This window comes from Cupriavidus sp. WGlv3, from assembly GCF_023952475.1.
Lineage (GTDB): Bacteria > Pseudomonadota > Gammaproteobacteria > Burkholderiales > Burkholderiaceae > Cupriavidus > Cupriavidus phytorum.
This window is the reverse complement of sequence record NZ_JALHRX010000008.1, coordinates 56,081-113,286: the sequence shown is the minus strand read 5'-3', so window position 1 is coordinate 113,286 and position 57,206 is coordinate 56,081. Positions and strand designations below refer to the sequence as shown.

Genomic DNA, 57,206 nt, shown 5'->3' with positions numbered 1-57,206 from the left:
CGCACAGGCCCAGCAGCAAGCGGCGCACGGCCTGGGCGGAAACGCGCCCGCGCAGCCGGTTCGACAGCGCAAAGCCGCCCAGCAGGAACGGCGCGAGTGCCAGCGCCAGCAACAGTTGCGAGCCAGCGCGAACGGCGGTGCGCCGGCCGAAGTGATGGTCCCCATGAAGCCGGACAGCGTGCCGGCGATCACCACGTTGCGCGCGACCGGCAGCAGCCGCCAGCCGAGCAGGCTCAGCGCCACCGCGACCAGGATCGACAGCGAGAACAGCACCGCCAGCGGCCCCGGCGCCAGCCAGGCGATGGTCAGCACCGCCGCCGCGCCGCCGACTGCCCGCCCCACCAGGGCAAAGCCGGCCACAGGCCAGACGATGGCTTCGCGCTCGCGCAGCGCGCCCATCAGCGACAGGCAGCAACCCATCGCCAGCAGCGGCCCCGGCACCAGTTCCGGAAAAAAGATCGCGCCGAGCGGCGCGCACAGCATGGCAAAGCCGATCCCGCCCACGCCCTGCAGGCACGCGCCAGCCAGGACGAGCGCGCCCATCCACAGATAGTCCGGAGCGGACAGGCCTGGAGGCAGCAACGTCAGCAAGGCGGCGGGCATGGCGTCGGTCATGGGCGGGAAAAGCATCTTGCACGCATCGCGGGCATCCATCGAGCTATAACGGTATACAGTCTACTTATAGATACAAGCATCGACAACCGATGAACAGGGGCGATGCACCATCATATGACACCCGATAACCGGTAAGCCCAATTAATGTGCGGCTTCCAGGCATATTGCGCCGATCCGGCATCCGCGTTAGTCCGGATGAAAAATCGCTTGGCGCACGACAATTCTGGAATATAGTATACCGACACGGACCAGCGCAGTCCGATGAAATCGCCCCCAACCCCTCCGCCCCCAGGGAGTCTTAATGTCACAACAAGTCGTGATCGGTGCCGCGCACTGGATCTATCTGTCAGGGGTAGCAGTCATCGTGCTGACGATGATCCTGCGCGCCAATGTCGTCGTCCCGTCGATCGTCGGCACCGCCCTGGTCGTGTTTGCGCTGACCGGCAGCCCGGTGTCGGCACTGGCGGGGGTGTTCTCGGCCAGCCTCGTCGCCGCGCGCGAGCTATTCAACATCTTCCTGGTGATCGCCTTGATGACGGCGCTGCTCAATGCGCTCAAGACGCTGCGCTCGGACATCCGCATGGTCGAGCCCTTCCGCGTGGTGATGAAGAACGGGCATTCCGCGTTCTTTATCCTGGCCGGCATCACCTACCTGATCTCGCTGTTCTTCTGGCCGACGCCGGCGGTGCCGCTGGTGTCGGCCATCCTGCTGCCGGCCGCGATCGCAGCCGGGCTGCCGCCGCTGGCGGGGGCGATGGCGATTGCCATCGCCGGACAAGGCATGGCGCTGTCGTCGGACTATGTGATCGGCGTCGCGCCCGGCATCAGCGCCAAGGCCGCCGGCGCGGCGGTCAGCGCCGCGGTGGTGGCCGACCGTGCGCTGGCGCTGTCGCTGATCACCGGCGGCATTGCGCTGTGCCTGGCCTACCTGTCGATGCGCAAGCACATCGTGCCGGCCTGCGGCACGCTGCTCGACCGCTGGCAGGCGCGCGCCGGCGGCAGCGCCGAAGCCATCGATGGCGGCATCACCTTCGACAAGGCCGAGATCGCCAAGGGCACCGCCCATGCCGAACCGCTCGCGACCGACAGCAATATCGAAGCCAGCCTGTCGATGGTCGCGCGGCGGCGGGTGAAGTGGTCCAAGTGCTTTGCCATCGTGACGCCACTGGCCTTTCTTGCCGTGGTCGCCGTGATGGTGCTGCCCAAGCTCGGCGCCGGCGTGCAGGACCTGAAAGGCGGCGAAGCCGCCGCGCTGGTGGGCGGGGTCGCGGCGGTGCTGATGATGCTGGCGACGCTGGCCGCGGAAGGGCCGCGCCGCATGCTGGACGTTTGCCCCGAGCACATCACCGACGGCTTCGTCTTCGCCTTCAAGGCCATGGGCTCGGTACTGCCGATCGCCGGCTTCTTTTTCGTCGGCGCCGGCGAGACCGCGGCGCACATCCTCGGCCTGCCGCCGGGCAAGGCGCCCAGCCTGCTGTTCGAACTGATCCAGGCCTACCAGCACCTGATCCCCGACAACCACATGCTGGTGGCGTTCGGCGTGCTGCTGGTCGGCATGATCACCGGCATCGACGGCTCCGGCTTCGCCGGCCTGCCGCTGACCGGCACGCTGGCCGGCGCACTGGGCCCGGTGGTCGGCTTCGATCCCGCCACGCTGGCGGCGGTCGGCCAGATGGGCGCGGTCTGGACCGGCGGCGGCACGCTGGTGGCGTGGTCGTCGCTGATCGCGGTGGCCGGCTTTGCCCGCGTGCCGGTGCTGGAAGCGGTGCGCGCGCTGCTGATCCCGGTGCTGATCGGACTGGCCTGCTCCACCGTGGCGGCGATGGTGCTGTGGTCGTAGGCGGACGCAGCACCGCGACGATTTCCCCAGACCTGTTTTTCGTGATCCTTGCCCAGACCAACGATGCCAAAAGTCATCCTGCACAAGTTCGGCCAGACCTTTACCGACGAGGTCGGCCCCAGCACCAACCTGGTGGTCCGCGCCGGCATCCGGCAGTTCCCCTACCCCAACCTGCGCTATGAATGCGGCATGGGCAAGTGCTCGAAATGCGCGTGCCGCGTGATCGCCGGCGCCGAGCACCTGCCGCCGCCCAACTGGAAGGAAAAGAAGCAGCTTGGCGAACGGCTCGAACAGGGCTACCGGCTGGCCTGCCAGCTGTGGATCGAGCATGACATCGAACTGGCCCAGGACGATGTGCCGGCCGCGGCCGCGCTGGCCGGGGCAAGCGCGGGGGCCTGACATGTTCGTGCTGCTGACCAGCCGCCCCGGCCAGTTCCGTACCGAACCCACCGACGGCATGACCGCCGTCGAAGCCTACGACTACGTCTTCTACGGCAAGCCTACCGCCCGCTTCGTCATCGCCGAGCTGGCCGCCGATACCAGGGTCCGCATACGGGAGGAAACGCCGCCCGGCATCGTCAATCTGGTCTCGACCCGTTTCCTCGACAAGTACGCCACGCTCGAAGCCGCCCGCGACGCGCTGCGCCAGCTGGCCAGCTTCGGCAGCATGGACATCGCCCTCGTAGCCGTGCCGGTTGCCGCGGATGGCCGCTCCTGAAGCCTTTCGCCTGCATGCCAGGCATCTATCGCCATGATCCAGATCACCTTCCTGACCAACCACGGCAAGACCGTCACGGCCCCGGCCAACAGCAACCTGCTGCGCGTGTCGCTGCGCGAACAGGGCGGCATCCCGTTCAAATGCGGCGGCGGCCTGTGCGGCACCTGCAAATGCCGCATCGAGCAAGGTCGCGAGCATACCGATGCGGTCAAGCCGAAGGAACGGAAGCTGCTGACGGAAGCCGAGCTGGCCGATGGCTTCCGGCTGGCATGCCAGACCTTCATGGCCGGCGATATCGCGGTCTCGTGGCAGCCGAAGACAATGGCCGGGCGGCCGCAGCCGGCCGCCGCCAGCGGCGAATAAGCGGGCGCCGCCACTAGCGCCGCCTGGCGCCTACCAGCCCGGCGACCTCGTCAAGCATCGCCATATCCACCGGCTGCGACAGGTCCAGCGCCAGCGTGTGCCGGTAATACGGGCTCAGGTCCAGGCCGACCCCGAGCCCCAATATTTCGACATCCCGCAGCGCCTCGTGCCGCGCCACCACGGACTTCAGGTGGTTGTCGAGGTAGCAGGCGTCGTTGGCCTGCCCGGTCGCGGTATCCATCGGGCTGCCGTCGGACACCACCAGCAGGATGCGGCGCGCCTTGCCGCTGGCATGCAGGCGCGCGCAGGCCCATTCCACCGCCTCGCCGTCGACGCCTTCGCGGAACAGGTCGGCCTTCAGCAATGCCGTGATGTCGGTGCGCGCACGCCGCCAGCTGCGCTGCGCGTCCTTGAACACCATGTGGCAGGTTTCGTTGAGCCGGCCCGGATGCTGCGGGCGACCGCGCGCGAGCCAGGCGCTGCGCGCGCGGCCGCCGTTCCACGCGTTGGTGGTAAAGCCCAGCACCTCGGTGGCGACGCCGGCCTGGTCCAGCGCGCGGGTGAGCAGGTCGACCAGCAGGGTCAGCGGCTCGGCCTGCGCCTTCATCGAGCCGGAGCAGTCGATCAGGAAGCCGACCACGCAATCGGCATGGGCCTTGTGCGCTTCCTGGCGGAACAGCCGGCGCTCGGCCGGCGAGCTGACCAGCTGCGCCAGGCGGCGGCCATCGATGCGGCCGCTTTCCTCGCCGAACGACCAGCCGTCCACGCGCGGCTGCGACAGCGCCGCGCGCAGCCGGCGCGCCAGCCGGGCGACGTTCACGCCCGCGCGCGCGATGCGCAAGTCCAGCCGCGAGCGGTACTCGTCCAGCAAGGCGCGGCGCACCAGCGTGGCAGCGTGCACTTCGCGGTCGTAGCGGGTGGTGTAGATACGGTAGCCATCGGTGGCGTCGGCAAGCACGCGGCTGTGGCCGCTGTCGGCCAGGGCGAAGTCCTCCGCGGGCGGCTCGTCGAAGTCGAGCCACAGCGCAAACCCGGCGCGCGCGGCGGAGGCGGCATGGTCGTCGTCTTCGCCGGCCCCGGGCGCTTCGGTGCGGATCATCTGCGCCACCGCATGCGCCAGCGCCAGCGCGTGCACGGCGTACGCGGCCTGGTCGTGGCGTTGCGCGCGCAGGCCCGCCAGCCGGGTGCCCAGCATCGGCACGATGGCGGCGCGCGTGGCCTCGATCAGGTCTTCGGTTTCTTCCAGCACCGGCTCGCCGCTCAGGCGCGACCACGCCACCTGCGCCACGGTATAGAGCAGGATGCCGAGATGCCCGTCGGTCAGCCCGGAACGATGGAAGGCGCGCGACCACGCCACGAAGCGATGGCGCAGGTTCGCCGCGACGCCAGCCATGCCACGCGGCAGGCGGGTCTCGCAGCGCAGCTGCTCGAGCAGCTCGAACACCAGGCGCTCGACCGCATCGGCCGGGCACAGCCGCCGATGCAGCGCGGCGTCGGAATGCGCCTGGCGCAGCGCGGCGCCGTCGGCGGCGCCGCGCAGGCAAGCGGCGGTATCGGTGTCCGGGTCGGTGCGCAGGTGCGGCGCATGCTGCGGCACCGGGCGCAGCGCGCGCCACAGCTGGCCGTCACGGAAATGCAGCGCCGCATCGCCGGTGAGCGCGCGCACGGCCGCGCCGGACAGCTCATCCTGCCGCTGGCGCCGGCGCAAGCGCTGGGCCAGCGCCGCCGCATTCATTGCGCCGGCTCCGACGCGGCGCTGACGCCGGCGGCCTCGCCGGGCAGGTGGCCGAAGCAACGCTGGTAGTACTCCGCCACCACCGGGCGTTCGGCCTCGTCGCACTTGTTCAGGAAGGTCAGCCGGAACGCGAGTGCGGGGTCGCGGAAGATCTGGCAGTTCTCGGCCCAGCTGATCACGGTGCGCGGCGACATCAGCGCCGACACATCGCCCGCGGCAAAGCCGCGCCGGGTCAGGCCGGCCAGCGCCACCATGGCATCGACCAGCGCGCGCCCGTCGGCGTCATCCAGCTCGGGCACGCGTGCCAGCACGATGCCGGCCTCTTCGTCGTGCGGCAGGTAGTCCAGCGTCGCCACCACGTTCCAGCGGTCGATCTGGGCGTGGTTGAGCAGCTGCGTGCCGTGATAGAGCCCGTTGACGTTGCCAAGCCCCACGGTATTGGAGGTGGCAAAGAGACGGAACGAAGGATGGGGGCGGATCACGCGGTTCTGGTCCAGCAGCGTGAACTTGCCGTCGCGCTCCAGGATGCGCTGGAGCACGAACATCACGTCGGGCCGGCCCGCGTCGTATTCGTCGAAGATCAGCGCCACCGGGCGCTGCAGCGCCCACGGCACGATGCCTTCCTGGAACTCGGTGACCTGGCGGCCGTCGCGCACCACGATGGCATCCTTGCCGACCAGGTCGAGCCGGCTGATATGGCCATCCAGGTTGACGCGCACGCAGGGCCAGTTCAGCCGCGCGGCCACCTGCTCGATATGGGTCGACTTGCCGCTGCCGTGCAGCCCCTGCACCATCACGCGCCGGTCGCGCATAAAGCCCGACAGGATCGCCAGTGTCACCTCGGGCTGGAAGCGGTAGGCCGGATCGATCTCCGGCACGTGGTCGTCGCGCTGGCTGAAAGCCGGCACCATCAGGCCGGAATCGATGCCGAACACGCTGCGCACCGGAATCATCCGGTCCGGCTTGCCAAACTGCTCTTGCGTCACCTTGTGCTCCTCTTTGCCTCGCTGCCTCATTGCCTGGGGCATGCCATGCCATCCGCACGGCGGCAAGCGGAGCGGTGCCGCGTAACGCCGTGCTGCTATTCGTCCTCTTCCGCGGCGTCCGGGCCCTCGGCGCCGCCCTGCCAGCTGCCCGCGCTGTCGGCCTCGATTGCCGCCAGCGCCGCCGCCGCCCGCTGCAGCGCGGGCAGCAGCTGCACTGCCTTGTCGCGCGCCACCCGCATCACCGGGGCCTGCAGCGCCAGTCCCAGGTTGGACTTGCCGCCGTCGGCCGCCGGCACCAGCACGCCGATGCACACAAGCCCCGGCAGGAATTCTTCGTCGTCCATGGCGTAGCCGTCGCGCTTCACGCGCTCCAGCTCTGCCTCCAGCTGGCCATGGTCGGTCAGCGTGTTCTGCGTGTAGCGCTCCAGCTCCACGTTGCCCAGCAGCCGCTGCCGCTGCGCCGGCGCCAGCTGCGCCAGGAACAGCTTGCCGGTGGCCGAGCAGTGCGCCGGCACGCGCGAACCCGGATGCAGGTAAAAGCGCAGCGGTGCCGCGGTCTCGACCCGATCCAGGTACAGCACCTCGCCGCCGGAGAACGCGGTCAGGTTGCAGCTCTCGCCCACCTCTTCCACCAGCCGGCGCAGCACCATGTGGCGCGCCCCGTGCGAGGTGCTGTTGAGCAACAGGTTCTCCGCCAGCCGGCGCAGCCGCAGGCCGGTGCCGTATTGCCGCCCGTCGCCGTTGCGCTGGATCAGTCCGGCCGCCTCGAGCTGCTGCAGCATGCGGTGCAGCGTGGGCTTGGGCAGGCCGGTTTCCTCCACCAGCGCCTGCAGGTTGAAGGACTGGTCCTTCTCCGCAATGACCTCGAGCAGGCCGAACAAGCGCAGCGCCGGCGTGTCTCCGTCCGGCCTGGCTTCACTCTTGGCGAGGCGCATATCGTTCATGCCTGGCTCCATCATAGGTAAGTTTCATTTTCAGAGTCAAATCATATCAATTATCGAAACTTCTGGTTGACCTTCCCGCTCGGACGGCCTACATTCCGGTTAAACAATAATTTTTTGGAACGCCTGGTTCCATTTTTTAAGCAAACACCGGAGACAAAGTCACATGGACGGATAAGCCATCCTCTCCCGGGGATTGCAAATACTGAACGACCACGGCCCAGGCTGGCATTTACTGCCCTGCCGCCTATACCGAAGAGAAGCCGTGGCGCCTGCCTTAAACGCTTGGACTGGCTGCAACGCAGTACCGACAGCAAGCGCAGCACAGGAGACACAACATGATCCAACAACCATCGTCCGGCAACGGACTATCCCACGGCCTCAAGCAACGCCACATGACCATGATCGCGCTCGGCGGCGTGATCGGCGCGGGGCTCTTCGTCGGCAGCGGCGTCGTCATCAAATCGGCCGGCCCGGCCGCGGTCCTTTCCTTCCTGATTACCGGCCTGCTGGTGGTGCTGGTGATGCGCATGCTGGGCGAGATGGCCTGCGCCATGCCTGGCGGCGGCGGCTTCTACGAGTATGCACGCGAAGCCTGGCGCGATCGCCCCGCGGTGGGCAAGCTGGCCGGCTTCCTGACCGGCTGGATGTACTGGTACTTCTGGGTCATCGTGGTGGCGCTGGAAGCCGTGGCGGGCGCGGACCTGGTGCGCTACTGGCTGCCGGACGTGCCCAACTGGATCATCAGCCTGGTGCTGCTGGTGATGCTGACGCTGACCAACCTGGTCTCGGTCAAGTCCTTCGGCGAGTTCGAGTTCTGGTTCGCCTCGATCAAGGTGGCGGCGATCATGGTGTTCCTGTTCGTCGCCGGCGTCTACGTGCTGGGCCTGGCCCCCGGGTCGCACGGCATGGAGGTGGCCAACCTGACCGCCAACGGCGGCTTCATGCCCAACGGCATCGTGCCGGTGCTGACCGGCGCGGTGGCGGCGACCGGCTTCTACTTCGGCGCCGAGATCGTCACCATCGCCGCCGCCGAGACCGCCGAGCCGCAAAAGGCCGTGGCCAAGGCCACCAGCTCGGTGATCACGCGCGTGCTGGTGTTCTATGTCGGCTCGATCCTGCTGGTGGTCTGCCTGGTGCCGTGGAACTCTACCAGCATCGCCACGCCGTACGTCAGCGCGCTGAACGTGATGGGCGTGCCGGCGGCCGCGCAGATCATGAATGCGATCGTGCTGACCGCGGTGCTGTCGGCGCTCAACTCGGGCCTGTACGCGTCGTCGCGCATGCTGTTTGCGCTGACCCGCCGCGGCGACGCGCCGCAGTCGCTGGCCCGCGTCAGCCGCAACGGCGTGCCGGTGCGCGCGATCCTGGTGGCGACGCTGTTCGGCTACGGCGCGGTGGTGATGTCCTATGTCTCGCCCGATACGGTGTTCGCCTTCCTGGTGAATTCGTACGGCACGGTGGCGATCTTCGTCTACATCCTGATCGCGATCTCGCAGCTGCGCCTGCGTTCGCGGCTGGAGCGCGAGGCCCCCGGCCAGCTGCGGGTGCGCATGTGGTGCTACCCGTACCTCACCTATGTCGCGATCCTGGGCATGCTGGGCATCGTGGTCGCCATGGCCTTTATCCCCGACCAGCGCACGCCGCTTGCGCTGGGGGTCATCAGCCTGCTGATCCTGCTGCTTGCCTACGGCGCACGGCAACTGTTTCGCCGTGGCGCCGAGCCGGTAGTGCCGCTGGCCGAGATGCCAAGGCCTGACCTCCACAAGTATTGATGTGCCACGCGGCGCGCCAGTGCAGTAAGCTGGCGCGCTGTGTCGTTTGCAGTGTCGCTGTTATTGCCCCCGCACCATGAGCCTCAAGTCCCCCGCCACCATGTGGTCCCAGCTGTTCCAGCAGCACGCCCTGTCGGGCCTGAGCCTGCAGGGCAAGATCCGCCAGATGCTGGTGTCGGCGATCCTGGACGAGCAGCTGCCGCAGGGCGAGCCGCTGCCGAGCAGCCGCGAGCTGTCGGCGCAGCTGCGGGTGGCGCGCAACACCGTGGTGCTGGCCTACCAGCAACTGGTCGATGAAGGCTACCTGGTGGCGCGCGAGCGCAGCGGCTATTTCGTCAATCCCGAGATCCTCGGCACCCGCGTCAGCGGCGTCGCGTCGCTGCGCGGCGAGCCGGTGCCCGCGCGCGCGGGCGAGCCCGACTGGGAGCGGCGCTTCGTGTTCCGTCCCACGCAGCAGCGCAATATCGTCAAGCGCGCCAACTGGCGCGACTATCCCTACCCCTTCATCTACGGCCAGTACGACCCGGCGCTGTTTCCCACCGCGGACTGGCGCGAATGCTGCCTGAAGGCGCTGAGCGTGCTCGACATCCACGACTGGGCCCAGGACATGATCCTGCGCGACGACGAGTCGCTGGTGCAGCAGATCCGCACCCGCGTGCTGCCGCGCCGCGGGGTCTGGGCCGGCACCGATGAAATCGTGATCACCGTGGGCGCGCAGCAGGCGCTTTACCTGCTGGCCGACCTGCTGGTCAGCCCCGACACGCCGGTGGGCATCGAGGATCCCGGCTATCCGGACGCGCGCAACATCTTCGGCTCGCACACGTCGAACCTGGTGCCGCTGCCGGTCGATGACCACGGCCTGACGCTGTCCGACGCGCAGCGCGCCTGCGACTACGTCTACGTGACCCCGGGCCACCAGTGCCCGACCACCGTCACCATGCCGCTGGCACGGCGCCAGGCGCTGCTGCGGCAGGCCGAGGAAGCCGACTTCGTGCTGATCGAGGACGACTACGAGGCCGAGAGCCGCTTCGAGGGCGATCCCACGCCCACGCTCAAGAGCCTGGACCGCAGCAACCGCGTGATCTACGTCGGCAGCCTGTCCAAGAGCCTGGCGCCGGGGCTGCGCATCGGCTACATCGTCGGCCCCGCCGCGCTGATCGCGGAGCTGCGCGGCGCGCGCCGGCTGATGCTGCGGCACCCGTCGGCGTACATCCAGCGCGCGTTCTCGCTGTTCCTGTCGCTGGGCCACTATGACGCGCACCTGCGCCGGCTGGCCGCGGCGCACCGCGAGCGCGCCGAAGCCGTGCTGGCGGCGCTGGCCACGCATATGCCGGATTTCCACGCGGTGCCGATCGCCGGCGGCGCCTCCTGCTGGATCGAAGGGCCGTCCTGGCTCGACGCCGATGCACTGGCGCGGCTGGCGGAACTGCAAGGCGTGCTGATCGAGCCCGGCAGCGTCTTCTTCATGGCCGAGCCCGCGCCGCGCAACGGCTTCCGGCTGGGGTACTCGTCGATCTCGCTGGACCGCATCGAGCCCGGCATCCGCGTGCTGGCCGGCGTCGCGCGTGAATTGCAGGCCACCGCCGGCAGCGCGGCTGGCCCCGCTGCCGTCACTTCCCGGGCCCGCCCCGCGGCCTGAGCAAGGCCGCGGCCGCGCCCGCGCCGCTGGCCCAAGCGATAGTCCCGAACTGGCGCTACAGCGCCGCGGCCGGTTTCCCTATGCTCGAGTCATGGCCGGTTCCCCACGGACCGGCCCACAACACTCACGGAGACCAAGCCATGTCCAAGGACAACACCGCCGCCGGCATCGAACTGCTGCAAGCCTTCAACGACGCCTGGAACCGCCACGACATCGACGCGCTGATGGCCTGCATGGCCGACGACTGCGTGTTCCACGGCGTCGCCGGCCCCGACCTGCTGGGTCGCAGCTTCGTCGGCCGCGAGGCCGTGCGCGAAGGCTTCCAGCTGGCCTGGCAGACCTTCCCCAATGCGCAATGGGTCGACGGCGACCACTTTGTCGTCGGCGACCGCGGCGTCAGCGAATCCACCTTCCGCGGCACCCGTGCCGACGGCGCCCGCATCGAGGCCCGCATGGTCGACGTGTTCACCTTCCGCGGCGGCAAGATCGCGGTGAAGAACGCCTACCGCAAGGACCGCCCGCCGGTGGTAGCCGCAGCCTGAAGCGAGGAGACGCGCCATGCAAGCCGTAGCTCCCCGCAGCAGCCTCCTGGCCGGCGAGCAGTCGACCGCCCCGACCCGGCCGTACGACCCCGCCTACGATCCGCTGCACACCCCCACGCCCGGCCACGGCCGGGAATACGCCCCCACCTACTGGATCGGCACCGCGGGCGAGCCGCCCCCCGACGACGGCCCGATCACGCACGACATCGACGTCGACGTGGCGATCATCGGCTCGGGCTTCACCGGCCTGACCTGCGCCATCTTCCTGGCGCAGGAATACGGCATCAAGGCCACCGTGCTCGAGGCCAACCGCGTCAGCTGGGGCTGCAGCACGCGCAACGGTGGCCAGGCGCAATGCGCCTCGGGGCGGCTCAAGCGCTCGCAGTGGATCCAGCGCTACGGACTGGATACCGCGCTGCGGCTGCACCAGGAAGTCTGCGACGGCATGGAGACCTTCAAGGGCCTGATCAAGAATATCGACTGCGATCCGCAGCCCGGCGGCCACCTCTATATCGCGCACCGCGCCAAGGTGATGCCCGCGCTGGAGAAGGAAGCGAAGATCCTCCGCGAGGTGTTCAACTACGACGCGCGCATCCTCGACGCCGACACCGTGCGGCGCGAATACGTCGACGACAAGGAAGCCGCGGGCGCCATGCACGAACCCGAGGGCATCGGCATCCATGCCGGCAAGCTCGCCTTCGGCTACCTGCGCCGCGCGCGCGAACTGGGCGCCAAGGTGCATCCGTCCAGCCCCGTGACCGGCTGGGAAACCCGCAACGGCGTGCACTACCTGCGCACTCCCGGCGGCATCGTGCGCGCCCGCGCCGTGGGCGTGGCCACCGGCGGCTACACCTCGCAATCGCTGCACCGCGAGCTGAAGAACCGGCTGTTCCCGATCCTGTCGAACTCCATCGTCACGCGCCCGCTCAGCGCCGACGAACTGGCCGCGTGCAACTTCCGCACCACGCAGGTCATCACCGACACCCGCATCCTGCGCCACTACTACCGGCTGATGCCGGACGGGCGCCTGCAGATCGGCAGCCGCAGCGCCATCACCGGCAACGACGCGCCGCAGGACCAGTACAAGCAGAAGCTGATTGCCGACATGCACCGCAAATTCCCCGCGCTGCAGGGCATCCAGGTCGACTATTCCTGGTGGGGCTGGGTCGACGTCAGCCACGACATGATGCCGCGCATCACCCAGCCCGATCCCGCGCAGTCGATCTACTACGCCATGGGCTACGGCGGCAACGGCGTGATGTATTCCGCCCAGGCCGGCAAGCGCCTGGCCGCGCTGATCGCCGGCAAGTCGTCTGCGCTGCCGGAACTGCCGATCTTCCGCTCGCCGCTGCCGTTCCCGAATGTGCGCGAGATGGTGGAATCGCAGATGTTCGCGCCGTTCCGCAGGCTGGGGCAGCGGGTGTTGTATCACTGGTATCACATGAAGGACGACGTGCTGTAAAGCGTGCGGCGGGCGGCAGCGTTGCCTGCCGCTTCGCGGTTTCCAGCTTGTCGGATTCCACCGACAGCCGAACCAGCCCCCACCGCCTCCACACCCCGCGGGCCTGCGCAGTATGATGCCAAGGTCTCCCACCGCGGGAGCATCGCGGCCGCGCGTCGGCCGCAGTGCATCAGGAGGCACGCTTGGACACCACCCGGCAGCTCCCAGATTCCGTCCGCCCCGGTGACCTCATCGTCGCCCGGCCGGAAGGCCTCTATTGCCCGCCCGGCGATTTCTACATCGATCCTTGGCGCCCGGTCGAGCGCGCCGTCATCACGCACGCCCACTCCGACCACGCCCGCTTCGGCCATGCGCACTACCTGTGCGCCGCTCCCGGTCGCGGCGTGCTGCTGGCGCGGCTGCCCGGCATCCGTCTCGATACCCTGCGCTACGGCGAACACATCACCCACCACGGCGTCACGCTGAGCCTGCATCCGGCCGGGCACGTGCTGGGCTCCGCCCAGGTGCGGCTGGAACATCGCGGGCAGGTCTGGGTGGCCTCGGGCGACTACAAGCTGGAAGCCGACGGCACCTGCGACCCGTTCGAGCCGGTGCCCTGCGACACCTTCATCACCGAAAGCACGTTCGGCCTGCCGATCTACCGCTGGCCGCCGCAGGCGACGCTGATGGCCGAGATCTTCGACTGGTGGCACGCCAATGCGCGCGCCGGGCGCGCCAGCATCGTCTACGCCTATACCTTCGGCAAGGCGCAGCGCATCCTGCATGGACTGCTGCGGCATGCCGGCGCGGACAGCATGCCCGGCCCTGTGATCATCCATGGCGCGCTGACGCAGCTCAACGCCGCCTATGCCGAGGCCGGCGTCGCGCTGCCGCCGACGGCACTGGTCTCGGAACTGCCGGCGCGCAGCCCGCTGCTGCGCCAGGCGCTGGTGGTGGCGCCGCCGTCGGCGCAGCGTTCGCCGTGGCTGCGGCGTTTCGGCGATGCCTCCGACGCCTTCGCCAGCGGCTGGATGCAGCTGCGCGGCACGCGCCGGCGGCGCGGCGTGGACCGCGGCTTTGCGCTGTCCGACCATGCCGACTGGCCCGGACTGCTGCAGGCGATCAGCGCCACCGGCGCCGCACGCATCATCGTGACCCACGGCAACGTGCCGGTGATGGTGCGCTATCTGGGCGAGCGCGGCTGGCAGGCGCAGGCCTTCGACACCGAGTACGGCGACGACGATGAAGCCGCGCGCCCGGACCCGGCGGTGCCCGCCGCAGCGGGCCAGGAAGAGGGCCACGAAGAGGCCGCGCCATGAAGGCCTTTGCCGACCTCTACGCCGCGCTGGACGGCACCACGTCGACCAAGGCCCGGCTGGCCGCGCTGGTCGAATACCTGCGCGTCGCGCCGCCCGGGGATGCCGCGTGGGCCGTTTATTTCCTGGCGGGCGGCAAGCCGCGGCAGATCGTGCCGGTATCGCTGCTGCGCGACCTCGCGCGGCAGGCCGCCGACCTGCCCGACTGGCTGTTCGAGGAGAGCTACCAGGCGGTCGGCGATCTCGCCGAAACCATCGCGCTGCTGCTGCCGGATCCGCGCGATGCCGACCACGCCGGCCTGGCCGAATGGGTCGAGCAGCGGCTGCTGCCGCTGCGCGGCCTGCCGCCGGAAGCGCTGATGCCGCGGCTCGACGCGCTGTGGCGCCCCCTCGATGCGCATGGCCGGCTGGTGCTGTTCAAGCTGATCACCGGCGCCTTCCGCGTGGGCGTGTCGCGGCTGCTGGTGACGCGCGCGCTGGGCGAGGTGGCCGGTATCGACCCCAAGCGCGTGGCCGAGCGCATGGTCGGCTACACCGACCTGTCGGCGCGGCCCGACGCGGCGCGCTTGCTGGCCCTGCTGGCGCCCGAGGACGAAGACGACCGCGCGCTGCGCGCCGGCGGCCAGCCGTATCCGTTCTTCCTGGCCCACCCGCTGCAGGCACCGGCCGAGCAGTTCGACAGCGTGCTGGGCGCGCCCGGCGCGTGGCTGGTGGAGTGGAAGTGGGACGGCATCCGCGCCCAGCTGGTGCGGCGCGGCGGCCAGACCTGGCTGTGGTCGCGCGGCGAGGAACTGATCACCGAACGCTTCCCGGAACTGCAGCAGGCCGCCGCGCCGCTGCCGGACGGGACCGTGCTCGACGGCGAGATCGTGATCTGGCAGCAGGGGCGCGTGCAGCCGTTCGCGCTGCTGCAGCAGCGCATCGGCCGCAAGACGCTGAGCGCCAGGCTGCTGCGCGAGGCGCCGGCGATCCTGATGGCGTACGACCTGCTCGAGTGGCAGGGCGAGGACTGGCGCACCCGCCCGCAAGCCGAGCGCCGTGAGCAGCTGGCACAGGTGGTGGCGGAGCACGTCCACCCCGCGCTGGAACTGAGCCCGCTGGTCGAGGCCGACAGCTGGGAACACTATGCCCGCCTGCGCGACGCCTCGCGCGAGCTGGGGGTGGAGGGCTTCATGCTGAAGGCCGCCGGCGCGGCCTATGGCGCGGGCCGCACCAAGGATGTCGGGGTCTGGTGGAAATGGAAGATCGACCCGTACTCGGTCGATGCCGTGCTGGTCTACGCGCAGCGCGGCCACGGCCGCCGCGCCAGCCTCTATACCGATTTCACCTTCGCGGTCTGGAACGGCCCGCCCGGTACGCCGGGCCGCGCGCTGGTGCCCTTCGCCAAGGCCTATTCCGGGCTGAGCGATGCCGAGATGCGCGCGGTCGACGCCATCGTCCGCCGCACCACGGTCGAGAAATTCGGCCCGGTGCGCAGCGTGGAGCCGACCCAGGTGTTCGAGCTCGGCTTCGAAGGCATTGCCCGCAGCGGCCGCCACAAGAGCGGCATCGCGGTGCGCTTTCCGCGCATGCTGCGCTGGCGCACCGACAAGCCGATCGACGAGGCCGACACGCTGGCCACGCTCGAAGCGATGCTGCCGGTCCCCGGCGCGCCGCGGGAGGATGCGGCATGAACCCGCCGCGCGGCGCGCGCCAGCCCGCGATCGATCCGGCGCCCACCCCACCTCCATTGACCGTGGCCCAGGGCATGCAGGCGCTGTTCGACGCGCGCGGCTGGCAGCCCTTCGCCTTCCAGCGCGAAGTCTGGACCGCGATCGCGCGCGGCCAGAGCGGGCTGCTGCATGCCACCACCGGCACCGGCAAGACCTATGCGGCGTGGCTGGGCGCGCTGATGGCATTCGCCACGCCGCGCACGGCCCCGTCGCACGACAAGCCCGCGCCGCCACTGACCGTGCTGTGGCTGACGCCGATGCGCGCACTGGCGGCCGACACCACGCGCGCGCTGCAGGCGCCGCTGGCCGAGCTCGAGCTCGACTGGACCGTGGCGCTGCGCACCGGCGATACCGGCAGCGCCGAGCGCGCGGCCCAGCAGCGGCGCTTGCCGACCGCACTGGTGACCACGCCCGAAAGCCTGACGCTGATGCTGACCCGTGCCGACGCGCACGACACGCTGCGGCGCGTGCGCATGGTGGTGGTCGACGAATGGCACGAGCTGCTCGGCAACAAGCGCGGCGTGCAGGTGCAGCTGGCGCTGGCGCGGCTGCGGCAATGGCAGCCCGCGCTGATGGTGTGGGGGCTGTCGGCCACGCTCGGCAACCTGCCGCACGCGGCCGACGTGCTGCTGAGCGGCGTGCCCGGCGAGCGGCGCGTGCTGGTGCACGGCCATACGCCGAAGACCCTGGTGATCGACACCTTGCTACCTGACAACGCCAGCCGCTTCCCGTTTGCCGGCCACCTGGGCCTGTCGATGCTGCCGCACGTGGTCGAAGAACTGGCGCACGGCGGCACCACGCTGGTGTTCCTGAATACGCGCTCGCAGGCCGAGCTGTGGTACCAGGCGCTGCTCGACGCGCGGCCCGAATGGGCGGGCGAGATTGCCTTGCACCACGGCTCGCTCGACCGCGCGGTGCGCGAATGGGTCGAGCTGAACCTGAAGAACGGCGCACTGCGCGCGGTGGTGTGCACCTCAAGCCTGGACCTTGGCGTCGACTTCCTGCCGGTGGAGCGCGTGCTGCAGGTCGGATCGCCCAAGGGAGTGGCGCGCCTGCTGCAGCGCGCCGGGCGCTCCGGCCATGCGCCGGGCCGCGCCTCGCGCGTAACGGTAGTGCCCACGCACAGCCTGGAACTGGTCGAGGCCGTGGCCGCGCGCCATGCGGTGCAGGCCGGCCGGATCGAGGCGCGCGAGTCGCCCGACAAACCGCTCGACGTGCTGGTGCAGCACCTGGTGACGGTGGCGCTGGGCGGCGGCTTCCGGCCCGAAGCGTTGCTGGCCGAGGTGCGCTCCGCCTGGGCCTACCGCGGCCTGACCGACGAGGAATGGCAGTGGTGCCTGGACTTCGTGCGCCAGGGTGGCGCCACGCTGACGGCGTACCCGGATTTCCGCCGCGCCGTGCCCGACGACGATGGCGTCTGGCGCGTGCCGGACGCGGGCCTGGCGCGGCGCCACCGCATGAGCGTGGGCACCATCGTCAGCGATGCCACCATGCAGGTGCGCTACTGGAGCCGCGCCGGCAGCGGCGGCGCCGCGCTGGGCTCGGTCGAAGAAGGCTTTATCGCGCGGCTCGCGCCCGGCGACTGCTTCCTGTTCGGCGGCCGGCTGCTGGAGCTGGTGCGGGTGCAGGAGATGACCGCCTTCGTGCGCCGCGCGACCGGCCGGCGCCCGGTGGTGCCGCGCTGGAACGGCGGCAAGATGCCGATGTCGACCGAGCTGGCCGAGGCCGTGATCGACACGCTCGCCGCCACCGCGGCGGGCCGGCTGGATCCGCGCGACACCCCCGAGCTGCCGCTGATCCAGCCGCTGGTGGACCTGCAGGCGCAGTGGTCGGCGCTGCCCTCGCGCCATACCCTGCTGGCCGAATCGCTGCATTCGCGCGAGGGTTGGCACCTGTTCCTCTATCCGTTCGCCGGACGCTCGGTGCACCTTGGCCTGGGCAGCTTGCTGGCATGGCGGCTGGGACAACAGGTGCCGGCCACGTTCTCCGTGGCGGTCAACGACTACGGGCTGGAACTGCTGGCGTCGGCGCCGGTGGACTGGGCCCGCTGGCTGCCGCAGGTCTTGGCCGACGAGCGCCGGCGCGACCTGGCTGCCGACGTGCTGGGCAGCCTCAACGCCGGCGAGCTGTCGTTACGGCGTTTTCGCGAGATTGCCCGCATCGCCGGGCTGATCTTCCAGGGCTACCCCGGCGCGCCCAAGAGCGCGCGCCAGCTGCAGGCCTCGTCCAGCCTGTTCTACGAGGTCTTCCGCAAGCACGACCCCGGCAACCTGCTGCTGGGCCAGGCCGAACGGGAAGTGCTGATGCAGGAGCTGGACGCGCACCGGCTCGCCGCGACGCTGGAGCGGCTGTCCGCGCTGAAGCTGGACCTGCACGCGCTGAAGCGGCCCACGCCGCTGTCGTTCCCGCTGGTGGTGGAATTCCTGCGCGAGAAGCTCAGCACCGAAAAGCTCGCCGACCGCATCGCCCGGATGCTGGCCGACCTGGAACTGGCGGCCGGACCCGAGCCCGCCGAAGCCGCGGGCATGCCGGCCGAGATGATGGCCGATGCCGTGGCCGAAGCCGCGCGCTTCGGCATGGCCGACCATGCCGGCCCTTCCGCCCGCACGGCGCGCCGGCCCCGACGCCCGCGCAAGCCGTCGAAGCCGTTGCCGCTGCTATGAGCCCCGACGCCCGCACTTTGGAGCAGGGTGGCGCGATGGCGGTGTCGGTCGGCGGCGAGACCTTGTGGCTGCTGCCCGAACATGCGCTGTGGTGGCCGGCGGCCGGCATGCTGATGGTGGCCGACGTCCACTTCGGCAAGGCCGCGGCGTTCCGCGCGCTGGGGCAGCCGGTGCCGCACGGCACCACCGGCGACAACCTGTCGATGCTGACCCGGCTGGTACGCCAGCTGCCCGTCGATGAACTGGTATTCCTCGGCGACTTCCTGCACGCGCGCGCCGCGCGCACGCCAGCGGTGCTGCAGGCGTTGTACGACTGGCGCCAGGACTTGCCGGCGCCGTTGCGCTGCACGCTGGTGCGCGGCAACCACGACGCGCGCGCGGGCGACCCGCCCGCTGCGCTCGGCATTGCCGTGGTGTCCGAGCCCGCGGTGGCGGGCCCGTTCGCGCTATGCCATATGCCCGGCACGTCGCCGCTGGGCTATGTGCTGGCGGGCCACCTGCACCCGGCCTGCCGGTTGCGCGGCAGCGGCGCCGACAGCCTGCGCCTGCCCTGCTTCCTGTTCGGGCCGCGCGGCGCCATCCTGCCTGCGTTCGGCGCCTTCACCGGCCATGCCACGGTGCGGCCGCAGGCCGACGAGCGCGCCTATGTGGTCGGCAGCGGCAGGGTCTGGCCGGTGGGCCCCAGGCGTCAGAACAGCGGTCAGAACAGCGGTCAGAACAACGTATAGCCGCCGTCGATGACGAAGGTATCGCCGGTGTGGTAGGCCGAGGCCGGGCTCATCAGGTAGACCGCGATGCCGGCGAAGTCGCTGCCCTCGCCCCAGCGGCGCATCGGCACGCGCTTGTGCACCATCTCCTGGAAGGCATCGTTGCCCTGCGCCGCGCTGGTCATCTCGGTCTTGATCCAGCCCGGCAGGATCGAATGGGCGCGGATGCCCTTGCGCGCGTACTCGACCGCGAGCCCGCGCATCATCGAGATCACGCCGCCCTTGGTGGCGGCGTAGTGCTCGGCGCGCGGCGCGCCTTCGATGGCGGCGACCGAGGCCGTGCTGCACAGCACGCCGCCCTCGCCCTGCGCCAGCATCTGCCGCACCGCCGCGCGCAGCGTGAAGAAGGCGCCGTCCAGGTTGACCCGCAAGGTGCGGCGCCAGGCCTCGGTCTCGAGCTGGTCGAACGGTGCCTTGCTGCCGCTGCCGACGCCGGCGTTGGCAAAGCAGCCGTCGATGCGGCCCAGCGCCGCCACCGTGCGCGCCATCGCGGCGTCGACCGCCTGCTCGTCGCCCACGTCGCACAGCTCCGTATGCACCTTGCGCCCGTGCCGGCCCAGCCGGTCCGCCGCGGCGGCGTTCTTGTCCGCGTTGGTGCCCCAGATCGCGATATCGGCGCCGGCCGCGGCCAGTCCTTCGGCAATGCCCAGGCCGATGCCGCCATTGCCGCCGGTCACCAGGGCCACCTTGCCGGTCAGGTCGAACGGATGCGTGCTCATGTCTGTCTCCTCGGATGGTTTGTCGCTGTCTTGGCCGGACATTGTTGGCAGGACAGGCGCAAAAGCTCGTCGTCGGAACAGATGAAATTGCTCAACGGAAAGGGAAACAGAGAAGCGGGCGTGGCGCGGCCACGCCGCACTGCAGCAAGGGCATCAGGCGATGCCCGCGGTACGCGCATGCCCCGACAGTCGTGCCGGTGGCGCTGCGCGGTACGCTACGCGATGTGGCCTAGCGCAAGCCGAAGAAGCTGAGTACCGCGAGAATGATGACCACGGCTCCAACAAGCCAGACGATGTTCATGACAGCTCTCCTTGTCCCAAAGGTCCCGACGCGGCCTCAACCGACGCCTTGTGGCGGGTGGATGGTCGACCCGGTCACATGACTCTCGGGCCAGCGATATACCCATCGCTGCCAGTACCTCCCGCAACATTCGTGCCTTGGGTTGCCGGTGCATCGGGCGGCGCACCAGCGACCGTTGCAAGCGCCAGCACCTGCCGCGTGCGCCACGAATCCACGGATTACAAGGAAAGCCAGGGTCTTAATTACAAACGCATGACATGGCGGTCTGCGGCACTTTTGGCACCTGTGGCAGCTGTGGCGACGCATCCGCGCCTGGCGTGGTGCCGCACCTGAGCAGCTCGCCGGGCGTGCAGCCGAAATGCCGCTTGAAGCGCCGGCCCAGGTGAGACTGGTCGGAGAACCCCACCAGCGTGGCCACCAGCGCCAGCGGATAGTCGCCCGAGCGGATCATCTCGCGCGCGCGCAACAGGCGCACGCGCTCGACATACGCCATCGGCGTTTCACCCATGCTGCGCTTGAACATGCGCGCGAAATGGAAGCGGCTGACCTTGGCGAGATCCGCCAGCGCCTGCAGCGTCACCACCTCCGGGGTGCCGTGGATATAGTCCAGCACCCTGCTCAGCGCATGCGGATGCAGGCCGCCGGGCGTCGGCGAGGCCCCCGGGTCGCCGACATTGAAGCGATGCACCAGATGGGCGGACAGCGCGCAGGACAGGGACTCGGCAATCAGCAGCTGCGCCGGATGCGCGGCAAGCTGCAGTTCTCGCGCCAGCGTGAAGATCAGGGTCTCGGCAAATCCGTCGCGCACGCCGAAGCAGTTGCGCAGCTGCTGGGTGCCGCGTGGCAGGCGCATGGTGGCATCGGCGGCTTCGTCCAGCAGGGTCGGTGGAACCCTGGCAATGACGATGGAACCGGGCCGGTCCCAGCTCCAGCTGGATTCGACTTGCCGCGGATGCAGGCTGAGATTGCCGGGAAAGACGATGCTGCGATGGACCTGGCCCAGGCGCCGCTGCTCCAGCGAGGCATGTCCGGCCAGCCGCATCGCCAGCATGTCGTGGTCCAGCTCCGGCGACGACACCGCCCCGCCCGAGCGCCAGTGGTGGACCTGTACGGTGATGCCCGCCCACGGCCGTCCGCGGCTGCTGACATCGGGACTAACCGGCAACTCCGCATCGATAACGCCATGTCTGGTCGACGCTCGCATAGGCACTCAACCCCGCAAGGCCCAGGTCGATAGCGTCGGGGCCAGGGCCACGTCCCCGCTGCGCATGGAAGCATATGAAGTTAACGGGGCGAAGTAAACCGGCCTGCACACGCCCGAAGCATGCCCCGATCGGAGACGCAAGAATCGTCCACCGCAGCGCAACGTCATTCTATTTCGATGACCGCCTGTAGCGGTAGCGTTGCGACGACTGCCCGCCAGTCCGAAGTCGCCATGCACCCTTCGCTAACCGCGGCGACGGGACGCGCCCATCCCGCAGCAACTTGCAGAATGCGCCCCCGGGTCGTTGCCGCAGCGGATTGCTGAAGGGGTGCAAGCCTGCAGAGCGTCCGTCCCCACCGGCTCAAATCCATTGGGCCCAGCAAAGAGGAATGTCAACCATGTCAAGTCCTGTTCGTTCCAACGGCACCCAGTCAGAGTCCGGCGATGCCGGCGGCTCGCCCCGCATGCCGCTGCGCATGACGATCAACGGCACGCCGCATCAGCTTGAAATCGATCCGCGCGAATCCCTGCTTGACGTACTGCGCGAGCGCCTGGACCTCACCGGCGCGAAGAAGGGGTGCAACCAGGGCGCATGCGGCGCCTGCACGGTGCTGGTGAACGGGCGCCGCATCAACAGCTGCCTGACCCTGGCCGCGCTGTGCCACGACGCGCAGGTCCGCACCATCGAAGGCCTGTCGGCGCCCGGCGATGCATTGCATCCGCTGCAGGCCGCGTTCATCGCGCACGACGGCTTCCAGTGCGGGTTCTGCACCGCCGGCCAGATCATGTCGGGCGTCGCCTGCCTCGACGAGGGCCATGCCGGCTCGGCCGACGAGGTGCGCTTCTGGATGAGCGGAAACATCTGCCGGTGCGGGGCGTACCCGGGCATCGTCGCCGCGATCGCCGAACTCGGGCAAAGGAAGCTGCCATGATTCCCTTCACCCTGCACAAGGCCGGCTCGGAAGCCGAAGCCCTGGCGGCCGCCGCTGCCGGCGCCCGCTTTATCGCCGGCGGCACCACGCTGGTGGACCTGATGCGCGAGCACGTGGAACAGCCCGCGCGCCTGGTGGACATCAACGCGCTGCCGCTGAACCATATCCGCGCGGAAGGCGACGAGCTGGTCATCGGCGCGCTGGCCCGCATGGCCGACGTGGCCGCGCACCCGGACGTGCTGCGGCTGCAGCCGGTGATCGCCGAGGCGCTTATCGAAGGCGCCTCGCCGCAATTGCGCAACATGGCCAGCATCGGCGGCAACCTGCTCCAGCGCGTGCGCTGTCCCTACTTCCGCATGCTCGACGCGGCCTGCAACAAGCGCGCGCCGGGCAGCGGCTGCGCCGCCGTCGACGGCCTGCACGCCGGCCATGCCATCCTGGGCACGAGCGCGCATTGCAGTGCCACGCACCCGTCCGACCTTGCGGTCGCGCTGGTGGCGCTGGATGCGGTGGTCCATGTACGCGGCCCGGACGGCGCGCGCCACATCGCCGTGGAAGACCTGTACCGGCTTCCCGGCACCACGCCGCATCTGGAGCACACCCTGGCGCCCGGCGAACTCATCGTCGAGGTCAGGGTTCCGGCGCTCTCGTGCGGGCGCACCGCGCGCTATCTGAAGGTGCGGGACCGGGCCTCCTATGAGTTTGCCCTGGTATCGGCCGCGGCGGCGTTCGAGCTCGGCGACGGCGTGATCCGCGCCGCGCGCCTTGCCTGCGGCGGGGTGGGCACGCGGCCATGGCGCATGCGCGCGGCCGAGCTGGCGCTGCAGGGCAAGCCGCCGACGCGCGCGAGCTTCGAGGCGGCGGCCTTGACCACGATTGCCGACGCCACGGCGCTGCCCGGCAACCGCTTCAAGGTCGCCCTGCTGCAACGCACGGTGGTACGGGCCCTCGAACTGGCAGGAGAATGCAAATGAACACCAACCACATCGGCCAGCCACACGCCCGCGTCGACGGCCGCGCCAAGGTCAGCGGCAGCGCGCAATACGCCGCCGACTTCAACCAGCCCGGACAGGCCTACGCCGTCATCGTCGGCGCCTCGATCGGACTGGGACGGCTGACGGAACTCGACACCGAAGCCGCGCAGCGCGTGCCCGGCGTGCTGGCGGTGCTGACCCACCAAAACACGCCAAAGCTCGCCTACGCGCCGCACAAGGGCTTTATCGATCCGGCACATGGCGAGCGCCTGCACGTGCTGCAGGATGACCGCGTGCACTTCTACGGCCAGCCGGTCGCCGTGGTCGTGGCACAGACGCTGGACCAGGCCGAGCACGCCGCCACCCTGCTGCGGATCGGCTATGCCGCGCAAACCCCGGTCTGCGACCCGCTCGACCCGCGCGCCGAAGCCGTGGTGCCGGAGGCAGGACGCGAGCCGGGGCCGCACGCGGCGGACCGGGTCCGTGGCGACCCCGACGCGGCATTAACCGCCGCGGCCGTCAGCATCGACGCGCACTACGATGCCGCACGCGAGAACCACGTGCCGATCGAGCCGAACGCCACCGTTGCCGCCTGGGAAGGCGAGCGGCTGACGCTCTGGAGCAAAAGCCAGTTCGTGGTCAACGAGCAGGCCGAGATAGCGGCGATCCTGGGCCTCCCGGCCGCGAACATCCGCGTGGTCTGCCCGTTCATCGGCGGCGCGTTCGGCACCAGCCTGCGCACCTGGCCGCACGTCACGCTCGCGGCCGTGGCCGCGCGCGTGGTGGGCAGGCCGGTCAAGCTGGTGCTGTCGCGTCGGCAGACGTTTCATCTGGGGGGGCATCGACCGCGCACGGTACAGCGCGTGGCGCTGTCGTCCACGCCCGACGGACGGCTGACCGCCATCGTGCATGAAGGCAGCGGCGAAACCAGCCGCTACGAGCAGTTCGCCGAGGCGCTGACAGCGGTCACGCCGTTCCTCTATAGCTGCCCCAACGTGCGCACCCGCTACCGGCTGGTGCCACTGGACATCAGCACCCCCACGTATATGCGCGGCCCGGGCGAGGCCACCGGCGTCTTTGCGCTGGAATGCGCGATGGACGAGCTGGCGCACGCGCTCGAGATGGATCCGCTCGAGCTGCGCCGGCGCAATGAGCCCGGGCTCGACGAAGGGATGCAGCTGCCGTTCTCGAGCCGCTCCATGCTGGCCTGCTACGAGCGCGGCGCCGATGCGTTCGGCTGGTCGCGCCGCACGCTCGCGCCCGGCTCCATGCGCGACGGCCGCCTGCGCATCGGCTGGGGCATGGCGTGCGCCAGCTACCCGGTGTTCCATGGCCAGGCCAGCGCGCGGGTGCGCCTGCTTGCCGACGGCACGGCCGAAGTCGAGGCCGCCGCCAGCGACATGGGGCCGGGCACCTATACCTCGATCACCCAGATCGCCGCGGAAACGCTGGCGCTGCCGCTGGAGCGCGTGCGCTTCAGCCTGGGCAACTCCGATTTTCCGCCGACCCCGCCGCATGGGGGCTCGATGACGCTGGCGTCGGTCGGCTCGGCGGTGCGCGCCGCCTGCCTCGCCGCGCTGGACCAGCGCCGCGAGACAGGCCATGGCAGCGGCATCATCGAGGCCAGCGCCACCGCCGGACCGGATGCTGCGGTGCACGGCCGGTTCTCCATGCACGCGTTCGGCGCGGTGTTTGTCGAAGTCGCGATCGATCCCGATGTCGGCACCATCCGGGTCCGGCGGGTGGTCGGCGCCTATGGCGCGGGCCGCATCGTCAACCCGCGGCTGGCCGCCAGCCAGTGCACCGGCGGCATGGTCGGCGGCATCGGCATGGCGCTGATGGAGCGAACCGCGCTGGACCCGCGCGACGGCCGCCCGGTGAATGCGCACATGGCGGACTACCTGGTGCCCGTCAACCTGGATATCCAGGGACTGGAGGCGCATTTCGTCGACGAGGTCGATCCCCACGTCAACGAGCTGGGCGTCAAGGGACTCGGTGAGATCGCGCTGGTGGGAGTGGCGCCGGCCATCGCCAACGCCGTCTTCCACGCCACCGGAAAACGCGTGCGGGAGCTGCCGATCCGCATCGAGCACCTGGTCGAGCACTAGCGGCCTGCCCGCCTGCGAGGCCATGACTGGCGCTATGATGGCGCATTCCCAACCTCAGGTTGCCAGTCATGGACAAGGCCCGGGTCCTCACCCTCTTCCTCGGCGTGGTGCGCGCAGGCAGCTTCCGGCGTGCCGCGGTCGAGGCCGGCGTCACGCCGCAGGCGGCGAGCAAGGCGGTGCGCACGCTCGAGGCCCACCTGGGCGTGCGCCTGCTGCACCGGACCACGCGCAAGCTCAGCTTGACCGAGGAGGGCGCGCGGCTGTTCGAACTGACCGCGCCCGGCATGCGCCAGCTCGACGAAGCGCTCGAGCAGGTCCGCGCCAGCCGCGGCGACGACGACGGGCTGATCCGGCTGACCGCGCCGCCGTCGCTCGGCAGCCGCGTGCTGGTGCCGCTGGTCAAGGGCTTCCGCGACCAGCATCCCGGCATCGGCTTCGACGTGGTGCTGAGCGACCTCTTCACCGACCTGGTCGAAGCCAGGATCGACGTCGGCTTCCGCGTCGGCACCAGCCCCGGCCAGAACCTGGTGGCGCGGCGCCTGTGCGACCTGCCGCTGGTGATCTGCGCCGCGCCGGAGTACCTGGCGCGGCACGGCGAGCCGGCCACGCTCGACGACCTGCCGCGGCACCAGTGCACCGGCTTCCGCCGCCCCGCCACCGGCCGCATGGTGCCGTGGGAACTGCAGGTGGACGGCAACCTTGTGTACCAGGAGCTGCCGGCCGTGGCCAGCTTCAACGATGTGGAAACCGAGGTCGAGGCGGTACGCGCCGGCATCGGCATCGGCCAGCTGCCCGCCTACATGGTCCATGCCGACCTGGTCAGCGGACGGCTCAGGGCAGTCCTGACCGGATACAGCAGCAGCCAGGTCGGGCTGTACATGTACTACCCGCACCGCAGCCAGATGCCGGTGCGGGTCCGGCGCTTCATCGACTTCGTGGTAGCAGCCTCGCGCGGCGCGGAGCAATCGTTGTCGCGGCTGGTGGGGGTGGCGGACTGAGACGTCCATCGCCGGCCCGCGCCACCGCGCTCGCAGCCGGCGCCACCCACCCGCATAGATCGGCGGCCAGAAGCGCCCCCTCCTTCTCCCGGGCCTGACTCCCATTTCCTTCCATTCCCCCCGCCCGTTGCCTTCGCTTGATTTTTTCTCAACCGAAAGCGCCTGAAATATCGTTTGTCGCGCGGCCCGCCGGCGACAACCATTACACCAGGCCCAACCGCAGGAGACAGCCATGTCAGACCATCCCTATCCGCTCTGGAGCGCGGAACCCGTTCCCCATCTGCTTGCCTCGCGCGAGCGCGCCACCGGCGCCTGGATCTTCCCGGCGCTGCCCGCCGACTCGCCGCTGGCCGAGGGCCATGAGGCCGCCGCCATCACCGGCACGGGCACGCTCTACAGCTATACCGTGATCCACCCCGCGCCCAAGACCGGGCAGCCGCCGTACGCGCTCGGCTATGTCGATTTCGTCGGGCCGGTGCGCATCTTCGGCCGCCTGCTGGGCGCGGCGCGCCCGGTCATCGGTGCGCGCTACGCGCCGCGGCATGACGCCGAGCTTGGCTATGTGTTCGAAGACGTCCCGGCCTGAACGATCGAGAGAAGGAAAAGGTAAGCACCATGCAGGACATCTACATCCACGGCGGCGCGATGACGCCGTTCGGCCGCCATCCCGGCGTGCTGGCGCCGGAACTGGCGCAGCAGGCCATCCTGAAGGCGCTGGCCGACGCCGACGTGCCGGCCGGCCGCATCCAGGCGGTCTACTGCGCCAACGTGCTGGGCGGCATGATCCTCGGCCAGCTCATCGTGCGCGACCTGGGGCTCAAGGGCATCCCGGTCTACAACGTCGAGAACGCCTGCGCCAGCGGCGCCACCGGCGTGCACCTGGCGCGGCACGCGCTGCTCGCCGGACAATACGACACGGTGCTGGTGTTCGGCATCGAGCAGCTCACCGCGCTCGGCGGCGGCACCATCCCGCTGCAGCGCAACGACCACAAGACCGAGCTCTATGCCAGGTCCGGCATGGTGCTGCCCGCGGTCTATGCGATGCGCGGCACGCGCTTCCTGTACGAGCGCGACGCCCGGCCGGCCGACCTGGCCGAGGTTGCGGTCAAGAACCGCCACCACGGGTCGCTCAACCCGTACGCGCAGCAGCGCAACTCCACCACGGTCGAAGAAGTGCTGGCCTCGCGCATGATTGCCGATCCGCTGACGCTGCTGCAATGCTGCCCGTCGCAGGTCGATGGTGCCGCCGCGCTGGTGCTAGGCACGCACCGTCCGGCGCAGCCGCGGCCGGTGAAGGTGCTGTCGTCGGTGGTGGTGTCGGGCATGCGCGAAGAGGCCGACGACGACATCCTCGATGCCGAGATCACCGCGCGCGCCGCGCGCCAGGCCTACGTGCAGGCTGGGCTCGGGCCGCAGGACGTCGACGTGGTCGAGCTGCACGACGCCTTCACCATCGCCGAGCTGCTCTACTACGAGGCCCTCGGCCTGGCGCCGCGCGGCGACGCCGTGGCGCTGCTCAAGTCCGGCGCGACGCGCCTGGGCGGGCGCGTGCCGGTCAACCCCAGCGGCGGGCTGCTGGCCAAGGGCCATCCGCTAGGCGCCACCGGCGTGGCGCAGATGGTCGAGATCCTGTGGCAGCTGCAGGGCCGGGCCGGCGCACGCCAGGTGGCGGAGGCCCGCATCGGCCTGACGCAATGCACCGGCGGCGGCATTGCGGGCGTGGACCACGCCGCCTCGTCCGTCCACCTGCTGGGAGTCTGAGATGCGCACACAAAGCTTCGATTCCGCGCACGTGGCGGTGGTGACCGGTGCCGCGCGCGGCATCGGCCTGGGTATCGCCACGCAGCTGGCGCGCCAGGGCCTGGCCGTGGCCCTGCTCGACCGCGACGCGGCCGCGCTCGATGCCGCCGTCGGCGCGCTGGTTGCCGAGGGCTTCAATGCCTTCGGCGCCAGTGCCGACCTGACCGACTCGGCCGCGGTCAACGACGCCTTCGCGCAGGTGCAGGCACGCACTGGCCGCGTCGACTACCTGGTCAACAACGCCGGCGCGGTGCGCGACATGCGCTTCCTGAAGATGAGCGACGAAGACTGGGACCTGGTCGTCGACACCAACCTGCGCTCGCAATTCCTGTGCTGCCGCGCGGCGCTGCCAGGCATGGTCGAGCGCGGCTACGGCCGTGTGGTCAACATCTCGTCGCGCGCGTGGCTGGGCGGCTTCGGGCAGGCCAACTATGCCGCGGCCAAGGGCGGCGTGGTCAGCCTGACGCGTTCGCTGGCGATCGAGTTCGCGGCCAAGGGCATCACCGTCAACGCGGTGGCGCCGGGCATCGTCGATACCCCGCTGTTCCGCGGCTTTGCCGCGGACGTGCAGGCGCGCCTGCAGAAATCGGTGCCGGTGCAGCGCATCGGCACCGCCGACGATATCGCCAATGCGGTCAGCTTCTTCCTCGACCCACGCGCGTCGTATGTGACGGGGCAGGTGCTCTATGTCTGCGGCGGGCGCAGCCTGTCGTCGCCCAGCGTATAAGGAGGCCGCCATGACTGTACGACGCCAACTCGAAGGCGCGGTCGCGGTGCTGACCATCGACCGACCCGAGGCGCTCAATGCGCTGGACCTGCCCACCCTGCGCGAACTGCGCGCCCACCTGGCCGAAGTGCGCGACCGCGACGACCTGCGCGTGGCGGTGCTGACCGGCGCCGGGACGCGCGCCTTCTGCGCGGGCGCGGACCTGAAAGGCACGCGCGAATCGCCCGCCAGCTACGCGCAGGCGCTGTTCCGCGCGCCGGAACCGGCCGCCGACCTCGGGCTCTATATCCGCCTGATGGACCTGGCCGGCCTGGACCTGTGCAAGCCGCTGATCGCGGCGGTCAACGGCCACTGCCTCGGCGCGGGTCTGGAGCTGGCGCTGCAATGCGATGTGCGGATCGCATCGGCACAGGCGAGCTTCGGCCTGCCCGAAACGGCGGTCGGCTCGATCCCCGCGGTCTCGGGCCTGCACCGGCTGCTGAAGGCCGTGCCCGCGGCGCACGCGATGCAGATGGTGCTGACCGGCGAGCGGATCGATGCGGAACAGGCAGCCCGCATCGGGCTGGTCAGCGAGACGGTGGCGCCGGACGTATTGCTCGACCGCGCGCTGGCGATCGCCGCGCGCATCGCCGCCAATGCGCCGCTGGCGGTGCAGGCGGTCAAGCGCCTGTCGCGCCAGACCAGCCACCTTGGCGAAGCCGACGCGCAGCAGCTCACCGAACTCTACTGGGGCGTGCTGCGCGATACCGCGGACCGCACCGAAGGCCGACAGGCTTTCGCCGAGAAACGCCAGCCCCGTTACACCGGGCGTTGAGCGTTCGAAAACCCATCGAAAGGAGACAGACCATGACTGGCATGACCCGATTCGCACGCACGGCGCTGGCCGCCATGCTGGCAGCCACGGCGCTGGGCGCGGCGGCGCAGGCGCCCTTCCCGGCGCAGAAGCCGATCACGCTGGTGGTGCCGTTCGCCCCCGGCGGCGGCAACGATATCCTGGCGCGGCTGATCGCGCCCAAAATGGGCAAGCTGCTGGGCCAGACCATCGTGATCGAGAACAAGCCCGGCGCCGGCGGCAACCTCGGCACCGATTTCGTCGCTCACGCGGCACCCGATGGCTATACGCTGGTGATCGCCTCGAGCCAGGTCACGATGAACCCCTTTCTCGGCACCAGGGTGCCCTTCAATATCGAGCGCGACTTCGCGCCGGTGGGGCGCATCGCCGCGGTGCCGATCATGCTGGTGGCCAATCCGGAGCAGCCGTTCCGCACGCTGCAGGACTTCATCCAGTACAGCCGTGCCAACCCCGGCAGGCTCAGCTACAGCAGCCCGGGCAACGGCACGCCGCAGCACCTGGCCGGCGAAGTCTTTGCCAAGCTCAATCGCACCGAACTGCTGCACATCCCGTATCGCGGCACCGGGCCATCGATCACGGACCTGATGGGGGGGCAGGTGCAGATCTCGTTTGCGACCATTGCCTCGGCGATCCAGTATGTGCGCGCCGGCAAGCTGCGCGCGCTGGGCATTGCCGGCAACAAGCGCACGGCGCTGATGCCTGATCTGCCCACCTTTGCCGAGGCCGGCGTAACCGGCTACGACGCCGAGCTGTGGTACAGCCTGCTGGCGCCGGCGCACACGCCCGGCGCGGTGGTGGACAAGCTCAACGCCGCGCTGGTCACCGCGCTGAAATCGCCCGACATCGCCGAGCAGATGGCCAGACAAGGCTTCGAGCCGCAGGCCTCGTCGCCGGCCGAGCTGAAGGCCCATATCGGCAAGGACCTGGCGCGCTGGCAGCGGCTGATCCAGGACAACGGCATCAAGGTGGCGCTATGAACGCGCCCGCCCCTGCCGCCACGGCCCAACCCACGCTGCGCGACGCCCTGGACGGCCTGACCGTGATCGACTTCACGCAGATCGGCGCCGGGCCGACCTGCACCATGCTGCTGGCCGACATGGGCGCCAGGGTCATCAAGGTGGAGCCGCCCGGCGGCGAACTCGGCCGCGGCCTGGGCCCCGCATGGATCGGCGACGACAGTGCGCTGTTCCACGGCTTCAACCGCAACAAGCTGGGCGTGGCGCTCGACCTGAAGTCCGCCGACGGCGTGGCGGTGGCGCGCCGCCTGGTCGCGGGCGCCGACATCGTGGTCGAGAGCATGCGTCCCGGGGTGATGGCGCGCCTCGGCCTCGATCATGCGCAACTGGCGGCCGACCATCCGCGGCTGATCTATTGCTCGATCTCGGCCTACGGCCAGCACGGACCCTATGCGCAGCGCGCCGGCGTCGACGGCATCCTGCAGGCCGATTCCGGCCTGATGAGCCTGACCGGCGCGCCCGACGGCGAACCCTGCAAGGTGCAGGCGCCGGTGGTCGACGTCATGACCGGCTATGTGGCCTGCATGGGCGTGCTGGCCAAGCTCGCGCAGCGCGCGCGCGACGGTCTGGGCGGTCATCTCGACGTCAGCCTGTTCAATGCGGCGCTGGCGCTGCAGCAGTCGTCGCTGACCAGCTATGGCGCCGACGGGCAGCTGCCGCAGCGCATCGGCAGCGCCGCCCCCTACTCCGCGCCCAACCAGGCCTTCCGGACCGCCGACGGCTGGATCATGGTGGCGGCCTACATGCCCGAGCGCTGGCGCCGGCTGTGCGATGTGCTGGACCAGCCAGGCCTGGCCGACGATCCGCGCTTTGCCACCCCGGCGCGGCGCGTGGCCAATCGCGCCGACATGGTGGCAGCGCTGACCACCGCCTTCGTGAAGCACACCACCGAGTGCTGGCTGGCGCTGCTACATGAGGCCGACATCCTGTGCGCGCCGGTGGCGAACTACGAGCAGGTCCTGGCGCATCCGCAGGTGGCGGCCAACCGCATGATGCAAAGCGTGCGGCACGACACGCTGGGCGAGATCCGCATGCCGGGCTTCCCAATCAACAGCGTGCAGGAGAACGCGCTGCCGGCACGTCCGGCGCCGGCCCGCGGCCAGCATACCGAGGCTCTGCTGGCCGAGCTTGGCTACAGCCACGACGAGATTGCGGCCCTGTCGGCATCGGGCGCGGTCCACTGCGGCGTGCCGGCGGCGCGACCGCAGGCGGCCCCGCCGGTGACCGCTACCGCCTGAGGCTGCACCGCTTCCGCCCGGCGCTTCAACCCTGCGCTTCGAACTGCGCCAGCAGCCACTGCCGGAACACCGCCATGCTCGGGCTCTCCTTGCGGTCCGCGGGCGTCAGCAGGTAGTAGGTGAAATCACCCATATCCACGGTCTGGCGGAACGGCGCCACCAGCCGGCCCGCATCGAGGTCGGCCGCCACCAGGAAGCGCTGCGCCATCGCAAAGCCCTGGCCTTCGACCGCCGCCGCATAGGCCATGGCCGAGCTCTGGAAGGTCATGCCGCTGCGCGCGTCGACCGCCTTGTCGGCGCGCGCGGCTTTGAGCCAGTGGCTCCAGTCATCGGGGCGCGCGATCGAATGCAGCAGGGTCTGGTGCTGCAGGTCGGCGGCGCGCTTCACCTTCGGCCCCGCGTCCAGCAGCGTCGGGCTGCACACCGGCACCAGGATGTTCGACACCAGCCGGTAGGCGTTGACGCCGTGCCAGTTGCCGTCGCCCAGCCGGATGGCGCCATCGATATCCTCGCGGCGGAAATCGACCGGATCGAGCGAGGCGGTCAGCAGCACCTCGATGCCGGGATTGGCGGCATGGAAGCTCGACAGGCGCGGGATCAGCCAGCGCATGGCAAAGGTGGTATAGGCGCGCACCTTGAGCTGCCTGCGCCGGGCGCGCTTGCTCAGGCGGCGCGTGGCGTCGCGCAGCTCGTCCATCGCGCGGGTCACGGCGCGGTAGTAGTCCTCGCCGGTGCGGGTCAGCGAGATCTGGCGGTGGCCGCGATGCAGCAACTGCACGCCCAGGCCCTGTTCGAGCGCGCGGATCTGCCGGCTGACGGCGCCAGGCGTGACGTGCAGCTCTTCGGCCGCGACCGTGATGCTGAGATGCCGAGCGGCCGCCTCGAAGGCGCGCAACGCGTTCAATGGGGGCAGTTTGTCCATGCCGGCGAGTCTGCCATACGGTTGAGGTTTGCTCAATCGAAACAGACGCAGATTCATTGACAACTAGTAGTTGCCATTGAAACGCCATTGGGGTGGCTAGTGTTGCGGGCCCCGCCAGCCTAAATTTGTCTCCGTGGCCCCCGCCATCCGAGATCGCAGTCCAACGCCACGCAACCGCAAAGGAGATTCACCATGTCCGCCAGCCAAACCCAAGCCATCCCCACCAGCCCCGCCAGCACCGACGCCAAGGTCTGGTTCATCACCGGCGCCTCGCGCGGCTTCGGCCTCGAGCTGACCCGCGCCGCGCTGGCCCGCGGCGACCGTGTCGTCGCCACGGCGCGCAACCCGCAGGCCGTGACCGGCGCCGTGGGCGAGCATGAAAATCTGCTCGCGGTGGCGCTGGACGTGACCAGCGAAGCCCAGGCAGTCGCCGCCGCCGAGGCCGCGGTGGCGCGTTTTGGCCGCATCGACGTGCTGGTCAACAACGCCGGCTACGGCCTGCTGGGCGCGGTGGAAGAGGCCTCGGCCAGGGAAGTCGAGCAGCAGTTCGCCACCAACGTGTTTGGCGTGCTGGCGGTGACGCGCGCGGTGCTGCCGCAGATGCGACGCCAGCGCCGCGGCCATATCGTCAATATCTCGTCGATCGGCGGCTATGCGGCGTATCCGGGCTGGGGCGTGTACGGCGCCACCAAGTTCGCGGTCGAGGGCCTGACCGAAGCGCTGTCGGCCGAGCTGGCGCCGCTGGGCATCCACGCCACGGTGGTCGAACCTGGCTTCTTCCGCACCGACTTCCTCGATGCCAGCTCGCTGGTGCGCGTCGGCACGGAGATCGGCGAGTACGCCGAGACGGTCGGCGCGATGCGCGCTCACATGGCCTCGGCCAATCACCAGCAGCCCGGCGACCCGGCCAAGCTGGCCGCGGCCCTGCTCGCGCTTGCCGACAGCGACACGCCGCCGGTGCGGTTGCCGCTGGGTTCCGACACGGTCGCCCGGATTGCCGACAAGCACCGCAAGGTGGAAGGCGAGCTGGCCGCGTGGCATGCGCTCGCGGTGTCGACCGACCACGCCGACGCACGCGACTGAGCCTGCGCCGCGCAGCGCACGGTTTGCTGCACTGCAGTCAAGCCGGCGCGTCTCCGGAAGAGGCCGGCGGAGAGCCGGCCTCTTCACTTGAAGTCGCTCTTGCGTCGGCCATTGCACGGTATCGGCACGCATATATGTCGCTTCCGCCAAATTTCGCCAATAATGCCCTGAGAGTCATTGCCGGACGAACCGAGAGCCACCATGCACGAGAGTCCCGATGCCATCCGCACTGTCGCCCTGCTCGGGCACGCAGGAAGCGGCAAGACCTCGCTGGTCGAGGCGTTGCTGCACAAGGGCGGTGCGGTGCACACGCCTGGCAGCGTCGAACGCGGGTCCACCGTGTGCGACAACGATCCGCTCGAGCGCAAGTACAAGCGCTCGCTCAGCGCCGCGGTCGCCCACCTGGACTACCGCGACACCCGCGTCTACCTGATCGACACCCCGGGCTACCCGGATTTCTCCGGGCACGCCATCAGCGCGCTGGCCGCGGTGGAAACCGCGGCCATCGTCATCAATGCGCAGACCGGCATCGAGATGACCACGCGCCGCGCCATGGCGTGGGCGCAGGCGCGGCAGCTGTGCCGGATGATCATCATCAACGGCATCGACGGCGACAAGGTCGACCTGCCCGCGCTGCTGGGGGAGATCCAGGAGGCCTTCGGCAAGGAATGCCTGCCCATCAACCTGCCGGCCGACCACGGCGGCAAGGTGGTCGACTGCTTCTTTAATCCGGCCGGCGAGTCGGATTTTTTATCTGTGGCGTCCGCGCACGATGCGCTGATCGACCAGGTGATCGAGATCGACCCCGAGCTGATGGAGCTGTACCTGGAGCAAGGCGAGGCCATCACCCCGGAGCAACTGCATGCGCCGTTCGAGCGCGCGCTGCGCGAAGGCCACCTGGTGCCGATCTGCTTTACCTCGGCCGTCACCGGCGCCGGCATCGAAGCGTTGCTGGACGTGTTCGTGCGGCTGCTGCCCAATCCCACCGAAGGCAACCCGCCGCTGTTCTACCGCTCCACCGGCGCGGACGCCGAGGGCACGGAACGGCGCCAGGCAGTGCGCGCCGAACCGGTGCCGGACAAGCATGTGCTGGCGCATGTGTTCAAGGTGGTGATCGATCCCTATGTCGGCAAGCTGGCGATCTTCCGCATCCACCAGGGCACGGTCACGCGCGACAGCCAGCTCTATATCGGCGAAGGGCGCCAGCCGTTCAAGGTGGCGCACCTGCTGCGGCTGCAGGGCAAGGAGACCCAGGAAGTGCCGCGCGCCGGCCCGGGCGATATCTGCGCGGTGGCCAAGGTCGATGAACTGGGCTTCGACGCGGTGCTGCACGACGCCACCGAGGACGGCAACATCCACCTGACCCCGCTGGAATTTCCCACCCCCATCTACGGGCTGGCGATCGAGCCGGCGCGGCGCGGCAACGAGCAGCGCCTGGCCGAGGTCCTGCACAAGCTCAGCGCGGAAGACCCGTGCCTGCGCGTCGAGCACCCGGCCGGCACCAACGAGACCGTGGTGTTCGGCCTGGGCGAGTTCCACCTGCGCTGCGCGCTGGAGCGGCTGACCGAACAGTACAAGCTGGAAGTCGCAACGCGCCCGCCCAAGATCGCCTATCGCGAAACCATCGGCGCCAGGGCCGAAGGCCACCACCGGCACAAGAAGCAGACCGGCGGCGCCGGCCAGTTCGGCGAGGTGATGCTGCGCATCGAGCCGCTGGCGCGCGGCGCGGGCTTCGACTTTATCGATGCGGTCAAGGGCGGCGCGATTCCCGGGCAGTTTATTCCGGCGGTCGAGAAAGGCATCCGCCAGGCGCTGGACAGCGGCCCGCTGGCAGGGTTTCCGATGCAGGACGTGCGCGTAACCGTGTACGACGGCAAGAGCCACCCGGTCGACTCCAAGGAAGTCGCGTTCGCCACCGCGGGCCGCAAGGCCTTTATCGACGCGGTGCTCAAGGCTAGGCCGAGCGTGCTCGAGCCGATCGTCGATATCGAGGTCACGGCGCCAGGCAGCGCCATGGGGGACATCATCGGCGACCTGTCGACCAAGCGCGGCCAGGTACATGGCACGCGCACCGCCGCCGGCAACACGGTGATCGTCGCCGGGCAGGTGCCGCTGTCGGAGCTCAACGACTACCAGTCACGGCTGAACAGCATCACCGGCGGCCACGGCAGCTACACCATCCAGTTCAGCCACTACGACAACGTGCCGCCGGGGCAGCAGGAGAAGATGGCGTCCCGCCACAAGGCGCAGCAGGACACCGACTGACCTGCACGGTGCGGGCTTAGGGCGGGCTTAGTGCTGGTTTAGTGCTGGCTGGCGCCGGCCGCGCCGATGCCGGTCATGGCGCGCACGAACTGAGCGCCGTAGCGCTGGCGCTCGGCGCTCGCCTGCGCCGAACGGTCCAGCACCGACAACAGCCAGGCGGCGGCAAAGGCCAGCGTCATCGAGAACAGCGCGGGGTTGGCATAGGGGAAGATCGCCGATTCGTGCTTCAGGATGCCGACCCACACGGTCGGCCCGAGCACCAGCAGCACCACCGCCGACACCAGCCCCGTCAGGCTCCCCGCCACCGCGCCACGCGTGGTCAGGCCCTTCCAGAACATCGACAGGAACAGCACCGGGAAGTTGACCGATGCGGCGATCGCCAGCACCAGCCCGGACAGGAAAGCGATGTTCTGCTTCTCGAACATCACGCCCAGCACCATCGCCAGCAGGCCGATCACCAGCGTGGCGAGCTTAGACACGCGGATCTCGTCCTTCTCGCTGGCCTGGCCGCGGCGGAACACGTTGGCGTAGAGATCATGCGACACCGCCGACGCGCCCGACAGCGCCAGCCCCGCCACCACCGCCAGGATGGTCGCGAACGCCACCGCCGAGATAAAGCCGAGGAACAGGTCGCCGCCGATCACGTGCGACAGGTGCACGGCCACCATGTTGCTGCCGCCAATCAGCTTGCCCGCCGCGTCGCGATAGGCCGGGTCCGCGCCAACCATCACGATCGCGCCGAAGCCCACCACCAGGATCAGCACGTAGAAGTAGCCGATGAAGCCGGTGGCGTAGAGTACGGACTTGCGCGCCTCCCTGGCGTCCGCCACGGTAAAGAAGCGCATCAGGATGTGCGGCAGGCCGGCGGTGCCGAACATCATGCCGACGCCGAGCGAGATCGCATCGATCGGGTTGGACACCAGTCCGCCCGGCGACAGGATCGCGGCGCCCTTGTCATGCACCTTCGCCGCGCTGGCAAACATGGCTTCCGGGCTGAAGCCGAAATAGGCCAGCACCATCACCCCCATGAAGGTCACGCCGCCGAGCAGCAGCACCGCCTTGATGATCTGCACCCAGGTTGTTGCCAGCATGCCGCCGAACATCACGTACAGCACCATCAGCGCGCCGACGATGACCACCGCCGATTCATAGCTGGTGCCGAACAGCAGCTCGATCAGCTTGCCCGCGCCGACCATCTGCGCGACCAGGTACATGATCACCACCGTCAGCGTGCCGCACGCGGCGGTGATGCGCACCGGCTTCTGCGCCAGCCGGTAAGAGACCACGTCGGCAAAAGTGTAGCGGCCAAGGTTGCGCAGGCGTTCGGCGACGATGAACAGGATGATCGGCCAGCCCGCCACCACGCCGAGCGCGTAGATCAGGCCGTCGTAGCCCTTGTCGAACATCATCGCCGAGATGCCGAGAAACGACGCGGCCGACACCATGTCGCCGGCGATCGCCAGGCCGTTCTGGAAGCCGGTGAGACCGCCGCCGGCCGCATAGAAGTCCGACGCCGAGCGCGTGCGCCGCGCGGCCCAGCGGGTGATGCCGAGCGTGAACAGCACGAACAGCAGGAACATCACGATGGCGCTCCAGTTCAGCGGACGCTGGGCGGCTTCGCCCTGGATTGCGGGGGCTGCAGTGGCGGCGCTGGCTGCCAGACCGCACAGGGCGGCGCCGAGGGAAAGGTGTACCGGCTTCATGCTTCGCACTCCTTGCGCACGCGTTCGTTGAGCGGGTCCAGGTCGCGGTTGGCGCGGTGGACGTAGATGGCCGTCAGCAGCACGGCGGCAACGATCACCGCGACGCCCACGGGGATGCCGACCGTCATGACGCCGCCGGCGACCGGCGTGCCGAGCGTGGCGGGCGAAAAGGCCAGCAGCAGGATGAAGCCGAAGTAGACCGCCAGCATGACCAGCGTCAGCGACCAGCCCAGCCGCGTGCGGCCGTGGATCAGGCGGATAAAGTCGGGGTGGTTCTGGATGGTTTCCAGTTGTCGCGCGTCCATGGTGTCTCCTTTGGCGCAGGGGGTGGTGTGGCGGCTCTGGGTGGCTGCCATCGGTAGGGTTCGTGGTTGGGGTGTCGATATGCCGACGGTCTGCTCCCCTCTCCCGCTTGCGGGAGAGGGGCCGGGGGAGAGGGCCGGCGTGTGGCGAGCACGATGCCGCGTCACGCTGTGGATACTCTGGCCCTCTCCCCCACCCCTCTCCCACTTCGCGGGGAGCCTTTGCTGGCGGCGGCAGTGAAAAGCAGCGCCGTCAGATCGCGCCGACCGGCTGTTCGTGCGTGACCTTCGGCCGCATGTCCAGCACGCGCCTTGCCTTGCCGACGGTGGTGCGCTCGATCCCCTCGGCCGCCACCACCTGCACCCGCGTGGTCACGCCGACATAGGTCTTGATCTGGTCCTTCAGATCCCGCTCCAGCGCCGCCCGGTCATCCGCCGACAGCGAAGCGGACCGCTCCGGCCGCGCCTCGACCCGCACCTCCAGCTTGTCGAGATGCCCGTCGCGCGTCACCACCAGCTGGTACTGCGGCGCCAGCGCCGGCGCCTTCAGGATCAGTTCCTCGATCTGCGACGGGAACACGTTGACGCCGCGGATAATCAGCATGTCATCCGAGCGCCCGGTGATCTTGCCGATGCGGCGCATCGACCGCGAAGTCGGCGGCAGCAGGCGCGTCAGGTCGCGGGTGCGGTAGCGGATCACCGGCAGTGCTTCCTTGGTCAGCGAGGTGAACACCAGCTCGCCCTCGGAGCCATCCGGCAATACCTCGCCGGTCACCGGGTCGATGATCTCGGCATAGAAATGGTCTTCCCAGATCACCGGGCCGTCCTTGCTCTCGATGCATTCGCAAGCCACGCCCGGCCCCATCACCTCGGACAACCCGTAGATGTCCACCGCGTCGATGCCCGCACGCGCCTCGATCTCCGCGCGCATCGCGTCGGTCCAGGGCTCGGCGCCGAAGATGCCGACCTTCAGCGAGCTTTCCGACGGGTCCATGCCCTGGCGCTCCATCTCCTCGATCAGGTTGAGCATGTACGACGGCGTCACCATGATGATGTTGGGCTGGAATTCGCGGATCAGCTGTACCTGTTTCTCGGTCTGCCCGCCCGACATCGGGATCACCGTGCAGCCAGCCTTCTCGGCGCCGTAGTGCGCGCCCAGCCCGCCGGTGAACAGCCCGTAGCCATAGCTGACATGGACCAGGTCGCCGGCGCGGCCCCCGGCGGCGCGAATCGAGCGCGCCACCACGCTCGCCCAGGTGTCGATGTCCTTCGCGGTATAGCCCACCACGGTCGGCTTGCCCGTGGTGCCGCTCGACGCATGCACGCGCGCCACCTGCTCGCGCGGCACCGCGAACATGCCGAACGGATAGTTGTCGCGCAGGTCCTGCTTGGTCAGGAACGGGAACTTCGACAGGTCGGACAGTGACTTCAGGTCGTCCGGATGCACCCCCGCCGCCGCAAACGCCTTGCGGTAGTGCGGGACGTTGTCATAGGCATGGCGAACGCTCCATTTGAGCCGTTGCAGCTGCAGCGCCTGCAGTTCGTCGCGGCTGGCGCGCTCGATCGGCTCCAGCTCGGTGGGATTGGGGTTGCGTTGCACCATTGTCTACTCCATCTCGTTATGATGGCGCCGCGTACGAAGGGGGGCCGGCGCCGGGGTACTGCAGGCCTTGCGATCAGATATGCGAGCGGCTCTGGACCACGCGGAAGCGGTTGGCGACGAAGGCCGCATCGGACAGCGATGCATTGGCCGCGGGGTTGGCGCCGGTGGCGTGGAAATCGCTGAACGCGGCCGACTGGTTGACGAACACGCCGCCGGTCAGGTTGAGCGACAGCGCCACGCCGGCGTCTTCCGCGGCATCGCGGATGCTTTCGGTCACGCCCGTATCGGTGGTATAGGCCGACAGCGTCAGCGCGCCGTGTGTCTTGGCGCCGCGGTGGGCCAGTTCGATGCTGTGCGCGGTGCTGTCGGTCGCCACGACGAACGAGATCGGGCCGAACAGTTCCTGCATGATCTTCGCCTCGTCGCTGGCATCGACCTTCAGCACCAGCGGCGTGCGGATGCGCGCGCCCGGAAATTCGGGATGCGCCAGCACGCGGCTGTCGGCAACGATCTCGCCCAGCGCGCGCGAAGATTCGATCCGTTCCACCACGCCGTCGTTCTGGATGGCACCGATCAGTTCCACCGCCTTGGCGGGATCTGCGGTCAGCTTGCCCACGGCCTCGCCGATCGCAGCGGCAACCTGGTCGAAGCTGATGCGCCCTTCCGGCGTGTCGATGCCGTCCTTCGGCACGTAGATGTTCTGCGGCGCCGTGCACATCTGGCCCGAGTACAGCGACAGCGAGAAGGCGATATTGCGCACCATGCCCTTGAAGTCCGCGGTGGAGTCAATGACGATCTGGTTGACGCCTGCCTTCTCGGTGTACACCTGCGCCTGGTGCGCGTTGCGCTCCAGCCAGTCGCCGTTGGCGGTGCTGCCGGTAAAGTCGATCAGGCGCACTTCCGGGCGCAACGCCAGCTTCGACGCCATGCGCTCGCTCGGGTCGTTGGCCACCAGCGTGACGATGTTCGGGTCGAAGCCCGCTTCTTCCAGCACTTCGCGCGCCACCTCGACGGTGATCGCGAGGGGCAGGATCGCGCCCGGGTGCGGCTTGACCACCACCGCATTGCCGGTCGCCAGGCTGGCGAACAGGCCGGGATAGCCGTTCCAGGTCGGGAAAGTGCAGCAGCCGATCACCAGGCCCACGCCGCGCGGCACCACGGTGTAGCGCTTCTCCATGCGCAGCGGCTCGTTTTTGCCTTGCGGCTTCTCCCACGTGGCTTGCTTCGGGATGCGGCGCAGTTCGTCCCAGGCGTAGGCCACGGCTTCCAGGCCGCGGTCCTGCGCGTGCGGGCCGCCGGCCTGGAAGGCCATCATGAAGGCCTGGCCGGTGGTGTGCATGACGGCATAGGCGATCTCGAAGCTGCGGCGGTTCAGGCGCTGCAGGATTTCCAGCGATACGCCCACCCACGCTTCCGGCCCGGCCTTGCGCCAGGCGGGCATGCCTTGGGCCATGCCGGCAAAGAGCTGATCGAGGTCGGGCCGGGGATAGGTGACGCCCAGTTCCGGGCCGTACGGCGAGACTTCCTTGCCGGCCTGGCCGATGGTGCCGGGCTGCGACAGCGCGAACGGCTGGTTCAGGCGGGCCTCGAAGGCGGCCTTGCCGTCGGTGTTGGCGGTTTCGCCATAGACCTTCGGGCTTGGCATTTCAGCGAACGGGCTCCAGTAGCCGCGCGTGGCGATGGCTTGGGTGGCTTGTTCCAGCAGCGCCTGGTGGCGTTCGAAAAACGGATGGGACACGGCTTGCTCCGGGGGCGAAAGTGAATCTGGGTATGTGGAATGGCAGGAGAACGCGTCAGGTTTCCTGGTCGAAATCGATCACCAGCTTGTCGCTGACGGCGTAGCTCTGGCAGCTCAGGATGAAGCCGCGCGCCACTTCGTAGTCTTCCAGCGCGAAGTTGACGTCCATGTCGACCTCGCCTTCGATGCGCTTGCAGCGGCAGGTCGAGCAGACACCGCCCTTGCACGAGTACGGCAGTTCGATGCCCTGCGCCAGCGCGGCGTCGAGCACGGTTTCCTTGTTCTTTTCCAGCGTGAAGGAACGGGTACGGCCGTCCTGGATCACGGTCACCTCGCACTGCTGCTGGCCGACCTGCTTGTGCGCATGCGCGGCGGGCCGCGCCGACGGGATGCTGGTGGCGAACAGCTCGCGCTTGATGCGGGTCTTGTCGACGCCGTTGTCGAGCAGCGCCTGCGAGACCGCTTCCATCATCGAGTGCGGACCGCAGATAAAGGCGACGTCGATGTCCTGCGGCCTGACCCAGTGCTGCAGCAGCGCATTGACCTTGTCGCCGTCGATGCGGCCGTTGAACAGCTCGATGTCGAGCTGCTCGCGGCTGAGCACGAACACGAGGTTGAAGCGCTGCAGGTAGGTGTCCTTCAGGTCCTCCAGCTCTTCCTTGAACAGCACCGACGACGACGCGCGGTTGCCGTAGAACAGCGTGAAGCGGCTGTCCGGCTCGGCCCGCAGCGTGGTCTTGATGATCGACAGCATCGGCGTGATGCCGCTGCCGGCGGCGAACGCAACATAGTGCTTGGCATGCGTGGCGGACAGCGGCACGTGGAAATGGCCCGACGGCGGCATCACTTCCAGCTTCATGCCAGGCTGCAGCTGCTCGTTGGCCCAGTTGGAGAACAGGCCGCCGTCGACGCGCTTGATCGCCACGCGCAGCTGTTCATCCTGCACCGCCGAGCAGATCGAGTATGAGCGGCGCACGTCCTCGCCATCGATGCCGGTGCGCAGGGTCAGGTGCTGGCCCTGCACGTAGCGGTAGGCGTCGGCAAGTTCGTCCGGCACGGCAAAGGTCACGGCGACCGCATCACGGGTTTCGCGCGTGACCGAGGCCACCGTCAGTTCATGGAATTTGCTCATCTCCCCATCTTTCCTTCTCAGTGAGCCTTGAAGTAGTCGAACGGCTCTTTGCAGTCGCCGCAGCGGTACAGCGCCTTGCACGCGGTCGAGCCGAACTGGCTGACCAGCCGGGTATGGCGCGAGCCGCAATGCGGGCAGGACACCACCAGCGCGGGCGCTGCCTTGCGGCTGATGCCGCTGATATCGATCACCTGCTGCGCCGGCGGCGCGATGCCGTAGCCGGTAAGGCTGGCCTTGCCGCGCGGGGTCATCCAGTCGGTGGTCCAGGCCGGCGCCAGTTGCGTCTGCACGCGCACCTTGTCCACGCCCCGCGCGGCGAGCGCGCTTTCGATGCCTTCGCGGATCACGGTCATGGCTGTGCAGCCTGAATACGTCGGCGTGATGGTGACGACGCAGGCATCGCCTTCCCACGCCACGTCGCGCACGATGCCGAGGTCCACCACCGAAATCACCGGGATTTCGGGGTCCGGCACCGTGTCGAGCCAAGTCCAGACCTGTGCCACGGCGGGACGGGCCAGCGCTTGCGCGGTCATGATGCTCACCATTGCGCGCCGGGATAGGCGCGCTGCAGGAACTGCATCTCGGCCAGCAGGTAGCCGAGGTGTTCGGTATGACGGCCGTGGCGGCCGCCGCTCTGCGCCCACTGGCCGGCGGGCACGCGAAGCGTGGCTTCTTCCAGTACCTCGCCGACATGGCGCTGCCAGGGCTCGGCCAGCGTGGCGGGATCGGGAATCACGCCTTCGCGCGCCAGCGCGGCATCGGCCGCATCGGCTTCGAACAGTTCGCCGGTGAACATCCACAGGTCGTCGAACGCATCCTGCATGCGGCGGTGGCTTTCCTCGCTGCCGTCGCCCAGGCGCACCACCAGGTCGGCGCTGCGGCGCACGTGGTAGGTCACTTCCTTGAGCGACTTGGCGGCGATTTCGCCAATGCGCGCATCGGTCGAGCGCTGCAGCGCTTCGAGCTGGAAGTAGTGCCACGTATCGAACAGGAACTGGCGCGCCAGCGTATCGGCATAGCTGCCGTTGGGCTGTTCCACCAGCAGCAGGTTGCGGAACTGGTGCGCGTCGCGCAGGAAGGCCAGCTGGTCGGCGGTGCGGCCGGCGCCCTCCACTTCGGCGGCGTAGCCCAGCCACAGCCGGGTCTGGCCGACCAGGTCGAGCGCGACGTTGGTCAGCGCGATGTCCTCTTCCAGCGCCGGGCCGCGGCCGCACCATTCGGACAGGCGCTGGCCGAGCACCAGCGTGGAATCGCCGAGGCGCAGCAGATATTCGAGCTTGTGGTTGGTCATGATGCTGGCCGTATCAGATGTGCTTGACCGCTTCCGGCATCGGGAAGAACGTCGGGTGGCGGTAGACCTTGCTGTTGGCGGGCTCGAACAGCGGGCCCTTGTCGCCGGGGCTGCTGGCGATCACGTCGCTGGCCCTGACCACCCAGACGCTGACGCCCTCGTTGCGGCGCGTGTAGACGTCGCGGGCGTTGTTGATCGCCATTTCGCCGTCCGGCGCGTGCAGGCTGCCCACGTGCTTGTGGGCCAGGCCGTGCTGGCTGCGGATAAAGATCTCCCAAAGCGGCCACTCTTTCATGGCAACCTCCTGTGTCAAGCGATGCGATGTAGGGAGCGGCGCGCTGCGCCGCATGGGTCAGGCGGCGGCTTGCTGCGCCTGCCTGCCGGCCTGCTTGTCGGCGTGGGCCACCAGCGCGTTGCGGAACCATGCGCCGTCGTCCCAGGCCTTGACGCGGGTGCGCAGGCGCTCGCGGTTGCACGGGCCGTTGCCCTGGATCACGTTGTAGAACTCGGACCAGTCGATCTCGCCGAAGTCATAGTGGCCGCGCTCCTCGTTCCACTTCAGCTTCGGGTCAGGGATGGTCAGGCCCAGGTATTCGGCCTGCGGCACGGTCTGGTCGACCATCTTCTGGCGCAGTTCGTCGTTGGAGAACAGCTTGATGCGCCATTGCATCGACTGCGCGCTGTTGGGCGAATCGCCGTCGGACGGGCCGAACATCATCAGCGCGGGCCACCACCAGCGGTTGAGCGCATCCTGCGCCATCTGCTTCTGCCCGGGTGTGCCGTTGCACAGCTTGAGCAGGATGTCGTAGCCCTGGCGCTGGTGGAACGACTCTTCCTTGCACACGCGCACCATGGCGCGCGCATACGGGCCGTACGAGCAGCGGCACAGCGGCACCTGGTTGATGATGGCCGAGCCATCGACCAGCCAGCCGATCATGCCGATGTCGGCCCAGGACAGCGTGGGGTAGTTGAAGATGCTGGAATACTTGGCCTTGCCCGAATGCAGGTCGCCCAGCATCTGGTCGCGCGACACGCCCAGCGTTTCGGCGGCGCTGTACAGGTACAGGCCGTGGCCGGCTTCGTCCTGGATCTTGGCCAGCAGCACCGCCTTGCGCTCCAGCGTGGGGGCACGGGTGACCCAGTTGCCTTCAGGCAGCTGGCCGACGATCTCCGAATGCGCATGCTGGGAGATCTGGCGGACCAGGGTCTTGCGGTAGGCCTCGGGCATCCAGTCCTTGGCCTCGATCTTGATGCCGTCATCCACGCGGGACTGGAACGCGCGCTCCTGCGGGTCCATCTCTTCCATCGCGCGGAGCCTTGTTGCTCCTGTCTCCACCAGCTGTGCGTACATGCCTGCTCCGCTTTTATAAGGGCCTTGTCTGAAGCTTGACGGGCGCTTGATTTGCATCAAGTTCGTCAGTTGCAATGGATGGTAGTGATACAATTTGATTCAAGCAATCGACGAATGTGTATCACTTTCGAGGACCATCATGGCGCTTTCCCCGGCTCCGGAACTGCCCTCCCCGCGCATTGCCCGGCTGGCACGCGGCCTGAAGCTCGGGGCCAATGCCATGCTGTCGACGCTGTTCGGCGATGTGGTGGCGCCGCAGCCACAGGCGATCTGGCTGGGCAGCCTGATCCGCCTCGCGGCGCCGTTCGGCATCAATGACAGGCTGGTGCGGACGGCCACTTTCCGCCTTGCCGCGGACGACTGGCTGGCCGCGACCCGGATCGGGCGGCGCAGCTACTATGGGCTGTCGGAGGCCGGCCTGCAGCGCATGCTGCACGCCGGCAAGCGCATTTATGCGGGCGATGCGCCTGCCTGGGACGGCCGCTGGACCATGGTTCTGGTGCGCGGTGACGTACGCGCCACCATCCGGCAGAAGCTGAAGCGCGAATTGCTGTGGGAAGGCTTCGGTGCGATCGCGCCGGGCGTGCTGGCGCACCCCAACGCCGACCTGGCCTCGCTGCGCGAGATCATCCAGGCGGCACGCGCGCAGGAGTATGTGGCCGTGATGGAGGCGAGCAGTCTTGAAGCCTTCTCGCTGCGCCCGCTGCAGGCGCTGATGCACCAGACCTTCAAGCTGGGCGACGTGGCGCACGCGTGGCAGGCGCTGCTGCGGCGGTTTTCACCGCTGGCGGACGAAGCGGCGGGCTTGCCGCCGGTGGATGCCTTCTTTGTCCGGACGCTGCTGGTCCATGAATACCGGCGCGTGCTGCTGCGCGACCCGAACCTGCCGGAGGCGCTGCTGCCGCAGGACTGGCCGGGGCGGACGGCGCGGGGGATGTGCAGCGGGATGTATGGGGCGTTGCTGGAGGCGAGCGAGAAGTACCTGCATGAGGTGGTGGAGGTGGCGGAGGGCAGGTTGGCCGATGCGTCCAACGAATTGCGCAAGCGGTTCAAGCATGCCTGACATCCCGCGAAAGGCGCCGGTTTGCTCCCCTCTCCCGCGCGCGGGAGAGGGGCCGGGGGAGAGGGCCGGCGTGTGGCAAGCATGATGCCGGTTCACTTCGTGGAAGCTCCTGCCCTCTCCCCCACCCCTCTCCCGCAAGCGGGCGAGGGGAGCCTTTGCGAGCGGCGATGGCGCTATCTGCGGCGCCTCGCCTTCAGTACGTCTCCAGATGCAGCCGCCCTTCCCGCTTCAGCCCTTCAGCCAGCGACTCCCAGTTCAATCCCGCCTGCTGCGCCACATCGCGCAAGGCCAGCACCACGCCCTCTTCCATGCTCTTCAGCCCGCAGACATAGAAGTACGTATCCGGTGATGCCAGCAGCGCCGCCAGGTCCGCCGCGCGTTCGCGCATCAGGTCCTGCACATAGCGCTTCGGCTGGCCCGGCGTGCGCGAGAACGCGAGGTTGATGTCGATGAAATCCTTGGGCAGGTTCTGCAGTGGCCCGAAGTACGGCAGGTCTTCCTTGCTGCGCGCGCCGAAGAACAGCATCAGCTTGCCGCCGTCGAACTTGCCGGCCTTGCGCAGCCGCCGGCGCCATTCGGTCATCGCCCGCATCGGCGCGCTGCCGGTGCCCGTGCAGATCATCACGATGTTCGAGCGCGGATGGTTTGGCATCAGGAAGCTGGCGCCGAACGGGCCGATCACTTCCACCTTGTCGCCGACCTTCAGGTCGCACATGTAGTTGGATCCCACGCCGCGCACGGGAATGCCGTCGTGGTCCTCCAGCACGCGCTTGATGGTCAGCGACAGGTTGTTGTAGCCCGGCCGCTCGCCGTTGCGCGGACTGGCGACCGAGTACTGGCGCGCGTGGTGCGGCCGGCCGCGCTCATCGGTGCCGGGCGGGACGATGCCGATGGACTGGCCTTCCAGCACCGGGAACGGCGTCGCGCCGAAGTCCAGCACGATGTGGTGGGTATCGTATTCGCGGCCAACCTCCGTCACGCGCACGTTGCCGGTGACGGTGGCGGTGATGGTCTTGGTGGGCGCCTTGGCGCCATAAAGGTTGGTATAGGCATGCGCCGCGGACCACGGCGGCACGGTGGCGCCGTAGCGGGCACTGTTGAAGGCTTCCTCGGCGGTGCCGGCCAGCGGCGATGCCACGGGCAGCGCTGGCGCTGCCGACTGCATGTCGGCGCCCGGGGCCAGGTCGGCGAGCTGCTCCGGCGACAGTTCGTCCGGCAGCGCGTCCCAGGTCAGCTGCTCGTCGACGCTATAGGCGCGCAGCTTCGGCATGTCGCGCCAGTTGTCGATCGAGCCGGTCGGACAAGGGGAAATGCAGGCCATGCACAGGTTGCACTTGTCGGCGTCCACCACATAGTTGCGCGAGTCATGGGTGATCGCGCCCACCGGGCAGGTGGCTTCGCAGGTGTTGCAGCGGATGCAGATCTCGGGATCGATCAGGTGCTGCTTGATGACTTGAATTTCTGCCATGTCCATGGCGGTCTCCAGAATCAGAGGGCAAACGCGGGCACTGCGCTCGGGCTCGCCAAGGCCCGTCGCGATCGCTCCCCTCTCCCGCAAGGGAGAGGGGAGAAAACCAGAAGCGGTTGATGACGCTCGCGCCTCAGTTGAACCGCACGTACTCGAAATCCACCGGCTGCCGGTTGATACCCATCACCGGCGGCGCGATCCAGTTGGCGAACTTGCCGGGCTCGACCACGCGGCCCATCAGGCTGGCGACGAAGGCGCGGTCGCCGTCGGTGGGCAGCCACTGGTCGCGGAAATCGCGCCATTCCGCGTCGGAGACCACGCGGCCGTCGGGCGATACCTTGACCCCGGCGAGCGCGCCGATGTTGCGGTGGAACGCTTTGTGCGGCACCTTCAGGCGGAACGGGATGCCGGCCTTCTCGATCACCTTGTTCCAGCGCTCCACGCCGCCCATGCTGTCCTTGATGTAGTCGTCGCGCAGCACTTCGTTGAGCGCGTTGAGCATCGGCACTTCCTTCTCGGTCAGCTGACCGTTGTGCGCCTGCAGAATGCGGTAGGTCTGGCCCTTCAGCACGTGGTCGTCCATGCGCTTGCCTTCTTCGTAGCGGCCCTTCAGGCCGGTGCTGTAGAAGGTGGCGGCGTTGCTGGACTCGTCGGCACCGAACAGGTCGATGGTCACGCTGTAGTGGAAATTCAGGTAGCGCTGCAGCGTCGGCAGGTCGATCACGCCGGCGGCGCGCAGCTTTGCAGGATCGTCGGTCTTCAGTTCGTTCATCACCTGGCAGGTGCGCTGGATCACGCGCGATACGCCGCTCTCGCCGACGAACATGTGGTGCGCTTCCTCGGTCAGCATGAACTTGGTGGTCCGTGCCAGCGGGTCGAACGCGCTTTCGGCCAGCGCGCACAGCTGGAACTTGCCGTCGCGGTCGGTGAAGTAGGTAAACATGAAGAACGACAGCCAGTCGGGCGTCTGCTCGTTGAACGCCTGCAGGATGCGCGGGTTGTCCTGCTGGCCGCTGCGGCGCTCGAGCAGCGCCTCGCCTTCTTCGCGGCCGTCGCGACCGAAGTACTTGTGCAGCAGGTAGACCATGGCCCACAGGTGGCGGCCCTCTTCCACGTTCACCTGGAACAGGTTGCGCAGGTCATACATGCTGGGCGCGGTCAGGCCAAGGTGGCGCTGCTGCTCGACCGACGCCGGCTCGGTGTCGCCCTGCGTCACGATGATGCGGCGCAGGTTGGCGCGGTACTCGCCCGGCACGTCCTGCCACGCGTCCTCGCCCTTGTGGTCGCCGAAGTGGATCTTGCGGTTGGCCTCGGCCGGGTTCAGGAAGATGCCCCAGCGGTAGTCCGGCATCTTGACGTGGCCGAAGTGGGCCCAGCCCTGCGGATCGACGCTGATCGCGGTGCGCAGGTAGATATCGTGCTGGTGCGAACCCTCCGGGCCCATGTCGTTCCACCAGCTCAGGTAGTTGGGCTGCCATTGCTCGAGCGCGCGCTGCAAGGTGCGGTCTTCGCTGAGGTTGACGTTGTTGGGGATCTTGTCGCTGTAGTTGATGCCGGACATGGTGTCTCCTTCGGGACGATTCGGTTGTCGTTCGGGTGCGGTGCGGATCAGACGCGGTTCCAGTCGAAGGCGGCCTTGTCGCCCTTGCCGTAGACCTTGAGCGCGCCCTTGTCGCCGACCGCGTTGGGGCGCTGGAAGATCCAGTTCTGCCACGCGGTCAGGCGACCGAAGATGCGCGTGAACATGTTTTCCTGACCGTTGAAGCGCAGGTTGGCTTCCATGCCGGTGAGCGCGTCGGGCGACATCGCCACGCGCTCTTCCAGCGCGATGCGGACTTCGTCGGTCCAGTCGATATCGTCCGGGTTGGCGGTGACCAGCCCCAGCGCATAGGCGGCGTCGGCATCGAGCGGCTGGCCGGCGCGGGCGCGCACCGCATCCAGCGCGGGCTGCTCGTCGTAGAAGCGGCGGCCCAGGCGGCTCTGGCCGGTGGCCATCGGGTACAGGCCGAAGTTGACGTCGGCCACGGTAATCTTCGGCGCGCGCGCCTCGTCGTCGGGCAGCGCCAGGTGGTAGCTGCGGTCGCACGCCAGCGCCAGTTCCAGGAAGGTGCCGGCAAAGCACGAGTCCGGCTCGATCAACGCGAACAGGCTGCGCGACGACACGTCCAGCCGGCTCAGCGTGCGGCGCAGCAGGCCGATGGTCTCGCGCACCAGCCAGTGATCCTGGTGCGCCAGCAGGGTGGCGTCGTTGGCCAGCACCGCGGCGGCGTCGCCGCTGGTCTTGATCAGCCAGGTGCCGATGTCGAGCTCGTTGGTGCGCATCGACAGGATCGCGTCTTCCAGCTCGCGCGCCAGTTGCAGCGGGTACCAGCCGGCGCCGGCCTGCACGATGTCGTCGATGCTCTGCGGCTGCGCGCCCGTCGGCGCCTTCACCGTGAAGGTGGCGGTGCGCCCCGCCCGGTCGATTTCGACCGTGACGTGCGCATAGCGGAGCGCATCCGCTTCGATCACGCGCTCGATCGGCGCGAGCGACACGCCTTGCGCCTCGGCCGGGCGGTCGCTCTGAGCGGCCAAGGCCAGCGCGCGTTCCCGCACCTTCTGCGCAAACACCGCGGGCTTGGCGATATCGTCGACCAGGCGCCAGTCCTTGGCGCGCTGGCCGCGCACGCCTTCGGTGGTGGTGCAGAAGATATCGGCGAGGTCATGGCGCACATGGCGCTTGTCGGTCACGCGGGTCAGGCCGCCGGTGCCCGGCAGCACGCCCAGCAGCGGCACTTCCGGCAGGCTCACCGCGGAAGAGCGGTCGTCCACCAGCAGGATCTCGTCGCAGGCCAGCGCGAGTTCATAGCCGCCGCCGGCGCAGGCGCCGTTGACCGCGGCCAGGAACTTCAGGCCGCTGTGCGCCGAGGAATCCTCGATGCCGTTGCGGGTCTCGTTGGTGAACTTGCAGAAATTGACCTTCCACGCATGGCTGCTGACGCCGAGCATGAAGATATTGGCGCCGGAGCAGAACACCTTGTCCTTGCCGCTGGTGAGGACCACGGTGCGCACTTCCGGATGCTCGAAGCGGATGCGGTTGAGCGCGTCGTTCAGCTCGATGTCGACGCCGAGGTCGTAGCTGTTGAGCTTGAGCTTGTAGCCAGGGCGCAGGCCGGCGTTCTCGTCGATATCCACTGCCAGCGTGGCGACGGGACCGTCGAAGGCCAGCTTCAGGTGCTTGTATTGGGAGGGATCGGTCTGGTAGTCGACGCGGGGGGCGGTGGTCACGGCGGGGTCTCCTCTGCGAAACTGCACTATCGTGCATCAACGGGTATCTGGCTTGAACGCACTATAGTTCATCCGTCAGATTTTCCGCAAGCACTATTGTGCAGATTTAAGAGGACGTGACCGCGGATGCCCTCCAGCTCGGCGTATTGAGGCAGCGCCGTCACACCGGCATGCGCAACGCCTCCCGCACCAGCCCGCGCAGGCCGGCAAAGGTGGCGTCGAGCGGCTGCGCGCTGGTGTCCAGCGAGAACTCCGCCTTGGAATAGAAGGCGGCGCGGCCGGCCAAGATCTGGCGCAGGTCTTCCATGGCCTCCTTGCTGGCCGCCATCGGGCGGAAGTCGCCCTGGGCCCGCACCCGCTCCATATGGTGTTCCGGCTCGGCCTGCAGCCACACCGTGGTGCAATGGGCCAGCAGCAGGTTGAAGGTGGCCGGGTCCGACACCAGGCCGCCGGGCGTGGCGATCACGGCTTCGGGGTAGATCTGGATGGCCTCTTCCACCGCCCGGCGCTCGTAGCGGCGGTAGGCATTCATGCCGTACAGCCCCTGGATCTCGGCAATGCTGCAGCCGGCGAATTTCTCGATCTCGCGGCTCAGCTCGACGAACGGGAAATCCAGGTCCTCGGCCAGCATCCCGCCCAGCGTGGTCTTGCCGGCGCCGCGCAGGCCGATCAGCGCCACGCGCGGGCTGCGCGCGGCCTGGGCCGAATTCTCGCCGCCGGTACCCAGCATCTCGCCCACGGCAATGCGCGCGCGCCGCAGCGTGGCTTCGTCGCGGTGCTCCAGCAGCTCGCGCAACAGGATCCATTCCGGCGACGAGGTGGTGACGTCGCCCAGCAGCCCGGCGAGCGAGCACTGCAGCGCCTCGGCCACATGCTGCAGCACCAGGATGGAGGCGTTGCCGCTGCCGTATTCCAGGTTGGCGAGATGACGCTCGGAGACGCCAGCCGCCTGCGCGGCGGCCTTGCGGGTCAGGCCGCGGCAGGCCCGCTGCGCGCGTACGCGCTCGCCCAGGGACACCAGGAACGGGTTTTTTTCCGGCCCGTTGGCGGCCGCGCCGTTTGAACCATGCTGCAGTTCCGCATCCGGGGTTAACCCAGATTCATGCAATATAGTGCTTGACATGATTTCCCTGCGGCTCTATTTTTCATACATGCACAATAATGCATGACGTCGGTGAAGGCAACCGGCGCATCAGACGGAGCCCCCTGCCCTATGTCCCCAACCGAATTCCGCAGCCAGATCGCGCGGCTCACCGCGCAACTGGCCGGCCGCCCGCTCGACGCGGCGCTCGATGACTGGCTCAACGCCGAGCACGGCGCCGGCAGCCCCACCTACCAGCAACTGATGGCGTCATGCCAGGCCGGCATCGCCGAGGGCTGGCTGTGCGAACGCGAAGGCGGCGGCATCCGCTACGGCCGCGTCTTCAAGCCCGCCGACGACCTGCACGGTTTTTCGGTCGACGTGGTCGACATGAACGACATCGCCGGCCCGCACCACACCCATCCCGAGGGCGAGATCGACCTGATCATGCCGCTCGACGGCGACGCGCGCTTCGACGGCCGCCCCGCCGGCTGGCTGGTGTGCCCGCCGGGCAGCGCCCATCGCCCCACCGTCAGCAGCGGCCGCGCGCTGGTGCTGTACCTGTTGCCGCAAGGCCGCATCGACTTCACGCGCTGAGATCCGCAATGACCGAACTTCTTTCCAATTACCTCGGCGGCACCTGGCAGCCTGGCACCGGTGCCGGCACCGCGCTGTTCGACCCGGTGCTCGGCAACGAACTGGCGCGCGTAGACGCCACTGGCCTGGACCTGGCGGCCGGCTTCGCCTTCGCCCGCGAGCAAGGCGGCGCCGCGCTGCGCGCGCTGAGCTACCGGCAACGCGCCGCGCTGCTGGGCGAGGTGGTCAAGGTGCTGCAGGCCAATCGCGACGCCTATTACGACATCGCCACCGCCAACAGCGGCACCGTGCGCAACGACTCCGCGGTCGACATCGACGGCGGCATCTTCACGCTGGGCACTTACGCCAGGCTGGGCGATACGCTCGGCGACCGGCATTTCCTGGCGGACGGCGAAGCGGCGCGGCTGGGCAAGGATCCGCTGTTCCAGTCGCAGCATGTGCTGGTGCCCACGCGCGGCGTGGCGCTGTTTATCAATGCCTTCAACTTCCCGGCCTGGGGCCTGTGGGAGAAGGCCGCGCCGGCGCTGCTGGCGGGCGTGCCGGTGATCGTCAAACCCGCCACCGCGACCGCCTGGCTGACCCAGCGCATGGTGCGCGATGTGGTCGAGGCCGGGGTCCTGCCGGCGGGCGCGCTGTCGGTGGTGTGCGGCAGCGCCGCGGGGCTGCTGGACGCGCTGCAGCCGTTCGACGTGGTGTCGTTCACCGGTTCGGCCGACACCGCGGCGTTGATCCGCTCGCATCCGGCCATCGCCCGTCGCTCGGTGCGCGTGAACATCGAGGCGGACAGCATCAATTCCGCCGTGCTGCTGCCGCAGGACGGCCCCGGTAGTGCCGCCTTCGACCTGCTGGCGAAGGAAGTCGTGCGCGAGATGACGGTCAAGTCCGGCCAGAAATGCACCGCGATCCGGCGCATATTCGTGCCCGAGACGCTGTACGCCCAGGCCGCCGAGGCTATCGGCGCGCGGCTGTCGAAGGTGACCGTGGGCAACCCGCGCCACGACTCGGTACGCATGGGCGCACTGGTCAGCCGCGCGCAGTTCGACGCGGTGCAGGCGGGCCTGGCCGAGCTGCGCATGCACGCGCAAGTGCTGCATGACGGCGCGCGCCAGCCGCTGGTCGATGCCGACCCGGCGCTGGCCTGCTGCATCGGCCCGACGCTGCTGGGCGTGACCGATGCCGACGCGGCCGCCGCGGTGCACGACACCGAAGTGTTCGGCCCGGTCGCCACGCTGCTGCCCTACCGGGATACGGCCCATGCCCTCGACCTGGTGCGCCGTGGCCAGGGCTCGCTGGTGGCCTCGCTCTATGGCAGCGACGCGGCAGCGCTCGGCGCCGCCGCGCTGGAGCTGGCAGACAGCCATGGCCGCGTGCATGTGATTTCGCCCGACGTGGCGCAGCTGCATACCGGCCACGGCAACGTCATGCCGCAATCGCTGCACGGCGGCCCGGGCCGCGCCGGCGGCGGCGAAGAGCTGGGCGGCCTGCGCGCCCTGCACTTCTATCACCGCCGCAGCGCCATCCAGGCCAGCACCGCGGTGCTCGGCAGCCTGGCCTGACCTTGGCCTGAGCGATCCGGCCCACCGCTTTCCCGCGCCGCCACATCCGCATGGCGGCGCGCGGCACACCGTACACCAGCAACAGGGGAGACAACCCATGAACGCCACGCCCGCAGCGCCACCGGTCCGGCCACCCGGCACCCCCTTCAACTTTGCCGCGCACCTGCTCGACTGCAATCTCGCGCGCGCCGCCAAGGTGGCTTATGTCGACGACGACGGTTCGCTCACCTATGGCGAACTCGACCAGCAGGTGCGGCGCCTGGCCGCGGCGCTGCTCGGCGCCGGCATCCGCCGCGAGGAGCGCGCGCTGCTGCTGATGCACGACTGCACCGACTGGCCGGTGTGCTTTCTCGGCGCGATGTACGCCGGCATCGTCCCCGTTGCCGTCAACACCTTGCTGACCGCCGACGACTACGCCTACATGCTGCAGCACAGCCGCGCGCAGGCGGTGCTGGTATCGGCCGCGCTGCTGCCGGTTTTGCAGGAAGCACTGGCGCGGCCCGGGCACGAGGTGCGGCAGGTGCTGGTGTCGCGTGCGCAAGCAGCATTGCCCGAGGGCATGACGGCGCTGGAATCGGCGCTGGCCGCGCACGCTCCGCTGCCGGCGCCCGCCGCCACGGGTTGCGACGATCCCGGCTTCTGGCTCTACTCGTCGGGCTCGACCGGCCAGCCCAAGGGCGTGGTGCACAGCCACGGCAACCCGTACTGGACCGCGGCGCTCTATGCCGGGCCGGTGCTCGGCCTCACCGAGCAGGATGTGTGCTTCTCCGCGGCCAAGCTGTATTTCGCCTACGGGCTGGGCAACGGGCTCAGCTTTCCGCTCAGCGTCGGCGCCACGGTGGTGCTGATGGCCGAGCGGCCCACGCCCGATGCTACCTTCCGCCGCTGGCTGCAGCACCAGCCGACGGTGTTCTTCGGCGCGCCGACCGGCTATGCCGGCCTGCTCGCGTCGCCGGCGCTGCCGGCCCGCGCCGAGGTCGCGCTGCGGCTGTGCTCGTCGGCCGGCGAAGCGCTGCCGGCCGACCTCGGGGAGCGTTTCACCGCGCATTTCGGCTGCGAGATCATCGACGGCATCGGCTCCACCGAGATGCTGCATATCTTCCTGTCCAACCGTCCCGGCCAGGTACGCTACGGCACCACCGGCTGGCCGGTGCCGGGCTACACCATCGAGTTGCGCGACGAGGACGGCCGCCCCGTGCCCGACGGCGAGATCGGCGACCTGTATATCCAGGGCCCCAGCGCCGCGATGATGTACTGGGCCAACCGCGAGAAGTCGCGCGAGACCTTCCGCGGCGGCTGGACCAAGAGCGGCGACAAGTACGTGCGCAACGCCGACGGCAGCTACAGCTACGCCGGCCGCAGCGACGACATGCTCAAGGTCAGCGGCATCTACGTGTCGCCGTTCGAGGTCGAGGCCACGCTGGTGCAACACCCCGCGGTGCTCGAAGCCGCGGTGATCGGCGTGCCCGACCAGGACGGGCTGGTCAAGACCAAGGCCTTCGTGGTGCTGAAGGCCGGCGCGCAGCTGGGCGAGGACGAACTGAAGGCCTTCGTCAAGGAGCGCCTGGCGGCCTGGAAGTATCCGCGCACGATCGCCTTTGTCGAGGCGCTGCCCAAGACCGCCACCGGCAAGATCCAGCGCTTCATGCTGCGCGAACGAGAACTGCAGGCCGCCGCAGAGCGTGCCGCCGCGGTGGCGTGAGCGGCAACGCCGCCCCTGCCGCCACCTAACCATCCGGAGACAAACCATGCGTCAGATCGATGTCCACCAGCTGGCCGACACGGCCCGCTTCAACCGCTTCCATGCGCTGATCCTGTTCTGGTGCGCGCTCATCATCATCTTCGACGGCTATGACCTGGCCGTGGCCGGCATCGCGCTGCCGTCGATCATGAAGGAGATGGGCGTGAGCGCCACCAGCGCGGGCTTCATGGTCAGCTCGGCGCTGTTCGGCATGATGTTCGGCGCGATCTTTCTAGGCACCGTGGCCGACCGCATCGGGCGCCGCCGCGCCATCGCCATCTGCATCGCGCTGTTCAGCGTGTTCACCGCGGCGGCGGGCCTGACCAGCGATCCGGTCAGCTTCAGCATCACGCGCTTCCTGGCGGGGCTGGGCATCGGCGGGGTCATGCCCAACGTGGTGGCGCAGATGACGGAATATTCGCCGCGCAAGCTGCGCGGCACGCTGGTGACGCTGATGTTCAGCGGCTATTCGGTCGGCGGCATGCTGGCCGCGCTGCTGGGCAAGGGGCTGATCGAAAGCTACGGCTGGCAGTCGGTGTTCCTCGCCGCCGGCCTGCCGGTGCTGCTGATCCCGCTGGTGCTGCGCGCGCTGCCGGAGTCGATGCCCTACCTGATCCGCACCGGCCAGACCGCCGCGCTGCAATCCGTGGTATCGCGCCTGGTGCCGTCGCATCGCGCGCAAGTCGGCGACGTCTTTACGCTGGCTGCGGACGACAAGGCCGGCAGCACGCCGATCCGCCGCCTGTTCCAGGACGGCCGCGGCGTCAGCACGGTGATGTTCTGGGTCGCGTTCTTCATGTGCCTGTTCATGGTGTACGCGCTCAGCTCGTGGCTGGCCAAGCTGATGGCGGGCGCGGGCTACAGCCTGGGCTCGGCGCTGACCTTCGTGCTGGTGCTGAACTTCGGCGCGATGCTGGGCGCCATCGGCGGCGGCTGGCTGGCCGACCGGCTGCCGATCAAGCACGTGCTGATCGGCATGTATGCGCTGGCGGCGGTGTCGATCACGCTGCTGGGCTATCCGATGCCGAGCGCCGCGCTGTTCGTGGTGGTGGGCCTGGCGGGCGCGTCCACCATCGGCACGCAGATCGTCACCTATGCCTACGCGGGCCAGTTCTACCCG

Annotated in this window: 48 protein-coding genes and 1 pseudogene (2 of these 49 running past the window's edge); 29 read left to right on the top strand and 20 right to left on the bottom strand. The window is 69.0% G+C overall.

Features of this window, described 5'->3' with window-relative positions:
• Positions 1–543: pseudogene (locus MKD38_RS15475) on the bottom strand (sulfite exporter TauE/SafE family protein); it reaches 44 nt to the left of the window's first position.
• 373 nt (positions 544–916) lie between these two features.
• On the opposite strand from MKD38_RS15475, the gene MKD38_RS15470 reads away from it, so the two are divergent.
• The 4 genes from MKD38_RS15470 (at position 917) to MKD38_RS15455 (ending at position 3,536) form a co-directional block, all read left to right on the top strand.
• On the top strand, positions 917–2,455 hold the full coding sequence (locus MKD38_RS15470; protein WP_252678039.1) for a hypothetical protein: 1,539 nt from the start codon (positions 917–919) through the stop codon (positions 2,453–2,455).
• A 63-nt stretch (positions 2,456–2,518) separates the two neighbouring features.
• Positions 2,519–2,854, top strand: a complete 336-nt coding sequence (locus MKD38_RS15465; protein WP_252678037.1) for a 2Fe-2S iron-sulfur cluster-binding protein — start codon at positions 2,519–2,521, stop codon at positions 2,852–2,854.
• A gap of 1 nt (position 2,855) precedes the next feature.
• Positions 2,856–3,173 carry a ferredoxin gene (locus MKD38_RS15460; protein ID WP_252678035.1) on the top strand — a complete coding sequence of 106 codons (318 nt, stop codon included), beginning with the start codon at positions 2,856–2,858 and terminating at the stop codon, positions 3,171–3,173.
• Between the two features lie 33 nt (positions 3,174–3,206).
• Positions 3,207–3,536, top strand: a complete 330-nt coding sequence (locus MKD38_RS15455; protein ID WP_252678033.1) for a 2Fe-2S iron-sulfur cluster-binding protein — start codon at positions 3,207–3,209, stop codon at positions 3,534–3,536.
• A gap of 13 nt (positions 3,537–3,549) precedes the next feature.
• Here the strand turns inward: MKD38_RS15455 and MKD38_RS15450 are convergent, their stop codons facing one another.
• From MKD38_RS15450 to MKD38_RS15440, 3 genes are all read right to left on the bottom strand, one after another.
• Positions 3,550–5,271 (bottom strand): cobaltochelatase CobT-related protein, encoded by a 1,722-nt coding sequence (locus tag MKD38_RS15450; RefSeq protein ID WP_252678032.1) that lies wholly within the window; start codon positions 5,269–5,271, stop codon positions 3,550–3,552.
• Positions 5,268–6,287: an AAA family ATPase gene (locus MKD38_RS15445; protein ID WP_256505092.1), complete on the bottom strand. Its 1,020-nt coding sequence runs from the start codon at positions 6,285–6,287 to the stop codon at positions 5,268–5,270. Before MKD38_RS15445 ends, MKD38_RS15450 begins: the two co-directional genes overlap by 4 nt.
• Positions 6,288–6,352: 65 nt before the next feature.
• Positions 6,353–7,201, bottom strand: a complete 849-nt coding sequence (locus tag MKD38_RS15440; protein WP_371925701.1) for an IclR family transcriptional regulator — start codon at positions 7,199–7,201, stop codon at positions 6,353–6,355.
• Between the two features lie 335 nt (positions 7,202–7,536).
• Here MKD38_RS15440 and MKD38_RS15435 point away from each other — a divergent pair, with 335 nt between their 5' ends.
• The 8 genes from MKD38_RS15435 (at position 7,537) to pdeM (ending at position 19,014) form a co-directional block, all read left to right on the top strand.
• Positions 7,537–8,973, top strand: a complete 1,437-nt coding sequence (locus tag MKD38_RS15435; protein WP_252678030.1) for an amino acid permease — start codon at positions 7,537–7,539, stop codon at positions 8,971–8,973.
• 76 nt (positions 8,974–9,049) lie between these two features.
• Positions 9,050–10,612, top strand: coding sequence for a MocR-like pyridoxine biosynthesis transcription factor PdxR (pdxR, locus tag MKD38_RS15430; protein WP_252678029.1), 1,563 nt, complete (start codon positions 9,050–9,052; stop codon positions 10,610–10,612).
• Between the two features lie 140 nt (positions 10,613–10,752).
• Positions 10,753–11,154 (top strand): nuclear transport factor 2 family protein, encoded by a 402-nt coding sequence (locus MKD38_RS15425; protein WP_252678028.1) that lies wholly within the window; start codon positions 10,753–10,755, stop codon positions 11,152–11,154.
• A gap of 16 nt (positions 11,155–11,170) precedes the next feature.
• Positions 11,171–12,616 carry an NAD(P)/FAD-dependent oxidoreductase gene (locus MKD38_RS15420; protein ID WP_252678027.1) on the top strand — a complete coding sequence of 482 codons (1,446 nt, stop codon included), beginning with the start codon at positions 11,171–11,173 and terminating at the stop codon, positions 12,614–12,616.
• Between the two features lie 182 nt (positions 12,617–12,798).
• Complete coding sequence (locus MKD38_RS15415; protein WP_252678026.1) at positions 12,799–13,914, top strand: ligase-associated DNA damage response exonuclease; 1,116 nt, start codon at positions 12,799–12,801, stop codon at positions 13,912–13,914.
• A complete protein-coding gene (locus tag MKD38_RS15410) occupies positions 13,911–15,584 on the top strand; it encodes an ATP-dependent DNA ligase (protein ID WP_252678024.1) in 1,674 nt (557 codons plus the stop codon). Before MKD38_RS15415 ends, MKD38_RS15410 begins: the two co-directional genes overlap by 4 nt.
• Positions 15,581–18,286 (top strand): ligase-associated DNA damage response DEXH box helicase, encoded by a 2,706-nt coding sequence (locus MKD38_RS15405; protein WP_252678022.1) that lies wholly within the window; start codon positions 15,581–15,583, stop codon positions 18,284–18,286. Before MKD38_RS15410 ends, MKD38_RS15405 begins: the two co-directional genes overlap by 4 nt.
• On the top strand, positions 18,283–19,014 hold the full coding sequence (pdeM, locus tag MKD38_RS15400; protein WP_252678020.1) for a ligase-associated DNA damage response endonuclease PdeM: 732 nt from the start codon (positions 18,283–18,285) through the stop codon (positions 19,012–19,014). The genes MKD38_RS15405 and pdeM overlap by 4 nt, the downstream gene beginning before the upstream one ends.
• Here the strand turns inward: pdeM and MKD38_RS15395 are convergent.
• Entirely contained in the window at positions 18,999–19,772 is a 774-nt protein-coding gene (locus MKD38_RS15395) for an SDR family NAD(P)-dependent oxidoreductase (RefSeq protein ID WP_252678018.1), read from the bottom strand. The genes pdeM and MKD38_RS15395 overlap by 16 nt on opposite strands.
• Before the next feature lie 539 nt (positions 19,773–20,311).
• Positions 20,312–21,277 (bottom strand): helix-turn-helix transcriptional regulator, encoded by a 966-nt coding sequence (locus tag MKD38_RS15390; RefSeq protein WP_252678016.1) that lies wholly within the window; start codon positions 21,275–21,277, stop codon positions 20,312–20,314.
• Between the two features lie 476 nt (positions 21,278–21,753).
• Between MKD38_RS15390 and MKD38_RS15385 the strand changes: the two genes are divergently transcribed.
• The 10 genes from MKD38_RS15385 (at position 21,754) to MKD38_RS15340 (ending at position 31,923) form a co-directional block, all read left to right on the top strand.
• Complete coding sequence (locus MKD38_RS15385; RefSeq protein ID WP_371925700.1) at positions 21,754–22,209, top strand: (2Fe-2S)-binding protein; 456 nt, start codon at positions 21,754–21,756, stop codon at positions 22,207–22,209.
• Positions 22,206–23,183, top strand: coding sequence for an FAD binding domain-containing protein (locus tag MKD38_RS15380; protein ID WP_252678014.1), 978 nt, complete (start codon positions 22,206–22,208; stop codon positions 23,181–23,183). Before MKD38_RS15385 ends, MKD38_RS15380 begins: the two co-directional genes overlap by 4 nt.
• Entirely contained in the window at positions 23,180–25,291 is a 2,112-nt protein-coding gene (locus MKD38_RS15375; RefSeq protein WP_252678013.1) for a xanthine dehydrogenase family protein molybdopterin-binding subunit, read from the top strand. Before MKD38_RS15380 ends, MKD38_RS15375 begins: the two co-directional genes overlap by 4 nt.
• A gap of 68 nt (positions 25,292–25,359) precedes the next feature.
• Positions 25,360–26,289 carry a LysR family transcriptional regulator gene (locus MKD38_RS15370; protein WP_252678012.1) on the top strand — a complete coding sequence of 310 codons (930 nt, stop codon included), beginning with the start codon at positions 25,360–25,362 and terminating at the stop codon, positions 26,287–26,289.
• A 232-nt stretch (positions 26,290–26,521) separates the two neighbouring features.
• Positions 26,522–26,875 (top strand): Zn-ribbon domain-containing OB-fold protein, encoded by a 354-nt coding sequence (locus MKD38_RS15365; protein WP_252678011.1) that lies wholly within the window; start codon positions 26,522–26,524, stop codon positions 26,873–26,875.
• A gap of 29 nt (positions 26,876–26,904) precedes the next feature.
• Positions 26,905–28,050: a thiolase family protein gene (locus tag MKD38_RS15360; RefSeq protein ID WP_252678010.1), complete on the top strand. Its 1,146-nt coding sequence runs from the start codon at positions 26,905–26,907 to the stop codon at positions 28,048–28,050.
• A gap of 1 nt (position 28,051) precedes the next feature.
• Complete coding sequence (locus MKD38_RS15355) at positions 28,052–28,816, top strand: SDR family oxidoreductase (RefSeq protein ID WP_252678009.1); 765 nt, start codon at positions 28,052–28,054, stop codon at positions 28,814–28,816.
• Between the two features lie 10 nt (positions 28,817–28,826).
• Entirely contained in the window at positions 28,827–29,630 is an 804-nt protein-coding gene (locus tag MKD38_RS15350) for an enoyl-CoA hydratase/isomerase family protein (protein ID WP_252678007.1), read from the top strand.
• A gap of 32 nt (positions 29,631–29,662) precedes the next feature.
• Positions 29,663–30,646 carry a tripartite tricarboxylate transporter substrate binding protein gene (locus MKD38_RS15345; protein ID WP_252678006.1) on the top strand — a complete coding sequence of 328 codons (984 nt, stop codon included), beginning with the start codon at positions 29,663–29,665 and terminating at the stop codon, positions 30,644–30,646.
• On the top strand, positions 30,643–31,923 hold the full coding sequence (locus tag MKD38_RS15340; protein ID WP_252678005.1) for a CaiB/BaiF CoA transferase family protein: 1,281 nt from the start codon (positions 30,643–30,645) through the stop codon (positions 31,921–31,923). The genes MKD38_RS15345 and MKD38_RS15340 overlap by 4 nt, the downstream gene beginning before the upstream one ends.
• Positions 31,924–31,948: 25 nt before the next feature.
• Here the strand turns inward: MKD38_RS15340 and gcvA are convergent, their stop codons facing one another.
• A complete protein-coding gene (gene gcvA / locus MKD38_RS15335; protein WP_252678004.1) occupies positions 31,949–32,845 on the bottom strand; it encodes a transcriptional regulator GcvA in 897 nt (298 codons plus the stop codon).
• A 192-nt stretch (positions 32,846–33,037) separates the two neighbouring features.
• On the opposite strand from gcvA, the gene MKD38_RS15330 reads away from it, so the two are divergent.
• Both MKD38_RS15330 and fusA read left to right on the top strand, forming a co-directional pair.
• Complete coding sequence (locus MKD38_RS15330; protein ID WP_252678003.1) at positions 33,038–33,928, top strand: oxidoreductase; 891 nt, start codon at positions 33,038–33,040, stop codon at positions 33,926–33,928.
• 201 nt (positions 33,929–34,129) lie between these two features.
• Positions 34,130–36,193 (top strand): elongation factor G, encoded by a 2,064-nt coding sequence (gene fusA / locus MKD38_RS15325; protein ID WP_252678002.1) that lies wholly within the window; start codon positions 34,130–34,132, stop codon positions 36,191–36,193.
• A 38-nt stretch (positions 36,194–36,231) separates the two neighbouring features.
• Here fusA and MKD38_RS15320 read toward each other — a convergent pair whose 3' ends face one another.
• The 9 genes from MKD38_RS15320 to paaA form a co-directional block, all read right to left on the bottom strand.
• A complete protein-coding gene (locus MKD38_RS15320; protein ID WP_252678001.1) occupies positions 36,232–37,896 on the bottom strand; it encodes a cation acetate symporter in 1,665 nt (554 codons plus the stop codon).
• A complete protein-coding gene (locus tag MKD38_RS15315; protein ID WP_135702985.1) occupies positions 37,893–38,201 on the bottom strand; it encodes a DUF485 domain-containing protein in 309 nt (102 codons plus the stop codon). Before MKD38_RS15315 ends, MKD38_RS15320 begins: the two co-directional genes overlap by 4 nt.
• Before the next feature lie 250 nt (positions 38,202–38,451).
• Positions 38,452–39,801, bottom strand: a complete 1,350-nt coding sequence (gene paaK, locus MKD38_RS15310; protein WP_252678000.1) for a phenylacetate--CoA ligase PaaK — start codon at positions 39,799–39,801, stop codon at positions 38,452–38,454.
• Positions 39,802–39,874: 73 nt separating this feature from the next.
• A complete protein-coding gene (gene paaN, locus MKD38_RS15305) occupies positions 39,875–41,539 on the bottom strand; it encodes a phenylacetic acid degradation protein PaaN (protein WP_252677999.1) in 1,665 nt (554 codons plus the stop codon).
• A gap of 55 nt (positions 41,540–41,594) precedes the next feature.
• Positions 41,595–42,671: a 1,2-phenylacetyl-CoA epoxidase subunit PaaE gene (gene paaE / locus MKD38_RS15300; RefSeq protein ID WP_252677997.1), complete on the bottom strand. Its 1,077-nt coding sequence runs from the start codon at positions 42,669–42,671 to the stop codon at positions 41,595–41,597.
• A 17-nt stretch (positions 42,672–42,688) separates the two neighbouring features.
• A complete protein-coding gene (gene paaD, locus MKD38_RS15295) occupies positions 42,689–43,204 on the bottom strand; it encodes a 1,2-phenylacetyl-CoA epoxidase subunit PaaD (RefSeq protein ID WP_252677995.1) in 516 nt (171 codons plus the stop codon).
• A 5-nt stretch (positions 43,205–43,209) separates the two neighbouring features.
• Positions 43,210–43,962: a 1,2-phenylacetyl-CoA epoxidase subunit PaaC gene (paaC, locus tag MKD38_RS15290; protein WP_252677993.1), complete on the bottom strand. Its 753-nt coding sequence runs from the start codon at positions 43,960–43,962 to the stop codon at positions 43,210–43,212.
• Between the two features lie 13 nt (positions 43,963–43,975).
• Complete coding sequence (gene paaB, locus MKD38_RS15285; RefSeq protein WP_012356419.1) at positions 43,976–44,257, bottom strand: 1,2-phenylacetyl-CoA epoxidase subunit PaaB; 282 nt, start codon at positions 44,255–44,257, stop codon at positions 43,976–43,978.
• Positions 44,258–44,314: 57 nt separating this feature from the next.
• On the bottom strand, positions 44,315–45,313 hold the full coding sequence (paaA, locus tag MKD38_RS15280) for a 1,2-phenylacetyl-CoA epoxidase subunit PaaA (protein ID WP_252677991.1): 999 nt from the start codon (positions 45,311–45,313) through the stop codon (positions 44,315–44,317).
• Between the two features lie 139 nt (positions 45,314–45,452).
• Here paaA and paaX point away from each other — a divergent pair, with 139 nt between their 5' ends.
• Positions 45,453–46,376, top strand: a complete 924-nt coding sequence (paaX, locus tag MKD38_RS15275) for a phenylacetic acid degradation operon negative regulatory protein PaaX (protein WP_252677990.1) — start codon at positions 45,453–45,455, stop codon at positions 46,374–46,376.
• 193 nt (positions 46,377–46,569) lie between these two features.
• Here the strand turns inward: paaX and boxA are convergent, their stop codons facing one another.
• From boxA to MKD38_RS15255, 4 genes are all read right to left on the bottom strand, one after another.
• Positions 46,570–47,850: a benzoyl-CoA 2,3-epoxidase subunit BoxA gene (boxA, locus tag MKD38_RS15270; protein WP_252677989.1), complete on the bottom strand. Its 1,281-nt coding sequence runs from the start codon at positions 47,848–47,850 to the stop codon at positions 46,570–46,572.
• Positions 47,851–47,977: 127 nt separating this feature from the next.
• A complete protein-coding gene (boxB, locus tag MKD38_RS15265) occupies positions 47,978–49,405 on the bottom strand; it encodes a benzoyl-CoA 2,3-epoxidase subunit BoxB (protein ID WP_252677988.1) in 1,428 nt (475 codons plus the stop codon).
• Between the two features lie 47 nt (positions 49,406–49,452).
• Positions 49,453–51,111, bottom strand: a complete 1,659-nt coding sequence (gene boxC / locus MKD38_RS15260; protein WP_252677987.1) for a 2,3-epoxybenzoyl-CoA dihydrolase — start codon at positions 51,109–51,111, stop codon at positions 49,453–49,455.
• Positions 51,112–51,271: 160 nt separating this feature from the next.
• A complete protein-coding gene (locus MKD38_RS15255) occupies positions 51,272–52,234 on the bottom strand; it encodes a helix-turn-helix transcriptional regulator (RefSeq protein ID WP_252677986.1) in 963 nt (320 codons plus the stop codon).
• Positions 52,235–52,324: 90 nt separating this feature from the next.
• On the opposite strand from MKD38_RS15255, the gene MKD38_RS15250 reads away from it, so the two are divergent.
• From MKD38_RS15250 to MKD38_RS15235, 4 genes are all read left to right on the top strand, one after another.
• A complete protein-coding gene (locus MKD38_RS15250; protein ID WP_252677984.1) occupies positions 52,325–52,789 on the top strand; it encodes a DUF4863 family protein in 465 nt (154 codons plus the stop codon).
• An 8-nt stretch (positions 52,790–52,797) separates the two neighbouring features.
• A complete protein-coding gene (locus MKD38_RS15245; RefSeq protein ID WP_252677982.1) occupies positions 52,798–54,345 on the top strand; it encodes a 3,4-dehydroadipyl-CoA semialdehyde dehydrogenase in 1,548 nt (515 codons plus the stop codon).
• A 97-nt stretch (positions 54,346–54,442) separates the two neighbouring features.
• On the top strand, positions 54,443–56,047 hold the full coding sequence (locus tag MKD38_RS15240) for a benzoate-CoA ligase family protein (RefSeq protein WP_252677980.1): 1,605 nt from the start codon (positions 54,443–54,445) through the stop codon (positions 56,045–56,047).
• A 46-nt stretch (positions 56,048–56,093) separates the two neighbouring features.
• A protein-coding gene (locus tag MKD38_RS15235) for an MFS transporter (protein ID WP_252677978.1) crosses the window boundary here: on the top strand, positions 56,094–57,206 show its 5' portion. The gene runs 246 nt beyond the window's last position; 1,113 of the gene's 1,359 nt are visible here — the first part of the coding sequence; it begins with the start codon at positions 56,094–56,096; its stop codon lies off the right edge, out of view.

Bases quoted from the DNA above. Each gene is read 5' to 3' on its own strand.
- MKD38_RS15470 (WP_252678039.1), top strand. From the start codon at position 917: ATGTCACAACAAGTCGTGATCGGTGCCGCGCACTGGATCTATCTGTCA.
- MKD38_RS15465 (WP_252678037.1), top strand. From the start codon at position 2,519: ATGCCAAAAGTCATCCTGCACAAGTTCGGCCAGACCTTTACCGACGAG.
- MKD38_RS15460 (WP_252678035.1), top strand. From the start codon at position 2,856: ATGTTCGTGCTGCTGACCAGCCGCCCCGGCCAGTTCCGTACCGAACCC.
- MKD38_RS15455 (WP_252678033.1), top strand. From the start codon at position 3,207: ATGATCCAGATCACCTTCCTGACCAACCACGGCAAGACCGTCACGGCC.
- MKD38_RS15450 (WP_252678032.1), bottom strand. From the start codon at position 5,271: ATGAATGCGGCGGCGCTGGCCCAGCGCTTGCGCCGGCGCCAGCGGCAG.
- MKD38_RS15445 (WP_256505092.1), bottom strand. From the start codon at position 6,287: ATGAGGCAGCGAGGCAAAGAGGAGCACAAGGTGACGCAAGAGCAGTTT.
- MKD38_RS15440 (WP_371925701.1), bottom strand. From the start codon at position 7,201: ATGAACGATATGCGCCTCGCCAAGAGTGAAGCCAGGCCGGACGGAGAC.
- MKD38_RS15435 (WP_252678030.1), top strand. From the start codon at position 7,537: ATGATCCAACAACCATCGTCCGGCAACGGACTATCCCACGGCCTCAAG.
- pdxR (WP_252678029.1), top strand. From the start codon at position 9,050: ATGAGCCTCAAGTCCCCCGCCACCATGTGGTCCCAGCTGTTCCAGCAG.
- MKD38_RS15425 (WP_252678028.1), top strand. From the start codon at position 10,753: ATGTCCAAGGACAACACCGCCGCCGGCATCGAACTGCTGCAAGCCTTC.
- MKD38_RS15420 (WP_252678027.1), top strand. From the start codon at position 11,171: ATGCAAGCCGTAGCTCCCCGCAGCAGCCTCCTGGCCGGCGAGCAGTCG.
- MKD38_RS15410 (WP_252678024.1), top strand. From the start codon at position 13,911: ATGAAGGCCTTTGCCGACCTCTACGCCGCGCTGGACGGCACCACGTCG.
- MKD38_RS15405 (WP_252678022.1), top strand. From the start codon at position 15,581: ATGAACCCGCCGCGCGGCGCGCGCCAGCCCGCGATCGATCCGGCGCCC.
- pdeM (WP_252678020.1), top strand. From the start codon at position 18,283: ATGAGCCCCGACGCCCGCACTTTGGAGCAGGGTGGCGCGATGGCGGTG.
- MKD38_RS15395 (WP_252678018.1), bottom strand. From the start codon at position 19,772: ATGAGCACGCATCCGTTCGACCTGACCGGCAAGGTGGCCCTGGTGACC.
- MKD38_RS15390 (WP_252678016.1), bottom strand. From the start codon at position 21,277: ATGCGAGCGTCGACCAGACATGGCGTTATCGATGCGGAGTTGCCGGTT.
- MKD38_RS15385 (WP_371925700.1), top strand. From the start codon at position 21,754: ATGACGATCAACGGCACGCCGCATCAGCTTGAAATCGATCCGCGCGAA.
- MKD38_RS15380 (WP_252678014.1), top strand. From the start codon at position 22,206: ATGATTCCCTTCACCCTGCACAAGGCCGGCTCGGAAGCCGAAGCCCTG.
- MKD38_RS15375 (WP_252678013.1), top strand. From the start codon at position 23,180: ATGAACACCAACCACATCGGCCAGCCACACGCCCGCGTCGACGGCCGC.
- MKD38_RS15370 (WP_252678012.1), top strand. From the start codon at position 25,360: ATGGACAAGGCCCGGGTCCTCACCCTCTTCCTCGGCGTGGTGCGCGCA.
- MKD38_RS15365 (WP_252678011.1), top strand. From the start codon at position 26,522: ATGTCAGACCATCCCTATCCGCTCTGGAGCGCGGAACCCGTTCCCCAT.
- MKD38_RS15360 (WP_252678010.1), top strand. From the start codon at position 26,905: ATGCAGGACATCTACATCCACGGCGGCGCGATGACGCCGTTCGGCCGC.
- MKD38_RS15355 (WP_252678009.1), top strand. From the start codon at position 28,052: ATGCGCACACAAAGCTTCGATTCCGCGCACGTGGCGGTGGTGACCGGT.
- MKD38_RS15350 (WP_252678007.1), top strand. From the start codon at position 28,827: ATGACTGTACGACGCCAACTCGAAGGCGCGGTCGCGGTGCTGACCATC.
- MKD38_RS15345 (WP_252678006.1), top strand. From the start codon at position 29,663: ATGACTGGCATGACCCGATTCGCACGCACGGCGCTGGCCGCCATGCTG.
- MKD38_RS15340 (WP_252678005.1), top strand. From the start codon at position 30,643: ATGAACGCGCCCGCCCCTGCCGCCACGGCCCAACCCACGCTGCGCGAC.
- gcvA (WP_252678004.1), bottom strand. From the start codon at position 32,845: ATGGACAAACTGCCCCCATTGAACGCGTTGCGCGCCTTCGAGGCGGCC.
- MKD38_RS15330 (WP_252678003.1), top strand. From the start codon at position 33,038: ATGTCCGCCAGCCAAACCCAAGCCATCCCCACCAGCCCCGCCAGCACC.
- fusA (WP_252678002.1), top strand. From the start codon at position 34,130: ATGCACGAGAGTCCCGATGCCATCCGCACTGTCGCCCTGCTCGGGCAC.
- MKD38_RS15320 (WP_252678001.1), bottom strand. From the start codon at position 37,896: ATGAAGCCGGTACACCTTTCCCTCGGCGCCGCCCTGTGCGGTCTGGCA.
- MKD38_RS15315 (WP_135702985.1), bottom strand. From the start codon at position 38,201: ATGGACGCGCGACAACTGGAAACCATCCAGAACCACCCCGACTTTATC.
- paaK (WP_252678000.1), bottom strand. From the start codon at position 39,801: ATGGTGCAACGCAACCCCAATCCCACCGAGCTGGAGCCGATCGAGCGC.
- paaE (WP_252677997.1), bottom strand. From the start codon at position 42,671: ATGAGCAAATTCCATGAACTGACGGTGGCCTCGGTCACGCGCGAAACC.
- paaD (WP_252677995.1), bottom strand. From the start codon at position 43,204: ATGACCGCGCAAGCGCTGGCCCGTCCCGCCGTGGCACAGGTCTGGACT.
- paaC (WP_252677993.1), bottom strand. From the start codon at position 43,962: ATGACCAACCACAAGCTCGAATATCTGCTGCGCCTCGGCGATTCCACG.
- paaB (WP_012356419.1), bottom strand. From the start codon at position 44,257: ATGAAAGAGTGGCCGCTTTGGGAGATCTTTATCCGCAGCCAGCACGGC.
- paaA (WP_252677991.1), bottom strand. From the start codon at position 45,313: ATGTACGCACAGCTGGTGGAGACAGGAGCAACAAGGCTCCGCGCGATG.
- paaX (WP_252677990.1), top strand. From the start codon at position 45,453: ATGGCGCTTTCCCCGGCTCCGGAACTGCCCTCCCCGCGCATTGCCCGG.
- boxA (WP_252677989.1), bottom strand. From the start codon at position 47,850: ATGGACATGGCAGAAATTCAAGTCATCAAGCAGCACCTGATCGATCCC.
- boxB (WP_252677988.1), bottom strand. From the start codon at position 49,405: ATGTCCGGCATCAACTACAGCGACAAGATCCCCAACAACGTCAACCTC.
- MKD38_RS15255 (WP_252677986.1), bottom strand. From the start codon at position 52,234: ATGTCAAGCACTATATTGCATGAATCTGGGTTAACCCCGGATGCGGAA.
- MKD38_RS15250 (WP_252677984.1), top strand. From the start codon at position 52,325: ATGTCCCCAACCGAATTCCGCAGCCAGATCGCGCGGCTCACCGCGCAA.
- MKD38_RS15245 (WP_252677982.1), top strand. From the start codon at position 52,798: ATGACCGAACTTCTTTCCAATTACCTCGGCGGCACCTGGCAGCCTGGC.
- MKD38_RS15240 (WP_252677980.1), top strand. From the start codon at position 54,443: ATGAACGCCACGCCCGCAGCGCCACCGGTCCGGCCACCCGGCACCCCC.